52 protein-coding genes and 1 pseudogene are annotated in these 54,722 nt (G+C 74.2%); 17 read left to right on the forward strand and 36 right to left on the reverse strand.

Features of this window, described 5'->3' with window-relative positions:
- Positions 1-278: 278 nt before the first annotated feature.
- From MNZ39_RS01565 to MNZ39_RS01575, 3 genes are all read right to left on the reverse strand, one after another.
- Complete coding sequence (locus MNZ39_RS01565; protein WP_242333462.1) at positions 279-1,610, reverse strand: ABC transporter substrate-binding protein; 1,332 nt, start codon at positions 1,608-1,610, stop codon at positions 279-281.
- A 137-nt stretch (positions 1,611-1,747) separates the two neighbouring features.
- A complete protein-coding gene (locus tag MNZ39_RS01570; RefSeq protein WP_242333464.1) occupies positions 1,748-2,230 on the reverse strand; it encodes an adenosine-specific kinase in 483 nt (160 codons plus the stop codon).
- 141 nt (positions 2,231-2,371) lie between these two features.
- Positions 2,372-4,141: a hypothetical protein gene (locus MNZ39_RS01575; protein ID WP_242333466.1), complete on the reverse strand. Its 1,770-nt coding sequence runs from the start codon at positions 4,139-4,141 to the stop codon at positions 2,372-2,374.
- A gap of 197 nt (positions 4,142-4,338) precedes the next feature.
- Here MNZ39_RS01575 and MNZ39_RS01580 point away from each other — a divergent pair, with 197 nt between their 5' ends.
- On the forward strand, positions 4,339-4,731 hold the full coding sequence (locus MNZ39_RS01580; protein ID WP_242333468.1) for a hypothetical protein: 393 nt from the start codon (positions 4,339-4,341) through the stop codon (positions 4,729-4,731).
- A gap of 17 nt (positions 4,732-4,748) precedes the next feature.
- On the opposite strand, the gene cydB is transcribed toward MNZ39_RS01580, so the two are convergent.
- The 4 genes from cydB to MNZ39_RS01600 form a co-directional block, all read right to left on the reverse strand.
- Positions 4,749-5,777: a cytochrome d ubiquinol oxidase subunit II gene (gene cydB / locus MNZ39_RS01585; RefSeq protein WP_242333470.1), complete on the reverse strand. Its 1,029-nt coding sequence runs from the start codon at positions 5,775-5,777 to the stop codon at positions 4,749-4,751.
- Complete coding sequence (locus MNZ39_RS01590; protein ID WP_242333472.1) at positions 5,777-7,195, reverse strand: cytochrome ubiquinol oxidase subunit I; 1,419 nt, start codon at positions 7,193-7,195, stop codon at positions 5,777-5,779. The genes cydB and MNZ39_RS01590 overlap by 1 nt, the downstream gene beginning before the upstream one ends.
- A gap of 162 nt (positions 7,196-7,357) precedes the next feature.
- Positions 7,358-8,092, reverse strand: coding sequence for an alpha-ketoglutarate-dependent dioxygenase AlkB (locus MNZ39_RS24785; protein ID WP_242333475.1), 735 nt, complete (start codon positions 8,090-8,092; stop codon positions 7,358-7,360).
- A complete protein-coding gene (locus MNZ39_RS01600) occupies positions 8,089-9,042 on the reverse strand; it encodes a zinc-dependent alcohol dehydrogenase family protein (RefSeq protein ID WP_242333477.1) in 954 nt (317 codons plus the stop codon). The genes MNZ39_RS24785 and MNZ39_RS01600 overlap by 4 nt, the downstream gene beginning before the upstream one ends.
- 115 nt (positions 9,043-9,157) lie before the next feature.
- Between MNZ39_RS01600 and MNZ39_RS24790 the strand changes: the two genes are divergently transcribed.
- The 3 genes and pseudogenes from MNZ39_RS24790 to MNZ39_RS01615 all read left to right on the forward strand — a co-directional run.
- Positions 9,158-9,661: a GreA/GreB family elongation factor gene (locus MNZ39_RS24790; protein ID WP_242333479.1), complete on the forward strand. Its 504-nt coding sequence runs from the start codon at positions 9,158-9,160 to the stop codon at positions 9,659-9,661.
- Positions 9,662-9,834: 173 nt separating this feature from the next.
- Complete coding sequence (locus MNZ39_RS01610; protein WP_242333481.1) at positions 9,835-10,602, forward strand: SGNH/GDSL hydrolase family protein; 768 nt, start codon at positions 9,835-9,837, stop codon at positions 10,600-10,602.
- Between the two features lie 502 nt (positions 10,603-11,104).
- A pseudogene (locus MNZ39_RS01615) lies at positions 11,105-11,437 on the forward strand (YsnF/AvaK domain-containing protein); the annotation flags it as partial.
- Positions 11,438-11,588: 151 nt separating this feature from the next.
- Here the strand turns inward: MNZ39_RS01615 and MNZ39_RS01625 are convergent.
- The 3 genes from MNZ39_RS01625 to MNZ39_RS01635 all read right to left on the reverse strand — a co-directional run bounded on the left by MNZ39_RS01625 (position 11,589) and on the right by MNZ39_RS01635 (position 15,257).
- Complete coding sequence (locus MNZ39_RS01625) at positions 11,589-12,788, reverse strand: hypothetical protein (RefSeq protein ID WP_242333483.1); 1,200 nt, start codon at positions 12,786-12,788, stop codon at positions 11,589-11,591.
- Positions 12,789-12,880: 92 nt separating this feature from the next.
- On the reverse strand, positions 12,881-14,584 hold the full coding sequence (locus MNZ39_RS01630; RefSeq protein WP_242333485.1) for a class I adenylate-forming enzyme family protein: 1,704 nt from the start codon (positions 14,582-14,584) through the stop codon (positions 12,881-12,883).
- A 121-nt stretch (positions 14,585-14,705) separates the two neighbouring features.
- Entirely contained in the window at positions 14,706-15,257 is a 552-nt protein-coding gene (locus MNZ39_RS01635; RefSeq protein WP_242333486.1) for a YceI family protein, read from the reverse strand.
- 119 nt (positions 15,258-15,376) lie between these two features.
- Here MNZ39_RS01635 and MNZ39_RS01640 point away from each other — a divergent pair, with 119 nt between their 5' ends.
- On the forward strand, positions 15,377-16,279 hold the full coding sequence (locus MNZ39_RS01640; protein ID WP_242333488.1) for a LysR family transcriptional regulator: 903 nt from the start codon (positions 15,377-15,379) through the stop codon (positions 16,277-16,279).
- Positions 16,280-16,331: 52 nt separating this feature from the next.
- Here the strand turns inward: MNZ39_RS01640 and MNZ39_RS01645 are convergent, their stop codons facing one another.
- Both MNZ39_RS01645 and MNZ39_RS01650 read right to left on the reverse strand, forming a co-directional pair.
- Positions 16,332-16,844 carry a hemerythrin domain-containing protein gene (locus MNZ39_RS01645; RefSeq protein ID WP_242333490.1) on the reverse strand — a complete coding sequence of 171 codons (513 nt, stop codon included), beginning with the start codon at positions 16,842-16,844 and terminating at the stop codon, positions 16,332-16,334.
- Complete coding sequence (locus MNZ39_RS01650; RefSeq protein ID WP_242333492.1) at positions 16,844-17,305, reverse strand: hypothetical protein; 462 nt, start codon at positions 17,303-17,305, stop codon at positions 16,844-16,846. Before MNZ39_RS01650 ends, MNZ39_RS01645 begins: the two co-directional genes overlap by 1 nt.
- Before the next feature lie 233 nt (positions 17,306-17,538).
- On the opposite strand from MNZ39_RS01650, the gene MNZ39_RS01655 reads away from it, so the two are divergent.
- From MNZ39_RS01655 to MNZ39_RS01670, 4 genes are all read left to right on the forward strand, one after another.
- Complete coding sequence (locus tag MNZ39_RS01655) at positions 17,539-18,519, forward strand: NADP-dependent phosphogluconate dehydrogenase (RefSeq protein WP_242333494.1); 981 nt, start codon at positions 17,539-17,541, stop codon at positions 18,517-18,519.
- 230 nt (positions 18,520-18,749) lie between these two features.
- Entirely contained in the window at positions 18,750-20,120 is a 1,371-nt protein-coding gene (locus tag MNZ39_RS01660) for a metallophosphoesterase (RefSeq protein ID WP_242333496.1), read from the forward strand.
- A gap of 54 nt (positions 20,121-20,174) precedes the next feature.
- A complete protein-coding gene (locus MNZ39_RS01665; protein WP_242333498.1) occupies positions 20,175-20,786 on the forward strand; it encodes a YitT family protein in 612 nt (203 codons plus the stop codon).
- Positions 20,787-21,130: 344 nt separating this feature from the next.
- Entirely contained in the window at positions 21,131-21,541 is a 411-nt protein-coding gene (locus tag MNZ39_RS01670; RefSeq protein WP_242333500.1) for a cupin domain-containing protein, read from the forward strand.
- Between the two features lie 52 nt (positions 21,542-21,593).
- Here the strand turns inward: MNZ39_RS01670 and MNZ39_RS01675 are convergent, their stop codons facing one another.
- The 6 genes from MNZ39_RS01675 to MNZ39_RS01700 all read right to left on the reverse strand — a co-directional run bounded on the left by MNZ39_RS01675 (position 21,594) and on the right by MNZ39_RS01700 (position 27,425).
- On the reverse strand, positions 21,594-22,097 hold the full coding sequence (locus tag MNZ39_RS01675; protein ID WP_242333502.1) for an SRPBCC family protein: 504 nt from the start codon (positions 22,095-22,097) through the stop codon (positions 21,594-21,596).
- A 143-nt stretch (positions 22,098-22,240) separates the two neighbouring features.
- Complete coding sequence (locus MNZ39_RS01680) at positions 22,241-23,497, reverse strand: MFS transporter (RefSeq protein ID WP_242333504.1); 1,257 nt, start codon at positions 23,495-23,497, stop codon at positions 22,241-22,243.
- Positions 23,494-23,898: a DUF3037 domain-containing protein gene (locus MNZ39_RS01685; protein WP_242333506.1), complete on the reverse strand. Its 405-nt coding sequence runs from the start codon at positions 23,896-23,898 to the stop codon at positions 23,494-23,496. The genes MNZ39_RS01680 and MNZ39_RS01685 overlap by 4 nt, the downstream gene beginning before the upstream one ends.
- Positions 23,876-24,655, reverse strand: coding sequence for a phosphatidylinositol 4-kinase (locus tag MNZ39_RS01690; protein WP_242333508.1), 780 nt, complete (start codon positions 24,653-24,655; stop codon positions 23,876-23,878). The genes MNZ39_RS01685 and MNZ39_RS01690 overlap by 23 nt, the downstream gene beginning before the upstream one ends.
- Positions 24,656-24,772: 117 nt before the next feature.
- Positions 24,773-26,410, reverse strand: a complete 1,638-nt coding sequence (locus tag MNZ39_RS01695; RefSeq protein ID WP_242333509.1) for an ABC-F family ATP-binding cassette domain-containing protein — start codon at positions 26,408-26,410, stop codon at positions 24,773-24,775.
- 58 nt (positions 26,411-26,468) lie between these two features.
- Positions 26,469-27,425, reverse strand: coding sequence for a YeiH family protein (locus tag MNZ39_RS01700; protein ID WP_242333511.1), 957 nt, complete (start codon positions 27,423-27,425; stop codon positions 26,469-26,471).
- A 97-nt stretch (positions 27,426-27,522) separates the two neighbouring features.
- Here MNZ39_RS01700 and MNZ39_RS01705 point away from each other — a divergent pair, with 97 nt between their 5' ends.
- Positions 27,523-27,903, forward strand: a complete 381-nt coding sequence (locus tag MNZ39_RS01705) for a DUF309 domain-containing protein (protein WP_242333514.1) — start codon at positions 27,523-27,525, stop codon at positions 27,901-27,903.
- Between the two features lie 34 nt (positions 27,904-27,937).
- Here MNZ39_RS01705 and pabB read toward each other — a convergent pair whose 3' ends face one another.
- Positions 27,938-29,665, reverse strand: coding sequence for an aminodeoxychorismate synthase component I (gene pabB / locus MNZ39_RS01710; RefSeq protein ID WP_242333517.1), 1,728 nt, complete (start codon positions 29,663-29,665; stop codon positions 27,938-27,940).
- Positions 29,666-29,842: 177 nt separating this feature from the next.
- Between pabB and MNZ39_RS01715 the strand changes: the two genes are divergently transcribed.
- The gene (locus MNZ39_RS01715; protein WP_242333520.1) at positions 29,843-30,559 is read left to right on the forward strand and encodes a hypothetical protein; all 717 of its coding nucleotides are present in this window, start codon (positions 29,843-29,845) and stop codon (positions 30,557-30,559) included.
- A gap of 97 nt (positions 30,560-30,656) precedes the next feature.
- Here MNZ39_RS01715 and MNZ39_RS01720 read toward each other — a convergent pair whose 3' ends face one another.
- From MNZ39_RS01720 to MNZ39_RS01730, 3 genes are all read right to left on the reverse strand, one after another.
- On the reverse strand, positions 30,657-32,282 hold the full coding sequence (locus MNZ39_RS01720) for an SDR family NAD(P)-dependent oxidoreductase (RefSeq protein ID WP_242333523.1): 1,626 nt from the start codon (positions 32,280-32,282) through the stop codon (positions 30,657-30,659).
- A gap of 98 nt (positions 32,283-32,380) precedes the next feature.
- A complete protein-coding gene (locus MNZ39_RS01725; protein WP_242333526.1) occupies positions 32,381-33,739 on the reverse strand; it encodes an NAD(P)/FAD-dependent oxidoreductase in 1,359 nt (452 codons plus the stop codon).
- A 114-nt stretch (positions 33,740-33,853) separates the two neighbouring features.
- Positions 33,854-34,528 (reverse strand): YceI family protein, encoded by a 675-nt coding sequence (locus MNZ39_RS01730; RefSeq protein WP_242333529.1) that lies wholly within the window; start codon positions 34,526-34,528, stop codon positions 33,854-33,856.
- Between the two features lie 161 nt (positions 34,529-34,689).
- Between MNZ39_RS01730 and MNZ39_RS01735 the strand changes: the two genes are divergently transcribed.
- Positions 34,690-35,409 (forward strand): hypothetical protein, encoded by a 720-nt coding sequence (locus tag MNZ39_RS01735; RefSeq protein ID WP_242333532.1) that lies wholly within the window; start codon positions 34,690-34,692, stop codon positions 35,407-35,409.
- Positions 35,410-35,421: 12 nt separating this feature from the next.
- On the opposite strand, the gene MNZ39_RS01740 is transcribed toward MNZ39_RS01735, so the two are convergent.
- A complete protein-coding gene (locus tag MNZ39_RS01740; protein ID WP_242333535.1) occupies positions 35,422-35,868 on the reverse strand; it encodes a plastocyanin/azurin family copper-binding protein in 447 nt (148 codons plus the stop codon).
- 286 nt (positions 35,869-36,154) lie between these two features.
- Between MNZ39_RS01740 and MNZ39_RS01745 the strand changes: the two genes are divergently transcribed.
- Positions 36,155-37,057 (forward strand): alpha/beta hydrolase, encoded by a 903-nt coding sequence (locus tag MNZ39_RS01745; RefSeq protein WP_242333538.1) that lies wholly within the window; start codon positions 36,155-36,157, stop codon positions 37,055-37,057.
- On the opposite strand, the gene MNZ39_RS01750 is transcribed toward MNZ39_RS01745, so the two are convergent.
- Complete coding sequence (locus tag MNZ39_RS01750) at positions 37,028-38,224, reverse strand: acyltransferase (protein ID WP_242333541.1); 1,197 nt, start codon at positions 38,222-38,224, stop codon at positions 37,028-37,030. The genes MNZ39_RS01745 and MNZ39_RS01750 overlap by 30 nt on opposite strands.
- A gap of 234 nt (positions 38,225-38,458) precedes the next feature.
- Between MNZ39_RS01750 and MNZ39_RS01755 the strand changes: the two genes are divergently transcribed.
- Positions 38,459-39,553, forward strand: coding sequence for a metallophosphoesterase (locus tag MNZ39_RS01755; protein WP_242333543.1), 1,095 nt, complete (start codon positions 38,459-38,461; stop codon positions 39,551-39,553).
- Between the two features lie 51 nt (positions 39,554-39,604).
- Here MNZ39_RS01755 and MNZ39_RS01760 read toward each other — a convergent pair whose 3' ends face one another.
- The 9 genes from MNZ39_RS01760 to MNZ39_RS01800 form a co-directional block, all read right to left on the reverse strand.
- Positions 39,605-40,369 carry a transglycosylase SLT domain-containing protein gene (locus tag MNZ39_RS01760; protein WP_242333546.1) on the reverse strand — a complete coding sequence of 255 codons (765 nt, stop codon included), beginning with the start codon at positions 40,367-40,369 and terminating at the stop codon, positions 39,605-39,607.
- Positions 40,370-40,440: 71 nt separating this feature from the next.
- Complete coding sequence (locus tag MNZ39_RS01765) at positions 40,441-40,587, reverse strand: hypothetical protein (protein ID WP_242333549.1); 147 nt, start codon at positions 40,585-40,587, stop codon at positions 40,441-40,443.
- A gap of 233 nt (positions 40,588-40,820) precedes the next feature.
- Positions 40,821-42,506, reverse strand: a complete 1,686-nt coding sequence (locus MNZ39_RS01770; protein WP_242333552.1) for a glycoside hydrolase domain-containing protein — start codon at positions 42,504-42,506, stop codon at positions 40,821-40,823.
- Positions 42,507-42,828: 322 nt separating this feature from the next.
- Positions 42,829-43,638 (reverse strand): ABC transporter permease, encoded by an 810-nt coding sequence (locus MNZ39_RS01775; protein WP_242333556.1) that lies wholly within the window; start codon positions 43,636-43,638, stop codon positions 42,829-42,831.
- A 2-nt stretch (positions 43,639-43,640) separates the two neighbouring features.
- Positions 43,641-44,417, reverse strand: coding sequence for an ABC transporter ATP-binding protein (locus MNZ39_RS01780; protein WP_242333914.1), 777 nt, complete (start codon positions 44,415-44,417; stop codon positions 43,641-43,643).
- Entirely contained in the window at positions 44,417-45,208 is a 792-nt protein-coding gene (locus MNZ39_RS01785; RefSeq protein WP_242333559.1) for a dienelactone hydrolase family protein, read from the reverse strand. Before MNZ39_RS01785 ends, MNZ39_RS01780 begins: the two co-directional genes overlap by 1 nt.
- Before the next feature lie 115 nt (positions 45,209-45,323).
- Positions 45,324-46,154 carry a 1,4-dihydroxy-6-naphthoate synthase gene (locus MNZ39_RS01790; RefSeq protein ID WP_242333561.1) on the reverse strand — a complete coding sequence of 277 codons (831 nt, stop codon included), beginning with the start codon at positions 46,152-46,154 and terminating at the stop codon, positions 45,324-45,326.
- A 118-nt stretch (positions 46,155-46,272) separates the two neighbouring features.
- Positions 46,273-48,015: a hypothetical protein gene (locus MNZ39_RS01795; RefSeq protein WP_242333564.1), complete on the reverse strand. Its 1,743-nt coding sequence runs from the start codon at positions 48,013-48,015 to the stop codon at positions 46,273-46,275.
- A gap of 5 nt (positions 48,016-48,020) precedes the next feature.
- Complete coding sequence (locus MNZ39_RS01800; protein ID WP_242333567.1) at positions 48,021-48,446, reverse strand: hypothetical protein; 426 nt, start codon at positions 48,444-48,446, stop codon at positions 48,021-48,023.
- Positions 48,447-48,655: 209 nt separating this feature from the next.
- On the opposite strand from MNZ39_RS01800, the gene MNZ39_RS01805 reads away from it, so the two are divergent.
- From MNZ39_RS01805 to MNZ39_RS01815, 3 genes are all read left to right on the forward strand, one after another.
- Positions 48,656-49,432 (forward strand): hypothetical protein, encoded by a 777-nt coding sequence (locus MNZ39_RS01805; protein ID WP_242333572.1) that lies wholly within the window; start codon positions 48,656-48,658, stop codon positions 49,430-49,432.
- 125 nt (positions 49,433-49,557) lie between these two features.
- Positions 49,558-50,865, forward strand: coding sequence for a DUF190 domain-containing protein (locus MNZ39_RS01810; RefSeq protein WP_242333575.1), 1,308 nt, complete (start codon positions 49,558-49,560; stop codon positions 50,863-50,865).
- Between the two features lie 110 nt (positions 50,866-50,975).
- Positions 50,976-51,698 carry a YebC/PmpR family DNA-binding transcriptional regulator gene (locus MNZ39_RS01815; RefSeq protein ID WP_242333578.1) on the forward strand — a complete coding sequence of 241 codons (723 nt, stop codon included), beginning with the start codon at positions 50,976-50,978 and terminating at the stop codon, positions 51,696-51,698.
- A gap of 49 nt (positions 51,699-51,747) precedes the next feature.
- Here MNZ39_RS01815 and MNZ39_RS01820 read toward each other — a convergent pair whose 3' ends face one another.
- From MNZ39_RS01820 to MNZ39_RS01830, 3 genes are all read right to left on the reverse strand, one after another.
- Positions 51,748-52,410: a methyltransferase domain-containing protein gene (locus tag MNZ39_RS01820; RefSeq protein ID WP_242333581.1), complete on the reverse strand. Its 663-nt coding sequence runs from the start codon at positions 52,408-52,410 to the stop codon at positions 51,748-51,750.
- A gap of 91 nt (positions 52,411-52,501) precedes the next feature.
- Positions 52,502-53,068: a hemerythrin domain-containing protein gene (locus MNZ39_RS01825; RefSeq protein ID WP_242333584.1), complete on the reverse strand. Its 567-nt coding sequence runs from the start codon at positions 53,066-53,068 to the stop codon at positions 52,502-52,504.
- Between the two features lie 205 nt (positions 53,069-53,273).
- Entirely contained in the window at positions 53,274-54,701 is a 1,428-nt protein-coding gene (locus MNZ39_RS01830) for an FAD-binding oxidoreductase (protein ID WP_242333587.1), read from the reverse strand.
- Between the last annotated feature and the right edge of the window lie 21 nt (positions 54,702-54,722).

The following is a 54,722-nucleotide window of genomic DNA, read 5'->3' on the forward strand; positions in this document are numbered from 1 at the left end:
CCCGCCGCGCCGGGCCCCGGCCCCCCCCGGGGCCGCCGCCGCCCCAACCCCGGGGCCGCCCCGGCGGGCTCACTTCGCTCGCCTCATCTCTCACGGGGGCTGCCGCCCCCGCCCCGCCGAGCAAAGCTCGGCCGGGCCCCACCCCTGCTCGCCGGGTCCCATGCGCCACCGTGGGCGGCTTCGCCGCGAACACGGTGGCGCCCCGGCGGGCTCACTTCGCTCGCCTCATCTCTCACGGGGGCTGCCGCCCCCGCCCCTGCTCGCCGGGTCCCTGCGCCTCAGGCGGTCTTCCACTTGTCCCAGATCCGCTTCAGCTCCTTCTCCGCGGCCTTCGCCGAGTCCTCGGGCGAGAGCTCGTCGCGCGCGACCTTCGCGAACATGGTCGGGAGCACGAAGGTGTTGAACGCCTCGTCCACCGCGGCGGTGGCGTAGCCGGGGTACCCGACGTTCGTCGCCCACTCCAGCACGTTGCCGAGCACGGCGTACTTGTCCGGCGGCGAGCCCTTGGGGTCGTTCGCGATCTGCTGCTTCAGATCGGGCACGGTCTTCGGGAAGCACGGGAAGTTGTAGAACTCGCTCGCCTTGAACGCCTCCGCGAAGGCGTCGATGTAGTCGACGAGGAACTGCTTCGCGCCCTCCGGGTTCTCCGCGAACCGCCAGATCGCGTAGCAGTCCATCACGTGCTCGGCGGCCATGCGGCGCACCGGCCCCTTCAGCGCGGGCACGATCTGGATCTTCTTCGACATCTCCGGGTTCTCCTTCTCCGCGGTGCGCGTGACGGAGATGGCGTTCGCCACGAAGGAGAGCTTCCCGGCCAGGATGCCGCGGTTGTTGGACGAGGGATCCCAGGTGAACACCTCGCCCGTCTCCGCCTCCTTGTAGAGGGCGCGCATGAACTTGAGCGCCTCGATGGTCTGCGGCGAGTTGATGACGACGCGGCCCTCCGCGTCCTGCTCGGACGCGCCGAACGACCACAGGAGCGCGCGCACGGCCATGTTGGTGTCGAGCTCCTGCGAGAGCCCGAGGCCCACCGGGTTTCCGAACTTGTCCTTGATGGCCTTGCCGCCCTTGCGCAGGTCGTCCCAGGTGTCGGGGCCCTTCGGGAACCCGACCTGCGACCAGAGATCCTGGCGGTAGTTGCCCGGGTCCGGGACGTAGCTGTCGGAGAAGGCGAAGTACTTCTTCGTCTTCGGGTTGAAGGTGGACTTGTGGCCGAGGTCGATCGGCTTGCCCCACTTCTTCTCCACCGACTGGTAGATCTCGGTGTGGTCGATGACCTGCTTCTCGTAGGCCGCGGGCGGCGAGAGGAACATGAAGAGGTCGTGGCCGCGCTGCGCCGACACCTCCGCCGCGGCGCGCGCGTTGATCTCGCCGATGGCGATGTGATCGACCACCACCTGCGTGCCGTGCTTCGCGCCCCACTGCTTGCAGAACACCCCGTCGAACCACTTGTCGTAGCCGGGGACGAAGTGGCTCCACTGCACGATCTTGAGCGTCTTCTGCTGCGCGCGTGCGCGCCGCGGAGCTCCCGCCGCCGCCGCGAGCGCGCCGACGCCCGCCGCCTTGAGGATCTCCCTGCGCGTCAGGCCGCGCCTTCCATCGCTCGCCATGCCCGCCTCCCTCCGTCACACGATGGGTGACGTACGGAGAGGGCCCTAACGGCCGCGCCGGAGGCGGCACGCGCCGGACGGGGCTCCTGCGGCGCGTCAACGGCGGTCCGGCCGAGCGCCGCCTCGGCCGCCGAGCTTCACAGCTTGTAGCCGAACCGCCGGAGGAGCCCCTTGCGCTCGGCGACGTCCGCGTCGCTCTCGACACCGGCCGGCGCGCCGCCGTCCACCACGCCGAGGATCCCTCGCCCGGCGTCGGTGCCTGCGATCAAGATCTCGACCGGGTTCGCCGTCGCACAGAAGATCGTGCACACCTCCGGCACGAGCTTGAGCGCGTTCAGGACGTTCACGGGGAAGCCCTTCCGCAGGAACACCACGAAGGAGTGGCCGGCGCCGATCGCCTCGGCGTTCTTCACGGCGAGATCGACGAGCCCCGGGTCGTTCCCCGAGCGGCGCACGAGGCGCGGCCCCGACGACTCGCAGAACGCGAGCCCGAACTCGAGGTGGGGCGAGGAGCCGGCGAGCACCTCGTGGAGGTCCTCCACCGTCTTGATGAAGTGCGCCTGGCCGACGATCACGTTCACGTCGTCGGGCTTCTCGATTCGGACGGACGAGAGCTCCATCGCTGCCTCCGCGCGGCGGACGGCGCGATCATGGCCGCGCTGCGGCGCGCGGGGAGGCGCGAGGTGGGTTGCCTCCCTCGGACGGCGAGGTCCGGCGCGCCCTCGCGCGGCCGGACCCCGTGGAGCGCGCGGGCGAGCCGCTCAGCCGAGCTCGAGCCAGGAGAACCACACCGGGTGGTTCGTCTTGTACCACTCCAGCACCCGGCGGATGGCGGCCTGCTTCTCCCGCGGCATGACCCGCTCGTCCACCCGGTCGAGGTGCACGCGGATCCTCTCGCCGTCGTGCTCGAGCGCCTGGGAGAGCATCGTCTGCAGCTCGTTCCGGATGCGGCCGGAGTCGGAGATCTTCACCGCGCGGCTCGCGGGATCCACGCCGGAGAGGAAGCGCGAGAGGAGCGGGCTGAAGATGAGCCGCGTCTCGTCGAACGACTCCATGAGCCGGAAGGTGAAGGTCATCTTCGCGGAGGCCTGCCGGGTGGCGAGCCGGGTCGTCACCTTGTAGACGCCCTCGCGCACCTGGGTGACGCCGGGCGCGCCGGAGTACGGGTCGTCGCACATGTAGCCGAGGCTCGCGAGCACGCCCCACTTCTTCTCGGGCAGGAAGTCGTCGGCCCGGATGACGCGCTGCTTGAGCGGCATCGCGGCGGCCTCCGCCTCCTCGATGGCCTCGGCGTAGGACTTCACCTCCCCCGCCTCGAGCACCCTCCCGCCGAACAGCTCGCCGAGCCGGCGCGCGAAGTCGGCGGCCCGCGGGTCGAGCTGCATGAGCTTGCCCTCGGCGTCGCAGGGCAGCGTGAACGCCGGCGAGAACGTGGCCATGGTCGTGTCCACGTCGAGCACGGACGAGAGGCTCGCGGCCTGCATGGCCTCGGCGGTGGCGGCGTAGCCGTCGCAGAGGAAGACGTGCGTCGCGCCCGCGCCGTCCGCCCAGCTCCCCACGAGGAAGGTCGGCGCGTAGGTGCCGGAGTCGGTGAAGACCTCGAGGCCGGACGGCGCCTTCCACCCGTCCTCCACGAGGTGCGCGCCGAGCGCCTTCCACTCCTCCCAGAGCTTCCCGAGCCGCCCGACGCGGCTCTTCCCGCGCAGCGTCCAGACGTGGACGTTCTCCCGCCGGATGCCGGGGTAGGTGGCCTCGATGGCCTCCATCACCTGCTTGCGGGGCGTGCGGTAGTCGAGCAGGACCGAGTCGCGCTCCGCCGCGGCGGCGACCCTCCGCGGCAGCGTGAGGCAGCCCATGTACGACTCGTACGGGCGCGACACGGTGAGCGGCGAGTCGAACAGGTGGAACACCGCCATCGGGCCGGAGGGCTTCCCCTCGGCGAAGCGAGAGGTGTTCTCGAGCGTGTCCACCGCGGCGCCCCACACCGTGATGCCGCGGTCCCGGAGCCAGCCGTAGAACTGCTCGAAGGTGTGGCCCGGCTCGTTGAGCAGGCGGCGGACGCGGCGGTCCACGATGCGCGCCACCTCGGGCCGGGCGTAGACGCGGCCGAAGCCGAGCAGCGGGTTCGCGCCCATCTCCGGCGTCTCGCCGGCCTTGGGCATGAGCCCCTCGCCGAGCGAGACCATGATGGCGTGGTTCTCGGGGAGCGTGCGCGTGGTGCTCCAGAGCCCCTCGCTCATCACGTAGGCGCTGATGGCGTCGGCGTTCTTCTTCACCTGGTTGTAGGCCGCCTTGTCCTTGCCCGCGCCGGCGCCGTAGTCGCCGAAGAGCTTCGTGCCGAGCGCGGTCGCCGCCGAGGTCATGGCGAGGCAGCGGGCGATCCCGCGGGGCGTGAAGCTGTGGGCCGACACCGGATCGGCCTGGTAGCGCTCGACCTCGACGTCCTCCAGCCAGAGGTGGAAGCGCAGGAGCACCGGCCGGGTGTCGAAGGCCCACTGGGCGATGAGGTTGCGCTTTTCGATGTCTTGCACGGGGGTCTCCGGTGGGCGCGGTTCGGAAGGCTGGGGCATTTTATGAACTCGCGCCGGACCCGGAGCCACTTTGCGGCCTTCCGACCCCACGCGAGACGGAGCGAAGAAATCCAGGAAGCGACGCGGTCGCGTCAAGCGAAAGCGTTGCGCGCTGCGCCACGGGAGCGGCGCGCTCGCGAGCGCGTTAACCTCGCGCCGTGCACGACCTCCCGCCCCTCGCCGCGCTCCTCGCCCAGGATCCCCTCTGGTCGCCCTCCCCGGCCGACGCCGCCCGCCTCGAGCGGGACGCCGGGGCGAGCCCGCCGCCCGCGCTCGCGGCCGAGCTCCGCTGGTGGCGCGCCCTCGCGGCCGGACGGGCGCAGCGCTGGGACGAGGTCTCGGCGCTCGCGGAGGCGGGCCTCGGTGAGCCGGCCTCGGAGCGCGAGACGGTCCGGCTCGCGTTCCTGCACTGCCTCTCCGGGGACCTCGCCCAGGCCGAGCACCTCGTCGCGCAGGCGGTGCAGACCGGCAGCGACGAGGCCCTGCCAAGGCGCTTCGCCGGCTGGTGCGAGCGGGAGGGGCTCTCCGCGGCCGCGGCACGGTTCCGCTAGAGGCGCGTCCGGACGGATCAGTACCCGTGCCCGCCGCGGTGCTCCCCCTCGCGGATCTTCCCGCGGAACACCCAGTAGATGAGGCCGGTGTAGCCGAGCACGAACGGCATCCCCATGGCGGCGATGATCGCCATGTTGCGCAAGGTCGGGGCGGTGGAGGAGCCGTTTCGGATCGTGATCGACAGGGCGGGATCGAGGCTCGAGGTGACGAGGTTCGGCCACTGGGCGAGCCCGAACAGCACCACGAGCCCGGCGACCGTCAGGGCGGAGGAGGCGAACGCCTGGAAGTAGCGGCGCAGGAACACGGCGCGCGGGACGTTCCCCGCCGCGAGGACGTTCAGGACGACGATGCCCCACGCCCACGGCAGGTGGGCGAAGTTCGCCGTCGCGCGCGGGATGGCCACGAGCGTGAAGATCGTCGTGAGCAGGTAGAGCACCGAGAACACGCCGGCGGCGCTCCAGGCCCAGCGGCGCACCTCCTCGTGTAGCTCCCCCTCGGTCTTGATGAGGAGCCACACCGCCCCGTGCAGCGCGAAGAGCGAGAGCGCGAAGACGCCGACGAGGAGCGCGTACGGCGAGAGGAGCCCGGAGAGCGCCACCTGCGCCTCGCCGTCGGCGCGCACCGGCAGCCCCATCATGACGTTACCGACCGCGGCGCCGAACAGGATGGGCGAGAGCGCGCTCGCGGCGAAGAAGGCGACGTCCCAGGTGTTGCGCCAGGCCCGCGACGGGCGGCGGCTGCGGAACTCGATCGCCACGGCCCGGAAGATGAGCGCGAGGATGAGCAGCATGAGCGGCGTGTAGAGCGCGCTGAACGCCGTCGCGTACGCCCGCGGGAACGCGGCGAAGAGCGCGCCGCCGAACGTGACGAGCCAGACCTCGTTCCCGTCCCAGACCGGCCCGATCGCGTTCAGCATCACGCGGCGCTGCTCGTCTCGCCGCGCGAGGAGGTAGAGCGTGCCGACGCCGAGGTCGAACCCGTCGAGCACCGCGTAGCCCGCGAGCAGCACGCCGAGGAGGACGAACCAGAGCACCTGCAGGTCCATCACCGCCTCCCCTCGCCTGCGAGGTGGGAGCGCCCCGGCTCCTCGTAGGTGGCCGCGACGTCCACGAGCTCCTTGCCCCTGGTCGGACCATGGGGCGGGACCGCCGGCGGCGGCCCGGCCTGGATCTTCGCGTTCATGACGTAGACCCAGACGAGGAACAGGCCCGCGTAGACGAGCCCGAACAGCACGAGGGACTGGAGCACCTGGCCGTCCGTCACGGACAGCGAGAACGAGTGCTCGGTGCGGAGCAGGTTCCACACCGTCCAGGGCTGCCGCCCCACCTCCGCGACGATCCAGCCGAGCTGGTTCGAGGCGTACGTCCCGAGCACCGCGAAGACGAAGATCCACAGGAGCCAGCGCGTGCGGAAGAGCGTCCCCCTCCGGCGGAGCCACAGGCCGAGGAGCGTGAGCGCGATGAACGCCGTGCCGAGCGCGACCATCAGGTGGAAGGCGTAGAACGGCACGGCGACCGGCGGGCGCGCGTCGGGCGGCACCGACGCGAGCCCCGGGATGGAGGCGTGGGGGTCGCGGTGCACGAGCAGCGAGAGACCGCCGGGGATGGCTACGCCGAGCGCGACCCGGCCCTCCTCGGGCCTCGGCACGCCGAACACGTGGAGGTCCGCCGGGCCGTCCTCGAAGTGCCCCTCCATGGCGGCGAGCTTCGGCGGCTGGTGCTCGGCGACGATGCGCGCGCTCTGGTCGCCCGTGACGAGGAGGAGCACGGAGAAGATCGCCCCGAACGAGAGGGCGACCGAGAAGCTCCGCCGCGCGAACTCCTCGTGCCTCCCGCGCAGGAGGTAGAAGGCCGAGATGCTGAGCACGAAGAACGCGCCGAGCACGTAGGCGCCGTTGAGGGTGTGCAGGAGCCGGCCTATCGTCGACGGGTTCAGGACCGCGTCCCAGAACCCGGTGATCTCGGCGCGGCGCGCCGCGCCCTCGCCGACGACCCGGAACCCGGCGGGCGTCTGCTGCCAGCTGTTCGCGACGATGATCCAGACCGCCGAGAAGACCGAGCCGAGCGCGACCAGCACCGCCGACACGAAGTGCATCCGCGGCGACACCCGGTCCCAGCCGAAGACCAGCACGGCGAGGAAGCCCGACTCCAGGAAGAACGCGAAGATGCCCTCCGCCGCGAGCGCCGAGCCGAAGATGTCGCCCACGAAGACCGAGTAGCGCGACCAGTTCGTGCCGAACTGGAACTCCATGACGACGCCGGTCGCGACGCCGATGGCGAAGTTCGCCGCGAAGAGCCCGGTCCAGAAGTGGGCGGCCGAGTGATAGACGGGATCCTTGGTCCGCAGGTACTTCCAGAGCAGCACCGCGATCACCGCCGCGAGCCCGATGGTGAGCGGCGGGAACAGATAGTGAAACATGATCGTCAGCGCGAACTGCACGCGCGAGAGCGTGAGGACGTCCATCGGGCGCTCCTTCGCGGGGGGCCCCTCGCCACGGGAGGGGCCGCTAGAATGTGCGCCCCTCGCGCAGGAGCGTGAAGGAGAACCGCGCGTTCCCGGGGGGCCCCGCCGAACGGGCGTGCGCGCGTGCGCGCGCCGCCGGCGCCCCCGGTCGGAGGTGATGCGTCAGCGAGGGGGTCCGCCGGGCTCCCGGTCCGGCGCCTCGCCCTCGCCGTCCTCCACCTCGACCCCGTAGCCGCGCGGATCGAGGCCGTGGCGGAAGGCGATGCTGATCCGCGGCCCCGCCCGCGCGACCTTGGGGACGGAGTGCTGCCACGTCCGCTGCGTCCGGCCGCCGGTGACGAGCAGGTCGCCGCGGCCGAGCGCGAACGCCAGGGGCCGTCCGGCGCCCTTCCGGCGCAGGAGGAACCGGCGCGGCTCCCCGAGCGACACCAGCGCGACGATCGGCTCCGCGACGCGCTTCTCGATCCGGTCGCCGTGCCAGGCCACCCCATCCGCGCCGTCGCGGTAGAGGTTGAACCCGGCGGAGTCGAGCTCGACGCCGTACCGGCGCGAGAGCGCCCGTCGCATCTCGTCCACGATCGCCGGCTCGAGCGGCACTCCGGACGCGGCGCTCCATGGCGCCGTGAGCCGGGGCTCCTCCACCTCGCGGTCGTACAGCCTGCGCTTGCGCCGGCCCCAGCGGCGCGTGCGGAGGAGCTCCTCGAACAGCGCGTCCGAGCCGGAGACCCACCCCGGCGCGACGTCGATCCAGGACTCCGCGTCGAGCTCGATGCGGCGCACGCCGCCGAACGAGCGGTCGAACGACGGCGCGGCCGAGTCGAACAGCGTGGGCTGGAAGCGGACGACGTCATCCCAGAACCGATAACCGGGCCCGGCGCCGCCGCCACGCCGCGTCACCGTCCGATGGCGAGGACGAGCTTGCCGCGCCCGTGCCCGGACTCGAGCCGGCGGTGGGCCTCGGCCGCCGCCTCGAGCGGGAGCACCGCGTCCACGAGCGGCCGGAGCTTCCCCTGCTCCACGAGACGCGCGAGCTCCTCGAGCCGCCGCCCCTCGCGCGTGAGGAACACGCCGTGGAGCGTCTGGTTCTTGAGATAGAGCGAGGTGAGGTCGCCGTCGCAGCCGAGGATCGTGGCGATCCGGCCGAACGGGCGCGTCGCCTCGGTCGACCCGGGCACCGTGGCGCCTCCCACGGTGGTGAGCACCGCGTCCACCCCCTGCCCCCCCGTCTCGCGGAGCGCGGCCTTCACGACGCTCTCGCCGCGGTAGTCCACGCAGACGTCCGCGCCGAGCGCGCGCAGCGTCTCCTGGTTGTCCGGGCCGGCGGTCGCGATGACGCGCGCCCCGGCCGCCTTGGCGATCTGGACCGCGAACGAGCCTACGCCGCCCGCGCCGCCGTGGATGAGCACGGTCTCGCCGACCTGCACCGCGAGGCGCCGCACGAGCGCCTCGTACGCGGTCCCGCCCGCGAGCGGGATCGCCGCCGCCTCGGCGTGCGTGAGCCGCGCCGGCTTCCGCGCGGCGATCGCCGCCTGCACGACGGCGTACTCGGCGTACGTACCGTGCGGGTTGCCGAAGATCTCCGGGGTGTAGAACACCTCGTCGCCCTCGCGGAAGCGCGTGACACCCGGGCCGACCGCCTCGACCACGCCCGACGCGTCGTAGCCGATCACGGCGGGGACCTCGAGCTGCGCCCAGGTCCCGGAGTGCCGGATCTTCGCGTCGACCGGGTTCGTGCCCGAGGCGATGACGCGGACGAGGAGCTCGCCGGGGCCGGGCGTGGGCCTCGGGACGTCGCGGAGCTCGAGGACGTCGGGACCGCCGAACTTCGGGACCACCATGGCGCGCATGCGGGCGAAGTAGCCGGGCCGCGGCGCCGCCGCGGGCCGTCCTTGGGGCTGCGGCGACGCGCCCCGAGGGCCGTCCTCGCGCGCCGGCGCGCCCGGGAGGACCTAGGATTGACTCGTGTCCAAGGCGTTCACGAGCGAGGAGACGCCCGACCTCGGCCCCGTCGTGCGGGCGCCGCCCCGGGTCGCCCCCGGCGAGGTGAGGTACGTCACGCCGGAGGGGCAGGCGGCGCTGCGCCAGGAGCTCGAGCGGCTGCGCGAGGCCCGGGCGGACGCGGCGGCGCTGCCGGAGCACGCGCGCGCCGCGCGGCATGCCGAGCTCGACAGGCGGGCCGCGCTCGTCGAAGGGACGCTCGCGGCCCTGACGGTGCTCGGTCCCGAGAGCGCGCCCGAGGGCCGGGTCGGGTTCGGGACCTGGGTGCTCGTGGAGGACGAGGAAGGGCGCACTCACTCCTGGCGCATCGTCGGACCGGACGAGGCCGACGCGCGGCGCGGCCTCGTCAGCGTCAGCTCACCGGTGGCGCAAGCCCTCCTCGGTCACGAGGCCGGAGACACAGTGGAGGTGGATCTCCCCGCGGGCGTGCGCGAGTTCACGGTGCTCGAGGTCCGGCGCCGGAGCTGAGGCGGCACCGCTTCGGGGCGTCGCGCGCCCCTCACCCGTGGCGCCCGTCCCACGAACACGGGCCGGGGCCCCCCCTCGCGCCCTCGCTCGCATCCCGCTAGCATCGTTCCACCGTCCGGCGACCTTCCCGCTTCCTCGCGCTCGGGCGGCATCCGCCGGACCGTGGGCGTCACATGAGCGGAGCGAGGACGATCGCCGGCAGGTGGGCGCGGGGAGTGACCGCCGCGGCGGCGCTCCTCGCCGCGTGCATGGCGGGCCACGCCGCGCCTCCGCGAGACGCGGCGGCCACGGACGCGCCTCAGGTGATCTTCTTCGGCTCGAGCACGACCGCGGGCACCGGCGCGTCCCGCCCCGAGCGGCGCTGGACCACGCTCCTCGCGCGCCACGCCGGGTGGAGCGAGGTGAACGAGGGGCTCCCCGGCTCGACGCTCACCGACGTGACCGGCCGTCCCGCGCCGTCGGGAGAGCTCCGCTGGCGGGCGCTCGCGGGGAGCGGCCTCCGCCCCGGCGTGGTGGTCGTGATGTACGGCGCGAACGACGCGATCGCGGGGGTGCCGCTCGGCGAGGCCGATGCGCCGGGGACGTTCCGGCATGCCGCCGCGTCCGTGCTGCGCGGTCTCCGCGCCGCGTTCCCGCGGGCGGTGCTCGTCGTCTGCACGCCGCAGCCCGGGCGGCGGCTCGACCGCGCACGGCGCGCCCCGTACGACGCCGCGCTCGCGGACGAGGCGCGCGCCGTCGGCGCCGTCGTGGTGCGCGGCGACGAGGCGTTCGCGCCGGACGCGCTGCCGCGCTTCGCGGCGGACACGATCCACCTCAACGACGCCGGACACGCCGCGCTCGCCGCGTACGTGGAGCGCGCGCTCCTCGACGCGCGCGTCATCTCCCGGCCGCACGTCGCGAAGGGCGCCGGCTTCGGCGTCGACGGCGCGATGATGCCCTGAAGGCTCCGCGAAGGCAGCCGTACGGCGAGGGAGCCCCACGCCCGTGCGGAGCTCCGGCGAGACTGAGCGCGCGCCGGGTCCCCGCGCGTGTGGCGGCGCGAGGGTCCGCCGGCGAGGGCGCGTGCCCGTGGCGCTCGCCCGCCGCCCTCTTGCCGCGCGGCCGCGCGCACCCCAACTCAATGGGGACACCGCACATCCAAGGAAGGGGATCCGCATGTTCGAGAAGCAGGCGGTACGGGAAGGGATGAAGGTTCGCGCGCGTGACGGAGAGGATCTCGGGAAGATCGTGAGCGTCTCGTCGACCGGGATCGTGATCGAGAAGGGCTTCTTCTTCCCCCGCGATTACGAGGTGCCGATGCATCTCCTGAGCGACGTCCGCGACGACGAGCTCTGGCTGTCGTGCACGAAGGAGGACCTGAAGGTCGAGGGGGCGCTGACGGGCGGCGCCGCGAGGACCTCGGAGCTGCGCTCGCCGGAGGCGGGCACGCGCGAGGAGGGGCGCATGCAGCTCTCCGAGGAGGAGCTCGAGGCGCGCAAGCACGTGCGGGACAGGGGTGAGGTCCGCGTGACGAAGGAGGTCGTCACCGAGCACAAGCAGCTCGACGTGCCGGTGATGCACGAGGAGGTCCGGGTGGAGCGCATTCCGGCCTCGGGGACCGAGCACACCGCGACGGGCGCGTTCGAGGAGAAGACGATCTCCGTCCCGGTGCGCGACGAGGAGGTCGAGGTGGTGAAGCGCCCGCGCGTCCGCGAGGAGGTCCGGGTGTCGAAGACCTCGCGGGTCCAGGAGCAGCGCGTCTCGGGCGACGTTCGCCGCGAGGAGGCGCGCATCGAGGGCGAGGGGGACCTCGAGCGCGACCCGCTCAGCCCGCGCCGCGATCCGGCCGAGCGGGGACGCCCGGGGCCGGCCGTTGCCCGCGAGGGCGGGGAGCGGCCGGCCGCACCGCGCGAGGCGCGGCCGCCGCGACGGCGGCGGCCCGGCGCGGCTACCGGTGCTCGACCGCGAGCGGAGCGCCCCTCGGCGCCTCGCCGCGGGCGTGCGCCTCCGGCTCTGCGTCCTCCCCGGGCCTCGCCACGATCCACTCTCCGTCCGAACCGGGCCGGAAGATGGCGTGGACCTTGAGCGAGATGCGCGAGGAGCGCGGATCGATCTCGTGGTGCTGCGGCAGGTTCAGGTAGTAGAGCCGCGTCGGGGTGCCGAAGCGCAGGCGGCAGACCGGCGCCCCGCCGAAGTCGTCCACCGAGAACTCCTCGTTGCGCACCGGCGCGAGCCGGTGGTGCGGACCGAGGACGACGGACGACACGCCGTGGGTGGCGCCCGGATCGCGCTCGCCCATGACGCTCTCGGCGGAGCAGTTGCCGAACACGGTCACGGTGTCGCGCACGCCGGGGGTGTCCTCGAGGTACTCGCCGTAGAAGCCGGAGAGGACGTCGCGGTAGACGCGGTGCTCGGGCTTGGGGTTGCTCTGCACGACGAAGAGCGCGTCGAGCGTCTGGCGCGACCGGAAGAAGAGCTGGTTCGCGTGGTCGATGATCGCGCGAATGTTGGACTCGTACAGGTTGCGGTACACGTAGTCGAGGCAGACGAGGACCATGAAGTTGAAGGGCGTCGCCTCGTTCCGGAACAGGTAGAAGTGCCGGCCGCGGTACTGGTCCTCGTACTTGTCGAGGAACTCCTCGGCGCGGAACGGGTGGGTCTTCGCCTCAAGGAACACCCGCAGCCGACCCTCCGCGTCCTTCACGGCCACGCACCCGACGTTCACCGGCACGCCGAGCACGTCGCCGGAGTCGATGTCGCGATCGACGAGCGGGATCGCCTCCGCGTTGTCGGCCTTGAAGCGCTCGAGCAGCCCGCGGTAGGTCCTGAGCCGCACGTGCTCGAGGCCGAACATCGTGACGGTGCTCGGGCGGAAGCGCGCCGCGACGAGATCGAGCAGGGCGTCCAGGCGCTCGATCGGAACGCAGCTCTCGGGGAGCATGAGGAAGTGGAGCTTCTTGAGATTCCCCGGGCCCTCGTCCACGAGGTCGAGGACGGAGCGGATGGTCCGCCACTGCCCCTCGGGATCGGCGATCCGCCACCCCTCCTGCGTCCGGCGGAGGTGGTTCGGGATCTGCGCGATGAGGCAGTGCAGGTGATGCCCGAGCGGGTACGCGAGCCTCAGCCGCTTGTCGATGATGCGGACCATCCGCTGACGCTACGGTCCGCCTCATCCCGCCGTGAACCACCCCCGGCGGGCCCGTGGCGGGGTGGGCTCACCGCGCGCGGGCACCGGCCCCGTCACGCGGAAGCTCGCTTGTCCCACTTGCCCTGCCTGCGCAGGCCCTCGACGATCTCCTGCGCCCGTTCGCGCAGCGCGAGGTAGTCGGTCTTCGCGACGCGGTTCAGGGGGAGCGTCCCCGCCTCCACCACCTCGACGTGGCTCGGCCGCGCGTAGGAAGCGATGCCCGCGCAGGCCTGGCTGACCTCCTCGGGCGTCACGTCCTCGCCGGCGGCGCGCTCGACGAACATCACGACGGCCTCCACCCAGACGGCGTGCTCGACGCCGACGCACGCGGCCGCGCTCGCCCTGCCTCCGAGCGCGCCGACGACGTGGTTCTCCACGTCGCCGGGGAACACCTGGAACCCCTTCGGCTTGATGGTCAGCTTGGCGCGCCCGGCGAGCCGGAGCCCCTTCTCCGTGTACGCGCCGAGGTCTCCCGTGTAGCAGACCCCGTCTCGCGAGACGGCCTTCGCGCTCGCCTCCGGATCGTTCAGGTAGCCGAGGAACACCTGCGGGCCGGAGAAGCAGATCTCGCCGATCTCGCCGGGCGGGAGCTCCGGCCCGGCAGCGCCCTCGGCGCTCATGGGGCCGCGGATGGTGAGCGGGCAGAGCGGCGAGTCGAACCCGATGCCCTCCGCGAGGTCGTCGGCGGTCGCCCCGAGCGCGGTGTACGTGCAGAACCCGGAGGTCTCGGTGAGCCCGAGCCCGGTCCCGATCTCGGCCGCCATCTCGCGGAGCCGGTCGAGGAACGCGCGCGGCACGCCCTGCCCGCCGTAGATGGCGGCGCGCAGGCTCGAGAGGTCGACCTCGCGGTAGCGCCGGTGGTTCCACTCGAGGTTGAAGAGTGCCGGGATCTGCCCGACCACGGTGACGCGGTGCTGGGCGATCGCCTCGAGGCTCTTCTCGGCGTCGAAGACGTGCAGGAGCACCGAGGTGAGCCCGGCGTAGATCCCCGTGCCGAGCAGCTCGGTCGTGCAGCCGACGTGCGACGGCGGCAGGTTCACGAGGAGCCGGTCGCCCTCCTTCAGGCCGAAGCCGACCGCGAGCCCGACGTTCTGCACGAGGATGCTCTCGTGGCACAGGAGCGCGGGCTTCGGGGAGCCCGTCGAGCCCGTCGTGAAGATGACGAGGCAGCCGTCGCGCCGGCCGACCTTCCGGCGCGCGCGCCGCACCGTGCCGAGGAGCCGCGCGCGGACGTAGCCCGCCTTGATCCCTTTCGTGAAGTCCTTCACCCAGGTCGCGCCGGGCAGGATCCCGTCCGGCTCCTTCTGGAACTGCACCCAGTGGCGCACGCTCGCGCAGCCGCCGACCACCTCGCGGAGCACGGGCAGGAGCGCCGGCGCGCCGGCGAAGAAGTAACCCTTCGGCTGGAGCTTCTCGAGGCAGGCGCGCAGCTCGCCCGCGCGGAGGCGCAGGTCGAGCGGAGCGGCGACCACGCCGATGCGGTAGCAGGCGAGGACGAGGAAGACGTGCTCCTTGAGGAGCGGCAGGCTCGTCGCGAGGACGTCGCCCTTGCGAAAGCCGCTCGCGAGGAGCTTCGCCGCGAACGCGTCCACCGCGGTGTCGAGCGCCTTCCACGTGACCGTCTCGCCGGTGTTGTGCTCGACGAGGGCGATCGCGCCGGGGGCCCGGCGCGCGTGCAGGGTCACGCAGTCGGCGATGTTGTCGGGAAGCGCGGCGGCGCGAGCGCGGCAGTCGGCGTCCTGGGCGGGCGTCTTCATCAGTCGGCTCCTCGTGCGAGCCGCGCGGGGAGGCGGGGCCCGGTCGAACGACCGGGGTTCTACCCCACCTCCGCCGCACGATGAAGCGCTGCGGCACGATCCGGAGCCTGCCCGGGCTCCCCTACGCCGCGACCGTCGCCCCGGCCGTCTTCCGCACCGCCTCGAGCTCGATCGCGATCTCCACCTTCTCGCCCACGAGCACGCCGCCGGTCTCGAGCGCCGCGTTCCAGACGAGCCCGTAGTCTCGCCGGTCGAGCGACGCCTTCGCCGAGAAGCCCGCGCGCTCGTTGCCCCACGGGTCCTTGCCGGTGCCCGCGAACTCGGCCTCGAGCGTCACCTCGCGCACGACGCCGTGGAGCGAGAGGTCGCCCACGATCCGGAGCGCGCCGCCCGCCTGCTCGACGCGCCTCGAGCGGAAGCTGATCTCCGGGTGCGCTGCGACGTCGAGGAAGTCCGGCGAGCGGAGGTGCGCGTCGCGGTCCGCGACGCCGGTGTCGATCGAGGCGGGGTCGATCGTGACCTCGACCGAGGAGCGGGCGAGGTCCTGCGGGTCGAGCTGCACGGTGCCCGTCCAGCGGCCGAACCGGCCGTGCACCTTGGAGATGACCATGTGGCGCACGGAGAAGTGCACCGCGGAGTGTCCGACGTCGATGTCCCAGGGGGTGGCTGCCATTTTCGGTTCCGTCCTTTCGTGGGGCGCGCCTGCCGCGCCCTTCGTGTCCGCAGTCTTGCTATCGTTCCTCGTCCGGCGCAATCTGGACGCTGGCACATGTCTGTTCCATGGAGGGAACGATGGATCTCAACCTCCTCACCGTCTTCGAGGCCGTGGCGCGGAGCCGCAGCTTCTCCGCCGCCGCGAAGGAGCTCGGGCTGCCCAAGTCGTCCGTGAGCCGCGGCGTCGCGCGGCTCGAGGGGGAGCTCGGGGCGCAGCTCCTGCTCCGCACCACCCGCCAGGTGGCGCTCACGACGGCGGGCACCGCGCTCTACGACCGGGCGGCGCCGCTCTTGCGCTCGGTCCAGGCCGCCCTCGGCGAGGTGCCGGCCCAGGAGGAGGAGCCGAGGGGCCTCCTCCGCGTGACGGCGCCCGTCGACCTCGGGGTCCTCTTCCTCGCGGAGGTCGTGACCCGCTACACGGCGCGCTACCCGTCGGTGTCGGTGGACCTGCACCTCACCGGACGCGTGGTGGACCTCGTCGCCGAGCGCTTCGACGTCGCGCTGCGGGTCGGCGCCAGGCTCCAGGACTCCACGCTCGTCGTCCGCAAGGTGGCGCCGATCGTGCTGCGGCTCTTCGCGTCGCCGCTGTACGTCGCCCGCCGCGGCTCGCCGCGCGCGGAGGCCGAGCTCGCGGCGCACGACCGCGTCGTGTTCCGCGGCGGGGCGGAGAAGCTGCGCATCGGGGGCGCGCGCGAGCCCGCGGACGCGAGCGGCCGGGCGCGGATCGTCTGCGACGATCTCCTCTTCGCGCGCGACGCCGTCCGCGCCGGCGCGGGGATCGGCCTCCTCCCCTCCTTCGTGGCCGAGCCCGACGTGGTGGCCGGCCGGCTCGTGCGGATCCTCCCGCGCCACGAGCGCCTCGCCGGCGCGCTCCACGTGGTGACGCCCGCGGCGAAGCACGTCCCGCGGAAGGTCAGCGCCTTCCGCGATCTCGTGGTGGAGCTGGCCGGCGCGCCGAGCGGCCTGCTCGGGGCGGGGTGAGCGGGGCGCTGAACGACGCCGGTCGGGGTTCGAGGCCGGAGCGCCGCCCCGATCACCTTCCCCCGTGGCTCAGGGCGGATTGCCGGAGCGCGGCCTCGGCGGTGCGCAGGACGCGCGGCCCGTCGGCGTAGGGGGCGACCCGCACCGGCGGGTAGGCCCGCATGCGCTGGACGAGCTCCTCCGCCTCGGCCGCGAGCAGCGCGTCGCACTGGTCGTACACGCCGCCCGGCTCCTCCTCGCGCGCGTCGTGCGGCACGAGGATGGACCGCAGCTCCGTCACGAGCTCCGCGGTCGGGGTCGGGACGAGCAGCGAGGCGAGCGCGCCGTGCTCGATGCGGAGCTGGCGCGCGGCGGGGAGCGGCTCGCCGCCGCGCGCCCGCCGGGCCGCGGGCAGCAGGATCTTCTCCTCGAGCGCGATGTGGCGGAGCAGCCCGGCGCGGAAGGCGTCGAACGCGGTCCGCTCCAGCGCGCCCGCCGAGCGGACGGCGCGGTCGAGCAGCGCGTCGAGCCGGGCGTGGTCGTCGGTGAGGTGCCGGGCGATCGGCGTGGCGGGGGTGAGCGGCATCAGTCCTCCTCGTCCTCGGCGGCGCCCATGAGCAGCCGGTGCTGGGCCTCGCGCACCATCCGGTCCACCACGCGGAAGACCGCGGCGGAGAGCTCCTCGTCTGGGCGGCCGGCGTCGCCCGCGTGCCCGGCGGCGAAGAGGGCGAGGAGGGTCCAGTCCTCGGCGGAGACGGCGAGGTGCGTGTCGGGGCGGTAGCCGTCCGCCGTGGCGCGGAACGGCTCGAGGTCGCCGTGGACCGGGCGGAGCACGAGGAACCGGCCGCGGCGGCGCTCCCGGTGCGCGTCGACGATCCACTCGCGCCGCGCGGAGTCGCGGGTCCGCGCCGAGCCGAGGAGACCCGCGTCCGAGCGCTGCAGCGCGCGGAAGGCGGCCTGCGCGTCCGGCGCGAGCGCCTTCCCGTTCGGATGGGCGGCGGCGCCGCTCTCGTAGCGCTCGAGGATCTCCGCGGGTTCGTAGGGCATCGGGCGCTCCTCTGGGGCGGCACCGGACCGGGCGAACGTCGTGCACGCCGTGCGAGGGTCTCTAGGCAGGCGGCCGCCCGCAGTCAACGCGAGCCGCGGGGCGGCGGCGGACCACGCGAAGGACGTGTCCGGCCGGGGAGCGACGGACAACGATGGGACGGTGGCCCGGAGCGACGTGAGCGATTTGTCCAGCGCGCGGACCCGTGCGGCCGGCGCGCCGAGGGAGGTCCCGGATGGCTTACGCGGCGGGTGAGCTGGGCGTGGTGGGGCTCGGGAGGATGGGCGGAGGGCTCGCGCTCCAGGCGCGCGAGGTCGGGCTCCGGGTCGTGGGCCTCGACGCGCACGGGCTGCGCGCGGAGCTCCTCGCGGCGGGCGTGGAGGAGGCACGAACGCTCGACGCGCTCGTCGCCGCGCTCGCGCCGCCGCGCGCGGTGTTCCTGTACGTCCCGGCAGGGCCCCCCGTGGACGCGCTCCTCGACGCGCTCGCGCCGCTCCTCGCCCGGGGGGACGTCGTGGTGGACGGCGGAAACTCGTACTGGGGCGACTCCATCCGTCGCCACGACCGGCTCGCGGGCCAGGGGATCGAGCTCGTCGATCTCGGCACGAGCGGCGGGGTCGAGGGCGCGCGGCGCGGCGCCTGCTTCATGGCGGGGGGTGAGGCCGCGGCGGTCGCGCGCGTCGAGCCGCTGCTCCGCGCGCTCGCGGTCGAGGACGGCTACGTCCACGCGGGCCCGCCCGGCGCCGGCCACTTCGTGAAGCTCGTCCACAACGGCATCGAGTTCGGGATGCTGCAGGCGATCGGCGAGGGCGTCGACCTCCTCGAGCGCTACCACGACCGGCTGGACGTCGCCGCCGTCCTCTCCGCGTGGCGGCACGGCTCGGTCATCCGCGGCTGGCTCATGGACCTCATGCACGCCGGGTACGAGTCGGAGGGCGGGCTCGACGCCGTGCCGCCGTACGTGGAGGACACGGGCGAGGTCTCCTGGCTCGTCGCCGACGCGCTGCGGCTCGAGGCGCCGATCCCGGTCATCGCCCAGGCCGTCCTGCAGCTCTTCGCCTCGCGCGACGGCGAGAAGCGCTGGGCGCGCGCCGTCGCGATGATGCGCCACGGGTTCGGCGGCCACCCCTACGGGCCGAGCGCCCCCGTCGCGGAGGAGCGGCGCACCGGCCAGGTGGGCGGGACCTGGCGCGACGAGCACGACCGCCCCCGGTAGAGAGGCGCGTGGCGCCACCTCGACGCGCTCGCAGGAGCCGATCGCTCTGGAGGTGAAGCTCGCGGGGCGATCCCGCGCGCGGCGCGCACCCACAACCGCGCACCCGTCCGCACCTCCGGGCGGCCTCCGGACGGAATGTGGCGCGCGCGCCCGGCTGTTCAACCGGGGTCACCAAGAACCCGTCGTGCCCGCCCCGGCGTCCGCGCATGCGGACGTGGAAGGAGACGTCCGTGCGCCTCACCTCGCGCCTCCCCGCGCTCGCCGCGGCCCTCGCGCTCCCGCAGCTCGCGCTCGCCACGAGCATCGTGCGCGGGCCCTTCCTGCAGCAGACCACGCCCACGTCCACGATCGTGGTCGTCTCGACCGACGCGGCGGCGCACGTCGAGGCGGTCGCGGACCTCCCCGGCGGCGGCACCGCCCAGGCGAAGAGCGACGGCACGCACCACCTGCTGCGCCTCTCCGGCCTCCCGGCCGCGGCGACCATCCCGTTCCACGTGACGCTGGACGGCGCGCCCGCCGGCGACGGCTCCGTGCGGACGCCCGCCGTGCCCGGCACCGAGGCCGCGCGCCACGCGGTGATCGGGGCGACCGCGGACACCGGCTCGGCCGGCCCGAACGCGCGCGCGAACGTCGCGCGCATGGAGCTCCGCGGCGTCGAGGCGGTGCTCACCATGGGTGACAACTCGTACCCCGACGGTGCGGCCGGCGAGTGGGACACGACGTTCTTCGGCGTGTGGAAGGACCTGATGCGGTCCGCGACGATGTGGACGGGCGTCGGCGACCACGAGTACCGGACGCCGTTCGCGCAGCCGTACCTCGACTCGGTCGAGCTGCCGCAGGGACCGCAGGGCGAGCGCTACTACTCGTTCGACTGGGGCGACCTCCACGTCGCCGCGCTCGACACGAACTGCATCGTCCCGATGGACGCGAGCCAGATGGGCTGCGACACGGCGACGATGGTCGCCTGGCTCGAGGCGGACCTCGCGGCGTCGAAGGCGCCCTGGAAGCTCGTCACGATGCATCGGCCCGCGCTCGCCACGGGCAAGTACGGCGTCTTCCCGGAGATCCCGCGGGCGCTCCTCGGCCCGTTCGAGAAGTACGGGGTGGACCTCGTCCTCCAGGCCCATAACCACCTCTACGAGCGCACCTGGCCGGCGCGGCAGGGTGCGGTCGTGAAGAAGGACTACGACCACCCGGGCGCCCCCGTGTACCTGACCGCCGGTGGCGGCAGCGACTACCTGTACGAGTCCGTCCTCCCGGCGGCGGAGTGGACGGCGTTCCGCGCGACGGAGTACCAGCACCTCATCCTTACGCTCGACGGCGGGACGCTCCTCGTGGAGTCGGTCCGGCCGGACGGCTCGCTCCTCGACAAGTTCCAGATCGTGAAGGACGTCCCGCCGCCGAGCGCCGACCCGCTCACGCCGCCGGCTCCCGGCGACACGACGACGCCGCCCCCCGTCCCGGAGCAGTCGGTCGCCGGCCCCAAGGGAGCGGGCGGAGGCGGCGGCTGCGGCTCGGGCCCCGGCGGCGCGCTCGCCCTCGGGATCGTCGGCGCGGTGCTCGCGTGGACGCGCCGCGGCGCCCGCGCCCGCCGGCCGTGAGCGGGCGCTCCCGGCGCGACAGCGCCGGGCCGTTCCGCTAATCTGCCGCGCCTCATGGACACCGTCCTCCCGGCGGAGAGCCACAGCGCGTTCGACGACGCCCAGGCCATCCTGACCGCCTCGGCGCTCGTCGCGCTCGGCTACGGCTTCCTCGCGCAGGCGAAGCTCCTGACGGGCGGCACCGCCGGCGTCGCCCTCCTGCTCGCCCGGGTGACGCCCTTCTCCTTCGGCCAGCTCTTCGTCGCGCTCAACCTGCCGTTCTTCTGGCTCGGCGTCCGGCGGATGGGGTGGCGGTTCACGGTGAAGACGTTCGTCGCGATCGCGCTCGTGTCCCTCGCGACCGATCACCTGCCGGCGGTGCTCCACCTCGACCGGCTGCACCCGCTCTACGGCGCGGTGATGGGCGGGGTCCTCGTGGGCGTGGGGCTCCTCGTGCTCTTCCGCCACCACGCCTGCCTCGGCGGGCTCAACATCCTCTCCATCCACCTGCAGGAGCGGCACGGCGTCCGCGCGGGCGCGTTCCAGATGGTCGTCGACGCCCTGGTCGTGCTCGCGTCGCTGTTCGTCGCGCCGCTCTCCACCATCGCCCTGTCGGTCGTCGGCGCGGTCGCGCTCAACCTGGTCCTGGCGGTGAACCACCGGCCGGGCCGCTACCTCGGGACCTGACCCCTCCCGACGCGGCTCGCAGGGCGCGCCGTACCGTCGGGCAGTTCCTCACCCCGGCCCTAACCCGGGCAGGCGCTCGAGCTCCGGCACGCGCTGGAGGGCCGCGCCTGGCGGCCGGGCGTCGTGCCGGACGGTGAGCCTGTCTCTGCGTCCGCGGAGCTCGCGATCGGACAGCCCCCCGGGCGCTAGAAGGCCGGGCCGGAGCCGCCATGCGCGAGCGGCGTGTCCCGCCCGCTCGGACATTTCGAGCGAACCCGAACGACCGCCGCCGGCCGTTGAATGCGACAAGGTCTCGGAGCACCGTCTCTTCCCCGGCCGCGTCGGCCGGATGGGAGGACATCGCGATGGCGCGCATCTCGATCAAGCGGTTCTCGTCTCCGGACGAGACCCGTCCGTTCAAGGGCAACGGGCACGCGGAGATCCTGAAGTTCGGCGACGGGGTGGTGGGAAGGGGCGTGTTCGAGCCGGGCTGGCGCTGGTCCACGCACGTGAAGCCGCTCGCGGGCACCCGGAGCTGCCAGGCCGCACACTCCGGCTACGTCGTCTCGGGCCGGATGCACCTCGTGATGGACGACGGCGAGGAGGCGGAGATCGGGGCCGGCGACTACGCCGTCATCCCGCCCGGCCACGACGCCTGGACGGTCGGCGACGAGGCGTGCGTCATCATCGACTTCGCCGGCATGGAGCACTACGCGGAAGGCCGGACCACCCGAGCCCAGCCCGGCGCGGAGTCCCAGGCCCCCGCCCATCACTGAGCGCTTCCGCTCGGGCGAGGCGCCGGGAGGCCGGCGCCTCCGCTCGAGCGCGCTAGGCGTGCGGCAACGTCGGCGGCGGCTGCCTCGAGGGCGGAGCCATCTCTGGCGCCCTCGGGGACGCCCCCGCGGACTCGAGCCGCTCCTTCAGGTTCTCGAGCAGCGTCTCGGCCTCGCGCTCGTTGGAATGGCGGAGGAACAGCTCCGCGACGTGCCCGAGCAGCGGCAGCGGGAGCTCGTACTGGATCTTCAGGACCACCTCCGTCCCGGCGTCGCGCTGCTCGAGGGTCCAGGTGAACGTGCTCGGGATCCCCTTCTCGTTCTTCGTCACGAAGCGGCGGGGCCGCACCGCCTCGACGGTCTCCGACCGTCCGTGAAAGCGCAGGCCAGCCATCTTGTAGGTCCAGTCCCAGTCCGCCCCGCCGCCCTCCTTGAGCTGGACGTTCGTGACCTCGACCAGGCTCGGCCAGATCTCGAGCAGGTTCCTCGGATCGTGCAGGTAGTCGAACACCCGCGCTGCCTCCACCTCGACGAGGATCTTCTTCTCGATCCTTTCCATGACACACCCCCACCCAACCCGACTTCGGTCCGGGCGGTGAACGTAGCCACTCCACCCCCCGCTGCTCGCCTTCTCGGCGGGAGCAATCGCGGGTACGGGCGCGCGGGGGAGGCGGCGGCGCGTGAGTCGCGCGCGCGGCCGCGTCAGCGCTCCGCAGACCGCGCGCTCCCTGCGCGCTCCTCGTCCGGCACCACGTTGCGGAAGCTGCGCCACAGCGCGAGGTCGTAGAGGATCTTGAGGCCGCCCGACAGGAAGAACGGAACGGACGAGAGCGCCGCGATCGCGTAGAGCGGTCCGGCGGCGAGCGGCGCGAGGGCCGCGCCGACCGTCCGGGCGATGCCGGTCACCCCGGCCGCCGCCGAGCGCTCGTCGGGGTCGACGACCGCCATCGTGTAGGACTGGCGCGTCGGCACGTCCATCTGCGAGATGGAGAACCGCACGAGGAGCACCGCGATCGCGAGCGGCAGCGTCGGCATGAGCGGGACGAGCACGAGGAGCACGTTCGAGGGCAGGTGCGTCGCCACCATCGTGTTCACGAGCCCCACGCGGCGGGCGATCCACGCGGCCGACAGCGCCGAGATCCCGGCGAGCACGTTCGCGCCGAAGAAGATCGCGCCGAGCCTCGCCGGCCCCACGCCGAAGCGCGCGTGGAACCACCAGGCGACGAAGCTCTGCACCACGAGCCCGCCGGCGAAGGCGTCGACGGAGAACAGCGCGGAGAGGCGGAGGATCGTGCCCCGCGAGCGGTGCAGGCCGAGGCGCGAGCGGCGGGAGGCGGCCGGCGCCGAGGGCGCCTCCACCGCGGGCGACAGCCGCGTGAACACCGCCGCGAGCGCGAGCCCCGCCGCGCCGTAGCCCGCCATCACGGCGCGGTAGCTCGCGAGCGGCGCGACGCCGCGCGACTGGAGCGCGCCGGCGAGGCCGCCGCCGGCGAGCGCGCCGAGGGCCGTCGCCGCGGATCCCGCGAGCTGGTACCAGGCGAACGCGGCGGTCCGCCGCTCCGCGGGGAGCTCCTGCGAGAGCGCCGCCTGCTCGACGGCGAGGAACGGGCCGACCTCGTTCCCCGAGGGGCTGATCACCCCGACGGTGGCCGCGAGGAGGAGGAGCGCGAACGAGGTCGTGGCGGCGAAGGCGGCGCCCGCGAGCGCCATGAGGGCCGCGCCGGCGAGGAGCATGCGCCTCCGCCCCCAGCGGTCGGCGTGGGTGGTGATCACGAGCGAGAGCGCGGTGTCGCCGAGGAGCGTGAGCGTGAGGAGCGCCCCGATCCGCCGCTCGCCGTAGCCCGCCGCGGAGAGGTGGAGCACGAGCACCACCGAGACGAGCCCGTACGCGAAGAGCCTCAGGGCACGCGACGCGAAGAGGACCGGGACGTCGCGGAGGGGCGCGGGCCCGGGCGTCATGGCGCAGGGGCCCGGGGCTGCCGCACCATGCGCTCGAGGAGCTTCTCGAGCGCCCGCGCCGGGTCCTCGCACACGCCGGAGTGCACCGGCCCGACCTGGATGACGGTGCTGCGCGGCGCGACGAGCCAGTGGAAGCGCTCCCGGAGCGAGAGCCGGCCGATGGGCCCGCTCCCCTCCCCGCCCGCCGCGACGCGCGAGAGCGCGGCGAGGTGCTCCTCGACGAGCGGCAGGTCCACCCCGGGGAAGAGCGCGCGGAGGCGCTCCCGATCGAGCTCCACGCGCGCGGCCAGGAAGTCCCGCTCGAGGCAGAAGAGGATGACGCCCGCGTTCAGGAACTCCTCGCGCTCGACGCGCGGGACGACGCGGACGACGGCGTAGTCAAACGAGCAGTGCGCGGGCACGTTCGGCCTCCTCCACGAAGAGCGGCGCCGCCGCGAGGCGGCGCTCGAGGAGCCGCACGTACGCCGCGCGGTGCTCCGCGACCGAGGCGAAGCGCGGCTCGCCCTCGAGCCACGCGTCCGGCACCTCGCCCACCGCGCGCGCGACGGCCCCGCCCTCGAGCCGCGCGGCGAGGCGCGCGCCGGCGGCGGGGAGCTCGGCCGCCCACTGCAGGAGCACGTGGTCCTTCACCGCGCGAAACGGGGTGAGCGCGGGGTCCGGCGCGTCCGGCCAGGCGTGGTGGAAGTAGAGGGACGCGCCGTGGTCGATGAGCCAGAGCCGCCGGTGCCAGCAGAGCAGGTTCGAGTTCCGCGCCGTGCGGTCGACGTTCGTCACGAGCGCGTCGAAGAACACGATCTCCGAGGCCTCCGCGGCGGAGGGCGGCGGCCCGGCCACCGGATCGAAGGTGGCGCTGCCCGGCAGGTAGTCGAGGCCGACGTTCGCCCCGACGCTCGCCTTGAGGAGATCGCGGATCTCCCCGTCCGGCTCGTTGCGCCCGAGCTCCGCGCCGACCTCGAGCCGGACGAGCTCGGGGACCGGCAGGCCCGCCGCGCGGGCGAGCTCGCCGGCGATCACCTCCGCGACGAGCGCCTTCGGCCCCTGCCCCGCGCCCCGGAACTTCGCGACGTACAGGCCGTCGTCGTCGCCCTCGACGATGGCCGGCAGCGAGCCGCCCTCGCGCAGCGCGGTGACGTAGCGGGTCGCGGTGACGGTCCTCATCCGGACAGGTTACCGCGCCGGCGACGCGCCCGCGATCACGCCGCGCCCGCGGCCTCCGGGCAGGACTCCCGCGCCGCGGGCGGCTCGCGCGGGGCGGCCGCGGGGCCCGCGCCTCGACTAGCGCGCCGCCCCGAGGTGCCGGAGCCCCGGCCCCTCGCGGCCGGTGCGCGCCACGTACTCCCCGTAGCCGCCGCCGTAGGCGATCGGGCCCTCGGCCGTGAGCTCCAGGACGCGGTTCGTGAGCGCGGAGAGGAAGCGCCGGTCGTGGGACACGAGCAGCATCGTCCCCTCGTACCCCGCGAGCGCCCGCACCAGCATCTCCTTGGTCGAGACGTCGAGGTGGTTCGTGGGCTCGTCGAGCACGAGGAAGTTCGGCGGATCGTAGAGGAGCTTCGCGAGGACGAGCCGCGCCTTCTCGCCGCCGGAGAGCACCTTGCAGCGCTTCTCGATCTCGTCGCCGGAGAAGCCGAAGCAGCCCGCGAGCGTGCGCAGGGAGCCTATCGAGGCGCGCGGGAAGGCGTCCTGGAGCGTCTCCCAGACCGTCCGGTGGGGGGCGAGCAGCTCCATCGCGTGCTGGGCGAAGTAGCCCATCTTCACGCTCCCGCCCACCGCGACGGTGCCCGCGTCCGGCGCCGTCTCGCCGGCGACCATCTTGAGCAGGGTCGACTTGCCCGCGCCGTTCGCGCCGAGCACGCACCAGCGCTCGCCGCGGCGCACGAGGAAGTCGAGGCCGCCGTGGACGACGCGCGCCCCGTACCGCTTGACGACCCCGGCGAGCTTCGCCACGTCCTCGCCGGAGCGGGGCGCGGCGCGGAACTCGAAGTCGACGGTCTTGCGGACGCGCGGCGGCTCGACCTTCTCGATCTTGTCGAGCTTCTTCACGCGCGACTGCACCTGCGCCGCGTGGGACGCCCGCGCCTTGAACCGCTCGATGAACGCGAGCTCCTTCTTGAGCATCGCCTGCTGGCGGTCGAACTGCGCCTGCTGGTGCGCGTCCGCGATGGCGCGCTCGCGCTCGTAGAGGTCGTAGTTGCCGGAGTACGTGGTGAGCTCGCCGCCGTCGATCTCGACGATCTTGGAGACGACCCGGTTCATGAACTCCCGATCGTGGGAGGTCATGAGGATCGCGCCGTCGTAGGCCTGGAGGAACTCCTCGAGCCAGATGATCGACTCGAGGTCGAGGTGGTTCGAGGGCTCGTCGAGGAGCATCGCGTCGGGCCGCATGAGGAGGATGCGCGCGAGGGCGACGCGCATCTTCCAGCCGCCGGAGAGCGCCCCGACGTCGCCGTCCATCATCTCCGGCGTGAAGCCGAGGCCGCCCAGGATCTCCCGCGCGCGCGCCTCGAGCGCGTAGCCGCCGAGCTCGTCGAAGCGGGCCTGCACGTTCCCGAACCGCTCGACGAGCTCCTCCAGCTCGTCGGCGCGGGCGGGATCGGCGAGGGCGTGCTCGAGCGCGTGCAGCTCGGCCGCGACCGCCGACACCGGGCCGGCGCCGTCCATCGTCTCCTCGACGGCGCTCCGCCCGGACATCTCCCCCACGTCCTGGGAGAAGTGGCCCACGGTGACGCCGCGGTCGATCGAGACGTTGCCCTCGTCCGGCTCCTCCTCGCGGGTCACGAGCCGGAACAGGGTGGACTTCCCGGCGCCGTTCGGCCCGACGAGGCCGATCTTCTCGCCGCGGTGGAGGACGGCCGACGCCTCGACGAAGAGGAGCTGCCGGCCGTGCTGCTTGGAGATGCCGTCGAAGCGGATCACGGGACGGGCGTTTTCGCACGCCGCGGGCCCCGCTTCAACCCGCCCGGGCGCGGGCGCGTCAGGAGATCCAGCCCTCCCGCACGGCGAGGAGCGTGGCGCCTCCCATGGCGAGCCACAGGAGGACCCCGTGCGCGAGCGGGCGCGCCCCGACCTCGCGGAGCGCCTCGCGCGAGAGGTTCGCGCCGACGAGGAAGAGCGTGAGGACGAGCGCCCGCCGGGCGGCGAGCGCCAGGGCGCCCGCCACGGGGGCGGCGGCGGGGACGAACGTCGCGATCGCCGCGGCGACGACGAAGCCCGCGATGAACCCGGGGAAGGAAGCGCGGCCCGCCGCCGCCCGCCCCGCGCGCCGCTCCAGCGCCGCGAGGCCGACCGTGACGGGGAGGATCCAGAGGGCGCGCGCGAGCTTCACCGCCGTGGCCACCTCCAGCGCGCGCGGCCCGTACTGCAGGGCGGCGCCGACCACCGAGCTCGTGTCGTGGATGGCGAGCGCCGCCCAGACGCCGAAGGGCGCCTCGGCGAGCCCCGCGGCGTGCCCGAGCGGCGGCGCGACCACGAGGGCCACCGCGTTCAGGAGGAACACCGTCCCGAGCGCGACCGTGACCTCGCGGTCGTCCGCCTGGATGGCCGGCGCCGCGGCGGCGATCGCGCTGCCGCCGCAGATCGCCGTGCCGACCGTGATGAGGAGGCCGGTCTTGCCGCGCACCCGGAGCGCCCGGACCATGAGCGTGCCGAGCGCGAAGGCGGCGGCGATGGTGACCACGGTGTACCCGAAGCCGCGCGCCCCGGCCCGGGCGACGGCGCCGAGGTCCATCCCGAAGCCGAGCCCGACGACCGCGAGCGGCAGCAGCTTCTTCGAGAGGCGGTGCGTGAGCGCCTGGGCGGGGTTCCCGACCGCGAGCGCGATCGCCGCGCCCGCGAGGAGCGCGCCGGCGGACGAGGCGGCGAGGGCGGCCCACGCGGCGCCGGCGAGGAGGAGCGCGTGCCCGAGCCCCGGGCGACTCGCGTCGTCGGTCATGGCGCGCAGCCATACCTCCGATCCGCACCTGGACGGGAGCGAAAAACCTCGGCGCCACCGCGTCGCGCCGCCGCGAAGCGCGCGCTAGACGAGGAGGATGGCACGGCCTCCGGACACGCTCTCCGCGGACACGCGCGCCGCGCTCGACGCGGGCGTGCGCCTCTTCGACGATGGGCGGTTCTTCGACGCGCACGAGGTGTGGGAGGACGCGTGGCGCGACGAGGCCGGGGCGCCGAGGCTCGCGCTCCAGGGGCTCATCCAGATCGCCGCGGGCTTCCACAAGGGCCTCGTGCAGGGCCGGCCGGCGGGGATGGTGCGGCTCCTCGGCGCCGGGCTCGGGAAGCTCGAGGCGAGCGGCGGGGTGGGCGGGCTCGCGCTCTCCACGTTCGTGGTCGAGGTGGAGCGCTGGCGAGCCGCCGCGAGGCGGTGGGCCGAGGGAGGGGAGCAGCCGCGAATGCGGGTCCCCAGGCTGCGGTGAAGCTCGGTGCCCGGCGCAGGGGCTCGGGACGCCGTCACGGCACGTACCGGATCGGCACCCATCCGCGCACCGAGTTCACGAGCCACAGCCGCGCGGCGCGGGCGAGGTCCTCGGGGCGGAGCACCGCCTCGCGCACCTCGCCGCGCTCGAGGAGCTCGGCGCGCATGGTCCCGGCGAGGAGCCCGGCGTCGACGGGCGGCGTGAGCCGCTCGCCGCCGACCTCGACGACCAGGTTTCCGATGGTGAGCTCGGTCAGCTCGCCCTCCGCGTTCTGCAGGATCACGTCGAACGCCTCCGGCCGCTCGGCGCGGCGGGACGCGTACACCTCGCGCCGGGTCGTCTTGTGGAAGAGGAGCCGATCGGCGCGATCCACCGGGGCGCGCGCCAGCGTCACGGGGAGCGGGGCCTGCGCGGGCGGCGGCAGCGGCGCCGCCTCGGTGCGGGGGCGGCCGTCGAGCCCCACGAGGAGGCGAATTCGTGCCCCCTCCGCCGGCGCGCGCGACGCCTCCGCCTCGAGCGCCGCTCGCACCGCCGCGAGCTCCAGCGGGATGCCGAGGTAGCGCGCCGAGCCCGCGAGCCGGGCGAGGTGCCGCTCGAGGCGCGCGTACGCGCCGCCGAAGAGCCGGAGCGTCTCGAGGAGCTGGAGGTCGTCCGCGGGCTCCGAGAGCACCGCCGCCTTCGCCATCGCCTCGTCCCACTCGCGCTCCGGGTCCGAGCCCCAGGTGATCCCGCCGCCGACGCCGTACGTCGCGGCGCCGGACTCGAGGTCGAGGTCCAGCGTGCGGATGGCGACGTCGAACACCGCGTCGCCGCCCGGCGCGACCACGCCGACGGCGCCGCAGTACGGGCCGCGCGGGCTCCGCTCCAGGTCCGCGATGAGCTTCGTGGCGGCGATCTTGGGCGCGCCGGTCACCGAGCCGCACGGGAACAGCGCGGCGAACAGCTCGGCGAGGCCGGCCGAGGGTCGAAGCCGAGCCTCGACGGTCGAGGTGAGCTGCAGCACGGTGGGGTAGCGCTCGACCGTGAAGAGCTCCCCCACCCGCACCGAGCCGACCCGCGCCACCCGGCCGAGATCGTTCCGGAGCAGATCCACGATCATGACGTTCTCGGCGCGCTCCTTCGGCGAGGCCGCGAGCGCGGCGGCGGCCCGCTCGTCCTCGGCGAGGTCGCGCCCGCGCCGGGCGGTCCCCTTCATCGGCCGGACCTCCACCCGATCCCCCTGCCGATAGAAGAACAGCTCCGGCGAGGCGGAGAGGATCGCCCGCCCGTCCACGACGAGACAGCCAGTGAAGCCGCCTCCCTGGGCGCGGCGGAGGCGCTCGTACAGCGCGAAGGGATCGCCCGTGAACCGGCCCCGCATCCGGAAGGTGAGGTTCACCTGGTAGGCGTCGCCGCGGCCGAGCGCGGCGCGCACGGCCTCCACGTCCGCGACGTGCTGCGCGCGCGTGACCTCCGGCGCGAGGTCATCCACGCGGGCCGCCGCGACCTCCGCCGCGGAAGGAGCCGCTGCGGTCGCGGGCGCGTCGTGGATCCCGAACCAGACGAGGGGGCCGGAGCCGCGGCGCACCGCGATCGCGGGATCGAGGCCGGGCGCCGCCTCGTACGACACGAACCCCGCCGCCCAGCGGCCGCGCCGCGCCTCCGCCTCCACCTCGACGAGCGCGGCGCGGACGCGCCGGACGTCGTCGGTCGCGATCACGCGCGCGGGTTCTCCGAAGTCGAGGCGGCCGAACGGGGCGAGATCGAGGCGGGCGCTACGCACCCCCGCCATCCTAGCGGCGGCGACCTCCGCCGTTCGCAGTTCCTCGCGCCGCCTCGGCGATCGGTGAACATGCCATGACGCGGAGCGGCATCGCCATCGCCCCCGGCGGCGCCGCGCCACTCGGATTGCGGACCCTGCGTCGCGGCCCCAGGTTGGGGATAGGACGAGGGGGGAGCCATGAAAACGTGGAAGAGGTATGCGCTGCCGGGCGCGGCACTCCTGGCAGTGGCGGCGAGCGGGTGCGCGACCGGCCGCCAGGCGAAGGGTGAGAACCCGGCTGCGGAGCGGGTCTCGGAGTCGCAGCGCCAGTCGAAGGAGGCGCTGAGCGCGGCGCAGAAGGCGCAGGAGAAGGCCACCGACCAGCAGAAGCGCGCCGCGACCGCGCAGGCGGACGTGAGGGAAGCGCAGCGCAGGCTGAACGAGGCGCAGCAGCGTGCCCAGCAGGAGACGATGAAGGCCGAGCAGGCGCAGCGGGAGGCGAACCTCGCGATCCAGCAGTCGACGCAGCAGGCGCAGCAGGCGCAGCAGGAGGCCTCACGGCAGCTCTCCCAGCAGCAGCGGCTCGTGAGCCGCGGTGAGCAGATCCTGGGTGGCCAGGTGAAGCAGGCGACCGCCAACCAGGTCGTGGTGCAGCCGCCCGGCGGCGACCCGATGACCTTCCAGATCACGAACCGGACGCGCGTCCAGATCGACGGCCAGCAGGCCTCCGCGGCTCAGATCACCCCGGGTGAAGATGCGCGCGTCGCGTACGAGATGACCGGCACCCAGCCGACCGCCGTGCTCGTGCAGGTCGTGACCGGCAACCCGGCGGCGCCCGGCGCGTCGCCGCCCGCGAGCCAGACGGGCACCGGGGGCACGGGCAGCGGCACGACGCCGCCCGCGCCGACGCGTTGAGCACGCGAGCCCCGATCGGACGTCCGCTCGTGGCGAGCTGCCGAGCCCCGAGCGGACCTCGCCGCTGCGCCGAGCTCGCGTGGGGCATCGTCCCCCGTCACCACGGCGTCGGGCGATAGTCCTTGAAGAACAGGCCGGCCTCGTGCCGGCCGGTGCGGAAGCCGTCGAAGATGGGCGCCACGATCCGGGCCGCCCCGTCGACGATGTCGAGCGGCGGCGAGAAGGCGTGCTCCTCGACCTTGCGCGCGGCGAGGTGGGCGGGGTCCTCGTCCGTCACCCACCCCGTGTCGACCGCGTTGAGGTGGATGCCGTCCCGCGCGTAGTCGCCCGCGCTCGTGCGCACGATCATGTTGAGCGCGGCCTTGGCCATGTTCGTGTGGGGGTGCTTGTCGGTCTTGTGCTCGCGGTAGAACTGCCCCTCCATCGCCGACACGAGCACGACGTGCTTCGCCGGGTCGCCGCTCGTCGCGGTCTCGGGCGGCGCCGCGCGCGCGCGGAGCATGAGGGCCTTCAGCCGCGCGGTCATCACGAACGGCGCGGTCGCGTTCACGAGCAGCACCTCGAGCAGCTCGAGCGTGGGGACCTCGTGCAGCGTGAGCCGCCAGGAGTTGTGGCTGCGGAGATCGACCTGCTGGAGATCCTGGTCGAGGACCCCGCGCGGGAAGAGCTCGAGCGCGCTCTTGCCGGAGAGCAGCGGGCCTTCGTCGCCGGGCGCCTGCGAGAGGAGCGCCGGCCGCGTCACCCCCGCCGCCCGGCGGTGATCCGCGAGCGCCGCCTTGAGCGCCTCGTGCTCGCGCAGCAGCGCGCGCTCGCCCTCGGGCAGCGCCGCGAGCGGGGCCTCCTCGCGCTCGAGGAGGTGCGCATAGAAGCCCGGCGGGCGGCGCACGGTCTGGCAGGCGTTGTGGAGCTGGAAGTCGAGCCGCGGGAGGGTCGCGTCCAGCCGCTGGCAGAGCAGCTCGACGCTCGGGGTGTGGCGGAGGTCGACGCCGTGGATCGTGAGCCGATCCCTCCAGGCCTCGAAGTCCGGCTCGCGCGCGTAGCGCGCGGCGGCGTCCCGCGGGAAGCGCGTGCAGGCGACCACGCTGCAGCCGGCGCGCAGCAGGAGGATGGCGGCCTGGTAGCCGATCTTCACGCGCGCGCCGGTGACGAGGGCGACCCGCCCGCGCAGGTCCACCGTCGCCGTGCGCCGCGCGAGGTTCTCGTCGCCGCAGGCGCGGCACAGCTGGTCGTAGAACGGGTGGAGCCGGTGATACGGCGCCTTGCAGACGTAGCACTTGCGCGGCTCGGAGAGCTCCGGGCCGTCGCCCTCGCCGGCGTCCGCGGGCGCCCCGGCGGCCGGGCGGACCGCCCCCGCCTCCTCGGCGCCCGGGAGCCGCGGCCACCAGCCCGAGGCGTCGGCGCCCGCGGGCGGGAGCTCGGGGAGCGGCGTCTCGAACACCGGCGCTGCCCGCAGCTGCTGGATGCCGGTCCCCCTGCGCAGCGCCTCGTCGCGCGCCCTGCGCTCCACCCGCTCGTTCCGCAGGAGCGCCCGCTGGAGCTTCTTCCGCTGCTTGAGGTCCGGCCGCGCCACCTCGCCCGCGAGCTTCTGCAGCGTCGTCCGGGTCTCGGCGTCGAGCTCCGCGAGCACCGTCCGGTCGGCGGCGACGCGCGCGAGGACCCTCAGCGCGATCGCGAGGTCCTCGCCGGTGAGGGGCCGCCCGCCCTCTTCTCTCCGATCCGACATGGGGCCGGGTTCTAACCCGCGAGGGCCTCCCATCCAAAGCGCTGGGCTCGGGTCGCGGGGCGTGCGGTCGCCAGGCCGCGCGCCGCCACGACGGCCGCCTAGGTGTCCGGCCGTTCCGGATCGCTCTCGTTGGGCGGCCAGGCGTCCACGTCCGGCGGCGCCACCCCCGCGACGGCCCGGAACCGCTCCTCCTCCGGCGTCTCCAGGATGAGGCGCGTGCCGCGCTTGAAGGTCAGGTAGTGCCAGATCCACTGGAACATGACCGCCACCCGGTTCCGGAAGTCGATGAGGAACCAGATGTGGATGAAGAGCCAGGCGAACCAGGCGAGGACCCCGGTCAGGCGGAACCTCCAGAACCCGGCCACGGCGCGCCCGCGCCCGACCGTGGCCATGACGCCCTTGTCGAAGTAGGCGAACGGCCGGCGCGGCTTCCCCGCGAGCGTCGCGCGGAGGTTCCTCGCGGCGTGCTTGCCCTGCTGGATCGCGGCCGGCGCGACGCCGGGGATCGGCGTGCCGTCCTTCTTCCGCGCCGCCGCGAGGTCGCCGACGACGTAGATCTCCTCGTGCCCCGGGACCGTCAGGTCGGGGTTCACGACGACGCGCCCCGCGCCGTCGAGCGGCACCCCCAGCGTTCGCGCCAGCGGTGCACCGGCGACGCCGGCGGCCCAGAGCACGGTGCGGGCGGCCACGCGCTCCTCTCCGATCTGCACGCCGCGCGGGTCCACGCCGGTGACGCGCTTGCCCGTCCAGACGTGCACCCCGAGCCGCTCGAGCTCGCGCTGCGCCGCCGCCGAGAGCTCCGGCGGCAGCGCCGGGAGGATGCGCTCGGTGCCCTCGACCAGGATCACGCGCGCACGCTCGGTGGACACCGTCCGGAAGTCGCGCGGGATCGTGAAGCGGGCGATCTCCGCGAGCGCGCCCGCGAGCTCGACGCCGGTGGGGCCGCCGCCGACGACGACGAAGGTTAGGAGCGCCTCGCGGCGCTGGCGGTCCGGGTCCGCCTCCGCGCGCTCGAAGGCGGTGAGCACGCGGCGGCGGATCTCCTCCGCGTCCTCCAGCGTCTTCAGCCCCGGCGCGAACCGGGCCCACTCGTCGTGGCCGAAGTAGGAGTGCGTCGCGCCGGCCGCCACGACGAGGTAGTCGTAGTCGAGCGCGAGGCCGTTCACGAGCCGCAGCCGCCTCGCGTCCGGCTCGATCGCCGCCGCCTCCGCGAGCAGCACGCGCGCGTTCCGCTGCCGCGACAGGACGTGCCGGATCGGCTCGGCGATGTCGCCGGGGTTCAGGGCCGCGGTCGCCACCTGGTAGAGCAGCGGCTGGAAGAGGTGGTGGTTGCGCCGGTCCACGAGCGTCACCTGCACCGGCGCGCGCGCGAGCCCCCGCGCCGCGTAGATCCCGGCGAAACCGCCCCCGACGATGACGACCCGTGGCGCTCGAGACTCGACCTGCTGCCCTTCCACCGCCGCTCCTCGCCCGGCGCTGCGGCGTTTCGCCGCGCGCCCAGAGCTCGCGAGCCGGCCAATTCGCGGGCCGGCGTGAAGGGGACTGCTTTACTCCACTATCGCGCCTGGGCGCTACGGCTCTCTTGCCGCGGCGCCCGGGCGCGGCTTCGCGGACGCCCCCCGGGGACCGGCCCGGTGCAGCGAGAGGGCGATCTCGACGACGAGCTCGTCCTTGACGCCGACGGTCCCGCCGAACCCGCTGAACGGCTTGATCCCGAACGCCGTCTGCTTCACGTGCGCGTTCCCGCGGACGCTCCAGGCGTCCGCGCCCCGCTCCGCCTCGAAGTCGACGTCGGCGGGCGCGCTCCGGCCGCGGAGCGCGAGCGTGCCGTGCAGCGTGCCGCGGAGGTGCGCCCCGTCGGTCGAGCCGCGCTCGAGCTCGAGGCGCTGCGATCGGAACTCGATCCGCGGGTGATGCTCGGCGTCGAGGACGTCCGGCCCGCTCGCCTGCGCGTCCACCTTCCGGCGGTCGCCCTCGGACAGGCGCGGCTGCCGGTCGTGCAGCGAGCCGGCCGAGAGGATGACCTCGACCGAGGTGGACGCCGGGTCTCCGTCGGGGATGACCGCGCTCGCGCGCCACTCCGTGACCTCGAACGCGTGGTCGTGGGCGAAGCCGGAGAAGAGGCCCTTCTTCTGGACGTGCACGACGATGTGGCCGCTCGGCGGGAGCGCTTCCCACTCCCCCGCCGACGCCGCCGGAGCGACCGCCGCGAGACCGACCGCGAGCGCGAGCGAGAGGAACCTCACGGGCAGCTCCTCGTCACGGGAGGATCCCTTTCAAAGGGTGAGCGCGCGGGCGCACGATCCTTCGACGGGCCGGCGACGGGGCCGCTCCGGGCGAGACCTCGCGACCGGGACCGAACGTGGATACACAGCATGCCGGCAGGTGACGCGGCGAGGAGGACGACATGTTCCACGCGCTGGTGATGTCGGTGGTCTGCGCGACGGCGGGGAGCCTCTCCACGGCCCCCGCTCCCGCTCGGACGGTGCAGGCGGCGCTCCACCTCGAGCTCCTCGCGCCCGCCGGGGTGACCGCGAGCGCACCCGGCGACCTCGCGCTCCACCGTCCCGGGCTCGGCGAAGGCGAGCGAGCGCACCAGGATGCCGGCGAGCTCGCGCCGCCGGACGACGCCCGCGTGAGGAGCCTTCGCCGCTGGGAGCGCGCCCTCAAGTGGAGCACCGCCGGCGCGCTCCTCGCGACGAGCACCCTCGGGACGCTGGCCGCAATCAACCAGCCCACGGCGTTCGGGGACGGGCGCTGCCAGACCGGCCACCCCGTCCTCGGCACGTACGGCTGCGATCGCGGGCTGTCGACCCTCCACGGCACGAGCGGCGTCCTCTCCGCGACGCTCTACACCGCGAACGGCGTGCTCGCGCTCTCGGTCCCCGGCCCGGTGGGCCACGTCAGGCCGGCGGCCCGGCCGTGGCATCGCGCGCTCACCTACGTCCACCTCGGCGGGATCACCCTGCAGCCGATCCTCGGCCTCGTCTCGGCGTTTCCCCAGGTGATCGGGGTGCGCAACACCGCGCCCGGCGATCGGTTCCCGAAGAACACGCGCACCATCCACGTCGGGCTGGGCTACCTCACGGCCGCCGCCTACCTCGCGACGCTCGCGCTCGAGCAGTGACCGGCGGGCCACTCAGTAGCCTCCGCCGCCGCTGCCGCCCGGCGGCGCGGCGGGCTGCGCGGCCGCGTCGACGGTGATCGTGCCGTTCGGCGGCTTCATGGTCGCCGCGTGGACCGTGCAGTAGAAGGGGATCCTCGTCCCGTTGGGCGCGCTCGCGGGGATCGTGAAGGTCTTCTGACCGTCGAAGGTGCCGGTGTCGAACGACACCCCCGCGACCGCGCCGGGAGTGAAGGCGTTCGCGGTCGCCTCGCTCGTCACCGAGTGCGGGACCGCGTCCTTGTTGAGGACCGTCACCGTCCCGCCGGGCGGCACCGACAGGCTCGCCGGGGAGAAGGTCATGTTGGAGATGGTGATGTAGAAGCCGGGCGTGGAGGGCGTGCTCGACGAGCTCGATCCTCCGCAGCCGGCCAGGACGCCCATCGCCACGGCGACGAGCCCGGCCCTCGTTCCAGCCTGCATACGCCCCTCCCTCTCCTCGCGCTTCGGCCCGCGCCTCCGGACCGCGCTCTCAGTGTTCGACGCGCGACGGGCCGGTCCGGTTTCGCGGCCCGGTTGAGGCGAGCCGGTCGTACCCCCCGCGAAGCGAGCGAGCGTGGCACGGCGCGTAGGCGCCCAGGAGGACGTGCCCGGCTGGCGCGGCCTCCCGGGCGCGGGCGGGAGGGAGCTTCGTCCTCGCGGCGGCGACCGGGCATCCGGGCGCTCCCGCGCTGTGGCCGTGACGACGCGCCGTTATCAAACGTCGCTCATGACGGAGCGCGTCGGGAGATCGATCGAGCGGCGGAGCGGCGCGGTGCGCGTCGCGCTCCTCGCGCTCGCCGCGCTGACCGTGCAGTGCGCGGGCGCGGCCGTGCGGCCGCCGCCGAAGGACCTCGACGCCGAGCCCGTCGCGTTCCCCAGCGCCTCCGGCAGCGACATCCACGGCTGGTTCGTGCGCGGCCGGCCCCGGGCCGGAGCGGTGGTGCTCCTGCACGGCATGGGCGCGAACCGGCTGACGATGGTGGACCGGGCGCGGTTCCTCAGCGCCGCCGGCTACTCCGTGCTGCTCATCGACTTCCGCGCGCACGGCGAGAGCCCGGGCGAGGAGTCCACCTACGGCGCGCTCGAGAGCCGCGACGCGCGCGCCGCGGTCGAGTTCGTGCGGAGCGCCCTCCCCGGCGAGCGGGTGGGCGTCATCGGGATCTCGATGGGAGGCGCCGCGGCGCTGCTCGGGGAGACGCCGCTCCCGGTGGAGGCGCTCGTGCTCGAGTCGGTCTACCCCACCATCCGGGACGCCGTGCGCGACCGGCTGCGCGCCTGGCTCGGGCCCATCGGCCCGCCCCTCACCTCGCTCGTGCTGCACTCGATCTTCCCGCGCGACGGCGTGCGGGCCGCGGACCTTCGGCCGATCGACCGGATCGGCGAGCAGACGGCGCCGGTGCTCGTCGCCGCCGGCACCGCCGACCGGTACACGACCCCGAGCGAGTCGCGGGCGCTCTTCGAGCGCGCCCGGTCGCCGAAGGAGCTCTGGGAGGTCGACAGGGCGGCGCACGTCGACCTGCACGCGTTCGCGCCCGCCGAGTACGAGCGACGCGTCGGCGCCTTCCTCGCGCGGCATCTGCGCGAGGCGGGGATGGCCGCGTCACGCCTGGCTGGCGCGCACGGCGGCTGAGCGCCGCTTGAGCCCGAAGATCGGCCGGAGGAGGTCGCTCGAGGCGACGAGCGCGCAGAGGGCGAGCGTGGTCGCGAGCGAGGCCACGAAGATGAACGCGAACGCGGGCAGGATCCCGAGCCCCGCCCGCACGGCGAGGTACGCGAAGCCGACGACGATCGGCTGGTGCAGCACGTAGAACGGGAAGACCAGCTCTCCTGCGCGCAACGCCACCGTACGCCGGACGTCGAGGTGGCGGCGCGCGCCGCCGAGCAGCGCGAGCAGCCAGCAGGCGGCGCCGAACGCGTAGCCGCCCCACAGGAGCGCGCCGGCCGGGGAGCGCGGCGCGGGCAGGCGGTCCAGGAGGTGGCCGGGCCAGGCCCACACCGCGAGCGTCGCGGACGTCGCGAGCGCCAGGACGAGGGCCGCCTGCCAGCACCGGTCCAGCGCGCGCTTGAAGCCGTCCTCTCCCGCCAGCGCGAACCCGAACACGAACCCGGGGAGGAGCAGCGCCCGGTCGGACCAGTCCGCGGAGAGCGGCGGGGTGCCGGGGAAGACGACCTCGATCGCGATCCGGATCGCCACGTACGGCAGGACGAGCCAGATGAGCCCACCCGGCGCGTCGCACGGCGCCGCGACGCGCGCCATCGTGCGCCGGCCGGCGGGCGTGCGCAGCCACTGGAGGAGCGGCAGCGTGGCGAGCGAGAACGCGAGCAGGAAGACGACGAACCACAGGTGGTGCCAGCCGAAGTTCCCCCGCGGATAGAGGCCGTCGAAGAAGTGCGGGTAGAAGTCGAGGAACGACCCGCCGAACTGACCCTTCAGGCGGCGCTCGAGATACACCTGCGGCGGGACGAGCACGAGGAGCCCCGCGGCGAGGGGGAGCGCGAGGCGCAGGAGCCTGTCTTTGACGTACGCGCGGGTCGAGCGGCGCGCGAGCGCGTACCAGGTGCTCTCCCCGGCGAGCATCATGAAGAGGGGCATGATCCAGGGAGCGAAAACCAGGATCACCTCCCCCAGCCACTTCGTCCGCTCCGGGCTCGTGACGTGCCAGCTGTCCCAGGGGTTGAAGGGCTCCGCCGCGTGGATGAGGAACACGAGGAGCGCGCCCGCGACCTTGAGCCACTCCACGTCGGCGCGCCGGCGCGTCACGGTCCGTGCTGCGTCGGGGAGCAGGCGAGCGGGCATCGCTGCGATCGCCACGACGAACACGGTACGCTCAGGACGCTCGAGCGCTCAACGCGGGCGCCGGGGCGTGCGCCACCTCGCCCGGGCCGGGCGCTCGTCCGGGGAGCCCCCAGCGCGAGCGCCGTCCGTCCTCCGGGTTCGGGCGAGACTCGCGCCACGGCGTCCGGGGGCCATGGAGCGGACCCGAGGGAGCGGCCCGCTCGGGCCCCCGAGCCACGCCGAGGGGATCCCACGATGAACGCGGCGCATCTGAGGAGTGGCTCGGTCGCGCTCGTGGCCGCCGCGTTGCTCGCCTGCGTCCACGACGTGTACCGGGCCGAGCCGCTCGGCCCGCGCCCGGCCTCGCGCTCCGAGACGGAGCGCGTCCTCGTCTTCGGAGACTTCGGCTTCCAGTCGATCCCTCAGCGGCTCGTGGCGGGCGCGATGCGCCGCGCCACCCGCGCGCGCCCGTTCGACCTCGCGCTGGAGCTCGGCGACAACATCTACCACTGCGGCCCGGAGCCCACCCGACCGGGAGCGGAGACCTGCCGCTTCGCCGAGGACGGCCTGACCGTCGCGCCCGGCGCCTCGCCGCCGGACGACCCGCTCTTCCGCGTGAACGAGGCGCCGCTCGCGGGGCTGCGCGGGCGCCACGGCGGTCCTCTGCCGATCTACCTCGCGCTCGGGAACCACGACGTCGGCCTCGGGGGCGGGAGCTGCGCGCGGCCGGCGCTGGGCGAGGTCGAGGCCATGCGGCGGCGCGCGTGCCTCGCGGTCGCGCGCCGCTCGCCCGAGTGGCTCCAGCCGGCGCGCCACTACGTGCTCGACCGGGGCGACGTCCGCTTCGTCGTGCTCGACACGAACGTCGTCGTCCGGGACTACGGCGGCTTCACGCTCGAGGAGGAGCTCGCCTTCGTCCGCGAGGCGACCGCGCCGTGCGGCGCCGGGCGGCTCTGCTTCCTCGTCGGCCACCACCCGCCGGCGGCGGTGCACTGGTACGGCACGCGCCGCCCGCTCCCCTACGGCGCGCGCATGGCGCGGCTCCTCGCCGCCGCCGGGGGCCGCGCCCGCGCGTTCTTCGCCGGCCACGTCCACGCCCTGGAGCACCTGACGCTCGACGGTCTCGAGGTGTTCGTCTCCGGCAGCACCGCGATGGGCAGCTTCGCGCACTTCACGACCCGCACGCCCGCCCGCGCCCAGGTCCGCTTCGCGACGACCGCCTGGGGCTACGCGGTGCTCGAGACGGACGGCCACGGCTACCGCGTCGACTTCTTCGACACGAGCGGGGTGGCGCTGCACTGCTGCCAGGCCGGCGCGGCGGGGGCCTGCCGGCCGGTCGCGTGCAAGTGACCCGCGCCAGGGAGTCCGAGCGCAGGGAGCCCGCCCGGGCGGGCGGCGCGATCAGAGGTCCACCGCCGCCATGCGCGCGAACGTCCGCGAGAGCGCCTCCACGCGATCCAGGTAGCCGCCGAGGTCGGTGTCTCCGCAGCGCTCGCCGGGCAGCGCCCGGAACCCGCGCGCCGCGAAGGCGGGGGCCCGCCCCCGGCCGCACAGATGGACGAGGGCGGCGAGGCGCGCGCCCTGCGCCACCGTCGCGCTGCGTCCTCCGAGCGCCTCCGCGATCGCCTCGTGCAGGAGCGCCGCCGTCATCTCGATGGCGTGGCTCGGGACGGTGCGGAAGTAGAGCGCGTTGAGCCAGCAGGCGCGCGGGTCGTACCAGGCGCCCTCGTGCGCCACCGCGTGGTCGTGAATGCAGAGGCGGCTCGCCTCCACGAACGTGCCGTCGGTGATCTGGAGGATCCCGACGGCGCTCGAGGCGGGCGCGTAGAGCTCGAGGGGGTTCCAGCTCCACCGCCAGCGCCAGTAGGTGCGCGCGAGCGGGTCTCCCGCGCTCTCGACCTGGACGAGCGCGGCGAGGAGCTCCGGACGGACGAGATCGGTCGAGTGCTCCTCGAAGAGCGCGCCGTACTCGGCCCAGGTCGCCTCGGGGGGCTTCGGGGAAGTCGGCGCGACGAGCCCGAGCAGCTCGGTCGGCTTGCGGATGACCTGGTAGGCGAAGTTGACCGCCGCGAGCGACGCGACGGCGAGGAGCACGACCACCGCGAGCGGCGGCGCCTCGCGCCGCCGGCTCCGGGCAGGCCTCCGCCTCGCGCGCCGTCTCGCCACGGCGCGAATGGTACCGCCACCCGACCCGGGCGCTACGATCTGGTGATCGCGGCGCGGGATCCAGCGACGGATCAGCGTCGATTGACGATGTTGAGGACGAGAGCCATCCGGCCCCCGGAGACCTTCAGCCTGGCGAAGCGACGGCGCGCGCGGATTCTCTGGCCCACGACGATGGCGGCAGCGGCGAGGACGAGCGCGGGCAACAGCGCGGACTGCATGGTCGGACCACTCCTGCAACGACGATCGCCGGTGTGAGCGCCGCGGGGCGCCTCTCGCGCTCCGCGACGCCCGGAGCCGGGCGACGCTCGGGTCGTTGTGATCGGGATCGTCCGCGGACGCGGCGCAGCACCCGCTGCGCTTCGTCCGAGGAACGTCGCGAGGCTAGTCCCGCGCGCCGCGTCGAGTCAAGCTACCGGCTGCTCGTCTGCCGGGGCGCGCGCGCATCCGTCCTTCACGGCAACGGGACGCCGCGAAGCTCCAAGATCCGGCGCGCGACGCGCTCGCGCGCGGCCATGAGCCGGGCGACGCCGGGGTCGGTCGAGGAGGCCGTCGGGAAGAGGTCGCTCGCGACGGCGGCCGCGAGGCCCGGGTCCCCGAGCCGCGAGAGCAGGCTCAGGTACTCGTAGTCCTCCATCCCCTCCCGGATCATCTTGAGGCGGATCGACGCGACGGGGACGTGGGTCGCGCCGCCGATCTTGGCCGGCGTGCCCGGGTAGAAGAGCGTCCCGTCGCCGTTGCCGTCGAACTCCCACTGGCTCGTCCAGGGATCGCCGGAGAGGTACGCGTAGGTCGTGTCCCAGTACAGCTCGCCCGTCGCCCGGTACACGAAGTCGAGCCACTGCATGGCCCGGTTCCGCACCGCCGACGCGTCGATCATGTAGCTCGGCCAGCCGGTGTCGTACGCGGAGCTGCTCCCGCAGCCGTGGCTCATGCAGCTCTGGTAGAGCCAGACCTCGTTCAGCGGATCGGCGGCGAGGAACGGGTCGTACTTGCTGCGCTGGTTCCCCGCGTAGGTGCCGGACTTGTCGTCCATGAAGTTCACCACCGGCACGAGGAGATCCAGCACCGGGGAGATCCCGTTCGCGTCCGCCTGCTGGATGGTGGTGGTGACGAGCGTCCGGAACTCCCGGTCGGCCGTCTTCGCCGCCCGGGCGCGGGTGAGCACGTCTGCGAAGGTGCAGCCCTGGTACGGCGGCTCGTCGCACGTGTACTGGAAGAGCCGCTCGAACCAGCCCGGCCGTGACCGGTAGCGCGTCGCCCAGCGCGCGAGGTTCGCCACGTCCTCGAGGTTGCCGAGGTACTCGACGGCGGTCAGCCGCGCGCCGGCGAGCCGCGTCGGGGCGGTCCCGTCCATCAGCGGACGGTAGTAGCGGTCGAAGTGGTCGAGGTCGTTCCACTGTCCGTCATCGTGACGCGAGAGGGAGAGGCGGTGGTCGAGCGCGAGCTGGCCGTAGCGAGCGCGCAGCGTCGCGAACGCGGCCACGTCCGACGCGCTGATGCCGTGGCCGGCGGGGAGCGTCCCCCACATGAGGCCGAAGGCCGTGCGGAGCGTCGAGGTCGAGGGCAGCTCGAAGTCCCACACCGTGAGCTCGACCGGCACGACCGTGGAGCGCCCCGAGGCGTCCACGCGGAGCTCCCCGCGGTAGAGCCCGGGGGCGGCGCCGCGCGGCACGAACACCTCCACCCAGATCGCCCGGCTCTCGCCGCCCCGGACGTCGAACGGGAACGCGTTCCGCCGCTCCCCGACGATCTCGTCCACGTCCGGGACGAGGGCGTCGGGGAAGCGCCCGGTGGCGCCGTCGGGCGCGGACGGTCGCGTCAGGTTGATGAGGGCCTCGCGGTAGAGACGGACGCCGGCGATGACGGCGCCGCCGGGGCCCGAGAGCGTGGACGCGCTCGCGCGCACGCCCCGGGCATTGCCGGTGACGACCACCTGGAAGGCCTCGAACTCGTTCCGGGCGGCGGAGATCCGTGCGACCGAGGTCGCGCGCGCGGGATCGCCCGGACGGATCTTCTCGGTCGCCGAAGCGACCCAGATCTTCGCGGCGGGCGCGGCGCGGGGTTGCGCGGGAAGCAGGGCGAGGATGAGGAGCGCGCACGAGGCCAGCGCGCGGGATCGACTGCCGTGACTCGTCATGGGGGCTCTCCTGCAGGCGAGTCGCCGTCTACCCGACCCATCTACCCTCGCTCGCCCGTCCCATGGCCTTCGCATGGACGGAGCGCGCGAAGCCTCCCCCGTTCGCCTCCCTGCCGACCCGGTTCGCTCTCCTCGAGCGCGGCTCGGAGCGGATGCGAGCTGTTTCAGCTCACGCCGGATGCCTCGTGGATCCCGGGCGCTCGCCGGCCGTGGCTGCGAGCGATGGCTCGCCCGGCCGTCCGTACCACGGGCGAGCGAGGAAGCGGCCAGGCGGCCGCGGCGAGTTGGGGCGGGATGGCGACCGGTCGCGTCGGCCGCTGGCTCAGCTCACGCTCTCGGCGCTGTAGCGCGCGATGAGCCCGGTCCGGACCGCGTGGCGGTGGACGCGCACGAAGACCCAGCTCGCGAGCAGGATGTAGAGGACCGCGAGGCCGCCGCCCCAGGCGAGCGCCGCGCCCGAGAAGGCGCGGCCGGCGACGATCGCGCGCATCGCCTCGAAGACGTGCGACGGCGGCAGCGCGCGCCCGACCGCGCGCATCCAGGGCGGGAGCGTGGCGAGCGGGTAGAACACCCCCGCGAACGGCGACAGCACCGCCGGGATGGGCCAGACGAACCACTCCGCGGCCGGCCCGAGCCGGAGGACGAGGGCCGAGCCGGTGATGCCGAGCGCGATGCCGAACAGGAACAGCACGAGCAGGAACGGGACGAGCAGGAGACCGTAGCCGAGGAGCGACAGCCCGAACACGCCCGTCGCGATGGAGAGCATCACGGCGAGGCCGAGCGTGCTCGTCGCCACGCTCGCGAGCACGAGCCCGGAGACGTACTCCGCGATCGAGATCGGGGTCGCGAAGACGTTGAGGAAGTTGCGCGACCAGACGTCCTCGAAGAACGCCATCGTCACGCCCTGCATGACGCGGGCGAGGAAGTCCCACAGGAGGACCGCCCCGAGCAGCGTGGGGACGAAGCTCCCGCCCGGCGCGGCGACGCTGTCGAGCCAGCGCGTGATGAAGCCCCACAGCACGACGTCCACCGCCACCCACGCGAAGAGCGGCACGATCCGCGAGAAGCTCCCGCGGACCAGGTACCACTGCCGGAGGACGACGGCGAAGACGCGCCCGGCCCGCAAGGTCATCATCAAGCCCCCTCGAGCGCGAGCGGCTCGCGCGCCACGGTGATGAACAGCTCCTCGAGCGTGGCCTTGCCGTGCTCCCCGGGCAGCGTCCGGGGGTCGCCCTCGAGCAGGATCCGCCCGCGCGAGAGGAAGAGGACGCGGTCGCAGACCTCCTCGACCTCGTACATGTTGTGCGACGTCCACAGCACGCCGCCGGTGCCCGCCGCCGCGCACGCCCGGATCTTGGCCCGCACGTCGCGTGCCGTGGCCGGGTCGAGCGACGCGGTCGGCTCGTCGAGCAGGAGGAGCTGCGGCTCGTTGAGGAGGGCCTTCGCGAGCGCGACGCGCGTCTGCTCTCCCGACGACAGCACGCCGCAGCGCGTGTCCCGGAAGCGCCGCAGGTCGAGCTGCGCGAGGAGCGCCTCGATCCGGTCGGAGAGCCGCCTCACGCCGTAGAGCAGCCCGAACACGCGGAGGTTCTGGGAGACCGTGAGGTTGCCGGGGAGCGGGGCGTACACCGCGGCGAAGTTGGTGCGCGCGAGGGCGCGCGATCGCTCGGCGGCGAGATCCACGCCCTCGATCCGGATGGTCCCCGCGCTCGGCTGGAGGACGCCGAGCAGCATGTTGATGGTGGTGGTCTTCCCCGCGCCGTTCGGACCGAGCAGGCCCACGATCTCGTTGCGGCCGACCTCGAACGACACCCCGTCCACCGCGACCGTCGCGCCGAAGCGCTTCTCGAGCCCGCTCACGGAGAGCACGTGCGCGGCCGGGCCGGCGGTCGCGGTGCGGGGTGCCGCGATCACCTCCCGAAGACCGCCTTCAGGTACTTCAGCAGCTCGTCCCAGGACCTGCGGTCGGCCTTCGCGTCGTAGGCGAGCCCGGCCATGCCCGCCTTGTCGGCGTCGGGGTTCGTGAACCCGTGCTTCGCGCCCGGATACGTGATGACGCGCGCCTTCACCCCGGCCGCCTTCATCTCCTTCTCGAGCGCCGCCACCTGCTCCTTCGGCACCATGGGATCGGCGCCGCCCGTCTGGACGAGGATGCTGCGCGGTCCGAACGACCCCTCCTTCGCGGGCTCGCTCGACCTCGCGAGGCTGCCGTGGAAGGTCGCGAGCGCCTTCAGGGGCTCGCCTTCCCGCGCCATGTCGAGCGCCACCCCGCCGCCGAAGCAGTAGCCGATGACCCCGATCTTCTCACGGTCCACCTGCGGCTGCGCCACGAGCTGCTCGAGCGCCGCCTCGAAGCGGGCCTTCTTCACGGCGGGGTCCTTCGTCGCCTCCGCCACGAACGCCTTCGCGTCCTCGGGGTGCGTCGTGGACTTGCCCTCTCCGAACATGTCGAGGGCGAACCCGACGTAGCCTGCCTTCGCGAGCTTCGTCGCCGCGTTCCGCGCGTGGGCGTTGTTCCCCCACCACTCGTGCACGACGAGGATGCCGGGCCGCTTCCCCTTGGCCGCGTCGTCGTACGCGAGGAACCCCTTCAGCACCGTGTCGCCCTGCCGGTACTCGATCTCCTGCGTCTTCACCTCGGCGCGCGCCGCGCCGGCGATCGCGAGCGCCGCGGCCACGATCGTCACCGTCGTTCGGGTCATGCCCACCTCCCGTGTGGTGCCCGGATCTGCGCGCCGCGGGCGGCCCGCGCACGGACGGATGGCGGAGGTACCCGACAGGCGCTCCCGACCGCGGGCCCCGGCCCGCTCCAGCGACTCACAGGAACACGTCGCGCCGCACCCCGGCGGACGCGGGGTTCATCCGCGCGTGCACGTCGAGCAGCGTCTCGACCGCTCTCCTCCCTGCGTCGCCGACGTCCACCGAGAAGTCGTTCACGTACAGGTCGATGTGCTGGCGCATCACCGCCTCGTCCATCTCCTGCGCGTGCCGCCTCACGTACTCGGTCACGAGCGGCCGCCGCGCCAGCGCGCGCAGGGTGCTCTCGCGGACGAGGCGCTCGAGCGCGCGGAGCACGTCGCGGTCGAGGGTCCTGCGCGCGACGATGCCGCCGAGCGGGATGGGCGCGCCCGTCTGGCGCTCCCAGTGCTCGCCGAGGTCGAGCAGCTTCACGAGCCCCTTCGCCGCGTAGGTGAAGCGACCCTCGTGGATGATGACGCCCGCGTCCACCGCGCCGCCGAGGACGGCGTCCTCGATGTCGGAGAACACCCGGAACTGCTTGTGCGCCGCCCCCGGGTAGGCGAGCGAGAAGAGGAGGTGGGCGGTGGTGTCTCGGCCTGGCACCGCCACCCGCATCGTCTCCGGCCGGAACGCGTCGACGCCGGGCCGCGCGACGAGCAGCGGCCCCACGCCGCGGCCGAGCGCGCCGCCCGACCGGAGGAGCGCGTAGTCGCCCGCGATGGCCGGCACGACGCCGTAGCTCACCTTGCTCACGTCGAGCCGGCCCGCCCTCGCCCACTCGTTCAGCGTCTGCACGTCCTCGTGGACGACGTCGAGGCGGAGCTCGCCCGTGTCGATCGCGCCGTTCACCAGCGCGTCGAAGATGAAGGTGTCGTTGGGACAGGGCGAGATGCCGAGCGTGAGTCTCATCGCGTGCCGGTCGATCGAGTGGAGCCGCACGGGCGCGGCCGGGCGCATCATATACGCGGCGGCGGCGGGGCGCGTCCGGAGCCGCTCGCGGCGCGCGCCCGGCCGGGCGAGCGCCCCGTCAGCGCAGCCCGACGGTGTAGGCGATCCCGAGCGACGGCGCGAGCTTCGTCCAGGAGAGCTCCGGGACGTTGGAGAGCTCCTTGCGCCCGGCGACGCCGAGCCGGAGCGACCAGCGATCGGCGAGATCGAGCTCGAGCGTCGCCCCGGCCGCGAGCGCCGTGTCGGCGCGGACGGCGCGCAGCCCCGGGTCGAGCGCGTCGTACGTGCGCCAAGCGAGGCTCGCGTCGAGGCCGGCGCGCGCCCGCGGCCCGAGCTCGAGGCGCAGCCCCACGCGCGGCCCCTGCTCGAAGGACGCCAGCGCGGGCTCGCGGGCACCGTCCCGGACGCCTCGCCAGGCGAGGGTCGCGCTGCCGCGCCCGCCGAGGAGCAGGGTGAGGTCGACCTCGCCGAGCTGGCGCAGGCCACCGTACGGCGCGGCGATCTCGGTGTGGAACGACTCCCACCGGGCGAGATAGGTCGCGCCCAGGGAGGTCTCGGTGGAGAGCGGGACCCGCGCCGCGCCGAGCGCGCGCGGCGCCGTGAGGTACGGTGCGCCGCCGAGGTCCTGGCGATCGTAGCCGCCCTCGGCGAGGAGGTAGCGGGCGCCCCTCCCCGCCTGCCACCCCGCGGCCACGCCGCCGCCGCGCAGGTCGAGCACGTCGTAGCGCGCCTGCTCGCGGAGCTGGGCGGTCGCGCGCAGGAACGGGCCGCTCTCGCCGAGCGGCGAGAAGCGTCCCACCGCGGTGATCCCGGTGTCGGCGTCGCCCGTCCCGCTGCGGACGCGGCTCGCGTCGGGCGTGAGATCGACGTTCGAGTCCCAGCCCGACTCGGCGAAGATCGACAGGCCGAGGCGGCCGCCGCGGCGGGCGAGTCGCGCGAGCCCGAGCGCGGTCTGGCCGAGCTCCGGGTCGGTGCTCGCGCGCTCGAGCAGCCGGGCCGCGTCGTCGGAGCGGCCGGCGCGCAGCGCCACGAGGCCGCGGTAGAACTCGGCCGCCTCGCGGTGCTCGGCGGAGCGCTCGGCGACGGCGAGGGACGCGTCGGCGCGCGAGTCCTCCCCGAGCTCGTACAGGCAGATGCCCTCGAGCAGCGCCGCCGCCCCGCCCCCGTCCCCGCGCGCCTCCGCAAACGCCGCGGCGGCCGCGCGCCGATCCCCGGCGCGCATGAGCCGGAGCCCGCGCTCGAAGGGCTCCTCCGGCCCGGCGTGCGCCACGCCGTAGCGGTCCGCGCGCCGCTCGCCGAGCACCCGCGCCTCCTCGCAGTAGGCGCGCGCAGAGGCCGCCCGGCCGCGACGGCCCTGCTCCTCGCAGCGCGCGAGGTACCAGGAGATCGCGTCGCGCGGCGGCTCGCCCGCGAGCAGGGCCGCGAGCTGGCCGCGCAGGCGCGTCGCGAGCTCGCGGAGGTGCGGCTCCCCGCGGGCCTCCACGCCGGCGAGCAGCCGGTCCGCGCGCGCGTAGAGGCGGGCGCCGTGGCACGCGAGCGCGTGGTAGTAGTCGAGCAGCGCGTCGCCGCCCGGGGCCGCTCCCCACGACTCGAACTGGTCCAGCGCCTCGCCGGCGCGGCCGAGCTTCACGAGCGCCGCGCCCGCGTAGCCGCGCGCGCGCTCCGAGCCGAGCTCCTCCGCGCGGCGGAACTCGGCGAGCGCCTCCTCGTAGCGGGACTCGCGAAAGAGCCGGGGGGCCGGGGGCCCGGGCGCGGCGGCGGGCCGGGCACCCCCCGGGGGCGACAGCCCGAGCAGGGCGACCGCGACGGCGGGGGCGAGCATCGTCGCTAGCGGCGGCCGGTGTTGGTGGGCGGGACGTACGGGGTCGGCTGGCTCCGCGTCGTGCGCGCGGTCTCCGCCCGGGTCTGGCCCGCGGCGGCGTGCGCGTCGGAGCTCGCGGCGCCCGCGGCGCTCGCAGCGGCGGCGTGCGCGGCGGCGTTCGCAGCGTGCGCCCGCGCGTCGCGGGCCGAGTCCTGCGCCTGGGCGTGGGCGGCGCGCTGCGCGTCGCCCTGCTTGCCGAACGCGATGTTCTCGTGGACGTAGGTGGCGCGCTCCGAGGCCTGGCTCGGCAGCGTGGGCGGCGTCGCGGGCGCGTCGGCCTTGTCGGCGAGGGCGCCGTCCGCAGCGTCCTTCGTCTCCACGTCGTCGGCGAGCCCGGCCCGGGCGAAGAGGATCCCTGCGAGTGCGGCGGTGATGACCCACATGCGCTTCATGCTTGTCTCTCCTTTTTGGCCGCACCGAGCGGCCGGCTGCCCGAAGAGCAACCGGTATGCCGCGCGGATCCTCGCGAGATCACGTGCCCTCCCTCGATGCGCCCGTACGCCGCGGTACAGGTGTTCGTACCGGTGCGTACGGCCCGGGCTCCCACGCGGGGCGCTCGAGCCGAGGGGTGAGCACCTTTGGAATCGTGAGCCGTACCGCCGTGGCCTTGCTGCTCCTCGCCCTCGCCTTTCCGGCGACGGCGGTCGAGGTGCGCTCGCCGCCCGGCGCGCTGCACGGCTTCCCCTCCATGTCCGACGCGCGGGGCGCGGTGGTCGCCGACGGCGAGCTCTCCCAGGAGCGCCGCGGAGACCGGCTCGTCGTTCACGCCCGATGGGTGTTCCGCGACGGGCGGCAGGCGGAGGAGACCGACACGTTCCGGGTCGGGGCCGAGCTCGAGCAGGAGCGGTTCGCCTGGGTCGAGACGCTGCGCGGCGAGGAGCAGCGCCGGTTCGAGGTGGACTTCGCCACCGGCGAGGCGCGTTCGGTCGTCCGGCGCGGAGATCGGATGGAGCGAGAGCGCGCGAAGCTCGACCTCCCGGCCGGCCGCTCGTTCGCAGGCTACGGCACGGCCCTCGCGGCGAGTCAGCTCCCCCTCGAGCCGGGTGGAGCGTCGGAGCTCACCTTCGTTGCGTTCACGCCGAAGCCGCGCGTGGTGACCCTCGTGGTACGCGACGACGGCCCGGACGACATCCCTGCGGCGGAGCGGCGGATCGCGTGCGACCGCTTCACGCTCCACCCGAAGCTCCCCCTCCCCCTCCGCCCGTTCGTGCACGCGCCGGACGCGCACCTCTGGTTCACGCGGCGTGCGCCGCGGGCGCTCGTCCGCGCCGAGCAGGAGCTCGTGGCGAAGGACGATCCGCGGGTCGTCATCGACGTGATCCCGCGCGGAAGCGTTCAGGCGCGCTCCCCTGGCCGCCGCTCGCCAGCCGGCCGCTGATCCCCCAGGGGTCCTCGCCGGCACCCCGATCGCGCCTGCCCGAACAGACCCCGTGCCCTAGGATCCGGACGGGCGCCCGCCTCGGCGTGGTTCGGGCGGGATCTCGACCGGCCCGGGGGTGAAGGATGGGCATCGACCTCGTCGGCAAGGCGAAGCGCGTCCGCGTCTACACGAGCGAGGACGACCGCGTCGGGCGGAGCCCGGCGGCGCACGCGGTCCTCGAGTACCTGCGCCGGGAGAACGCGCAGGGCGCGACGCTCCTCCGCGCGGCGAGCGGCTTCGGCGCCGCGGGGGAGCTCCACACCGCCGGGCTCGTCGACATCGCGCCTCACCTGCCGGTGATCGTGGAGTGGATCGACCGGCCAGAGGTGGTCGAGCGGCTCCTGCCCCGGGTGAAGGAGCTCGTGCCGCACGGCCTCATCACCGTGGACGACACCGAGATCGTGCTGCACGCGCCGCACCCGGTGCGGGACCTCCCCGCGACGATGACCGCCGCCGACGTGATGTCGCGCGACGTGGTCTCGGCGGCGAGCGACACGCCCCTGCGCGAGGTCGTGGAGGCGCTGCTCGGCAAGCCGTACCGCGCCGTCCCGGTCGTCGACGACGGCGTGCCCGTCGGGATCGTCACGGGCTCGGATCTCGTCCGCAAGGGCGGCCTCGGCGTGCGGCTCGATCTCGCCGCGACCCTCGAGCGCCCGGAGCTGCAGGAGCTCCTGCAGCGGCTCTCCCGCTCGAGCCTCGTCGCCGCCGACGTCATGACGCGGCCCCCGGTGACGGTCGAGGCCGGGACGCCGCTGCCGGACGTGGCCGCGCGGATGGCGCGACTGCGCCTGAAGCGGATGCCGGTCGTGAGCGACCACGGCAAGCTCGTCGGCGTCGTGGCCCGCGTCGATCTGCTCCGGGCCGCGGCCCGCAGCCTCGACACCGCCGCGCCGGGCTCGGGGGCGGCGGCGCGGGCCCTCGGCCTCGCCCGGGACACGCCGCTCGCGCGCGTGATGCGGCGCGACTTCCCCCTCGTGCGGCCGGAGACGCCGCTCGCGGAGGTGTTTCAGGCCGTCGTCGCGACGCGGCTGAACCGAGCCCTGGTGGTGGACGCCGAGCACCGGGTGGTGGGGCTCGTCACGGACGCGGAGCTGCTCGAGCGGATCACCCCCGCGCTCAGGCCGGGCGCGCTGCGCTCGCTCATGAGCCGGCTCCCGTTCGCGCACCCGGGGCCGGAGGAGATCACGCTGGAGCGTCACGCCCACGCGCGCACGGCGGCGGATCTGATGACGAGCGAGGTCGCCCTCGCCCGCGAGGACACGCCCGTCGCCGAGGCGATCGGCCTCATGCTGGCGGGTAACCACAAGGTCCTCGCCGTGACCGACGCGGGCGGGCACCTCGTCGGCATGGTGGACCGCTCGGACCTGCTGCACGGCCTCATCCCAGGCTAGCAGGCGCGAAGGGCGCGGGCGCGCGGAGCTTGCGCGCGGGTGGCCGTGTGAGATATCCGCCCGTCCGGGGGCGCGAGGGACGGCCTCGCCCCGCGCCGAGAGAGGGACGCATGGGACGCATCTTCGAGACTCGCAAGGCCACGATGTTCGCCCGCTGGAACCGGATGGCGAAGGTCTTCACCCGGATCAGCAAGGACATCGCCATCGCCGTGAAGGGGAGCGGGCCCAACCCGGACAACAACCCCGCGCTCCGGCGCGCGCTGCAGAACGCCCGCGGCGCCAACATGCCGAAGGACAAGGTCGAGGCCGCCATCAAGCGGGCGAGCGGCCAGGACCAGCAGGCGTACGAGGTGGTCGTCTACGAGGGCTACGCGCCGCACGGCGTCGCCGTGATGGTGGAGACCGCCACCGACAACGTGGTCCGGACCGTGGCGAACGTCCGGATGCACTTCAAGAACAACGGCGGCAACCTCGGCACGACCGGCAGCGTGGCGTTCCAGTTCCGCAGGATGGGCGTCTTCCGCCTCGCGCCCGAGGGGATCGACCTCGACGCGATCGAGCTCGACCTCATCGATCACGGCCTCGAGGAGATGGGCGAGGGGACCGGCGAGAAGGGCGAGAAGCAGATCGTCATCCGCAGCGCGTTCGAGAGCTTCGGCCAGCTCCAGGCGGCCATCGAGGAGCGGAAGCTCCCCCTCCTCTCCGCCGAGTCGGAGTACGTGGCCCAGACGCCGGTCGAGCTCCCGGAGGACCAGGCGAAGGAGGTCCTCGAGCTGGTGGACGCGCTCGAGCAGGACGAGGACGTCCAGCGCGTCTTTCACAACCTCGCCTGAGGCACCGCGGCGCGATCGCCGGTGCCACCGGACGATTCCGGGCGCCGCGCTAGCGCGACGCGCGCTCCGGGATGATCCAGAGGAACACCCGCGCGCCGCCGGCGACGGCGGTGCGCTGGGGCTCCCAGTCGCCCATGTCGTGGGCGTGGGAGACGACCCGCGTGCCCGGCCGGAGCTCCCGGAGCAGCTTCGGCCGGAGCCGCAGGTTCACCTCGGGCCACAGGTACAGCATCACGACCGTCGCCGGCCCGAGGTCGGTCTCGAAGAGATCGCCCTCGCGGAGCTCCACCTTCTCCTCGACGCCCGCGGCGCGCGCGTTCTCCCGCGCCTCGCGGATCCGCTGGGGATCGAGGTCCACGCCGACCGCGCGGGCGCCGCGCTTCGCCGCGGCGATCACGATCCGCCCATCGCCGCAGCCGAGGTCGTAGACCACGTCCCCGGCCCGGACGTCCGCGAGCGCGAGCATCCGGTCGACCACCTCGGGGGCGCTCGGCTCGTAGGGGACGTCCAGCTTCGGCGCAGGCGCGGCGCTGCCCCGTCCCGGCGCGGCGAGGGCAGCCCCGCCCGAGCCCGGCGCGGCGAGGGCAGCCCCGCCCGAGCCCGGCGCGGCGACGACGAGGAGCGCGAGCGCCAGGAGCGCGCGCGCGGCGCTCCTCCTCCGCGGAGCGTCCCGATCCCCGGCCGAAGACCGCACGGCCCCTTCGCCCGCCATGACCACCTCCGCGCCTCGCCCTGTCGGCGCGAAGATGCGTTGCGGCCTCGCGCGGCGCATCCCGCAGGAGAGGCGTCGCCCCGGACGCGAACTACCGCGCCGGCGGCGCCGCGCGCGCAGCGGGGCCCGGCGGCTCGACCACGCCGCGGCGCGCGCGGATCTCCCGGACGATCTCGCCGTCCACGGACCTTTCGAGGAGCCGGCGCATGGCGGGGAAGATGACCTTCTCCTCCCGCTCGAGGTGCGCGACGAAGTGCCGCTCGAGCTCCGCCGTGGCGGCGCCGACGACGGGCGCGAGCGCCGCCAGGCGGCCCGGCTCGCGCGCGAGCTCCTCGCACGCGCCCACGAGGATCGCGAGCGGCGCCTCGTGCTCGGCGTGCTCCCGCGTCATCGTGTCGAGCTCCGCATCCACGGCCGGGTCGCGCCCGCGCAGCCGCGGCAGGATCGAGCGCTCCTCGTCCTGCGCGTGGAGCGGCAGCGCCTGCGTGAAGTAGCGGCGCACGCGGGCCGCCGCCTCGGGGACCGCGGCTGCTTCGGCCGGGCCCGCCTCGGCGATCCGGCGCGCGAGGCCGAGGAAGGAGCGGATGCGCTCGTGGCATTCGAGCAGGAGGTCGACCGAGTCTCCGGGCGCCGCGGTGCCTCCGATGCGGGTCAGCATGTGCTCGCCTCCTCGTCCGTCCGGGACGCTTCGCACGGCGGCGTGCCGCGCTCGCGCGATTCAATGCGAAGCCCCTGCCATCCGCAGGATCCCGCCGGATCCGTGGGATCTTGCGCGGGCCACGCGAGCGAGGCACCCGGATTTCGGTGAGGCAGCACGCGCCGTCGGTGGTGCACTGTCCCCGCGGTGCTCGCCGCCCGCGCCGCTACGGGGCGGGGCGGATGTTCTGGTTCAGGCGGAAGAGGTTGTCTGGGTCGTACTTCGCCTTGATCCTGGCGAGCCGCTCGTAGTTCGGGCCGTAGGCGCCTTGCACGCGCTGGGCCTCGTCGTCCGGCATGAAGTTCACGTAGACGCCGCCGGTCGCGTGCGGGGTGAGCGCGTCAAAGAGCGAGCGTGTCCAGCGCACGCACTCCGCGTCCTGGCCACGGTCGGTCCAGCGGGTGTGGACGTTCACGAACAGGCGCACGTCACGGCGCGAGTAGGCGGTGGCCTCCGCCGGCACCCGGCTGATCGCGCCCCCGAGCGTGCCGATGAACACCTCGCACTCTGGAGACGGCAGCCGCCGGACGTGGTCCAGCAGGATGTCGATCGCCGCGTCGTCGAGCTCGCGCAGGTCGTGGGACTTCCAGTAGTTGCGGGCGCCGGGGGCGAGGAGCGGGTCGAAGGCCGTCTGCCACGCCACGAAGGGCGCGGGGCCGATCACGTCGGCGATGGGCTGCCCCAGGGCGCGGAGCGGAGCGAGCGCCTTCACTCCCTCCTCCGGCACCTCGCCCACGTAGCATGCGGCGAACACCAGGACCTCCTTGCCGTGGACCTCCGGAGGGAGGAACGGGAGCGGCGGCGCCTTGCGCATCACCACCCAGGCGGTCACGTCGTCTGGGGCGCCGGCGACGAAGCCTCGATAGCCCTTCAGGAGCTCCTTCGCGCGGGAGAACGGGTGGACGACCAGCCCGGCGAGCACCATCGGCCCGAGCGGATGGAGGCGGAACTCGAACGACGTCACCACGCCGAAGTTCCCGCCGCCGCCGCGGATCGCCCAGAAGAGGTCGGCGTTCTCGTCCTCTCTCGCCTGGAGGAGCCTGCCGTCGGCGGTGACCACGTCGGCCGAGAGCAGGTTGTCGATCGCGAGCCCCAGCTTCCGGCTCGTCCAGCCGAACCCGCCCCCCAGCGTCAGCCCGGCCACCCCGGTGGTCGAGTTGATGCCGAGCGGCGTCACGAGCCCGAACGCCTGGGCCTCACGGTCGAACTCACCCAGGGTGACGCCCGGCTCGACGCGCGCGGTCCGCCGGGCGGCGTCGATCCGCACCGACTTCATCGGCGTGAGGTCGAGGGTGAGGCCGCCCTCGCACACCGCGTTCCCGGCGACGTTGTGCCCGCCCCCACGCACCGACAAGAGGACGCCGTGCTCGCGCGCGAAGTCTACCGTCCGCATGACGTCGGCCGCTCCGGCGGCGCGCACCACCGCGCCGGGGTGCTTGTCCACCATGGCGTTCCACAGGGTGCGCGCCTGCTCGTAGCCCGGCTCGCCCCGGAGGCAGAGCGCGCCGCGCAGCTTCTCGCGGAGCGGAGCCAGCAGCTCCGGGGTCAGCAGGGGAACCTCGGCGCGATCGGGCTTCACCATCACGTTCGCCATGTCCGGACCTCCCGTGCCCGC

The sequence above is a fragment of the Anaeromyxobacter sp. SG66 genome (assembly GCF_022690805.1).
Classification (GTDB): Bacteria; Myxococcota; Myxococcia; order Myxococcales; family Anaeromyxobacteraceae; genus Anaeromyxobacter; species Anaeromyxobacter soli.

Excerpts from the sequence above, each read along its gene's own strand:
- MNZ39_RS01565 (WP_242333462.1), bottom strand. The coding sequence starts at position 1,610 with ATGGCGAGCGATGGAAGGCGCGGCCTGACGCGCAGGGAGATCCTCAAG.
- MNZ39_RS01570 (WP_242333464.1), bottom strand. The coding sequence starts at position 2,230 with ATGGAGCTCTCGTCCGTCCGAATCGAGAAGCCCGACGACGTGAACGTG.
- cydB (WP_242333470.1), bottom strand. The coding sequence starts at position 5,777 with ATGGACCTGCAGGTGCTCTGGTTCGTCCTCCTCGGCGTGCTGCTCGCG.
- MNZ39_RS01590 (WP_242333472.1), bottom strand. The coding sequence starts at position 7,195 with ATGGACGTCCTCACGCTCTCGCGCGTGCAGTTCGCGCTGACGATCATG.
- MNZ39_RS01600 (WP_242333477.1), bottom strand. The coding sequence starts at position 9,042 with ATGCGCGCCATGGTGGTCCCGAAGTTCGGCGGTCCCGACGTCCTCGAG.
- MNZ39_RS01610 (WP_242333481.1), top strand. The coding sequence starts at position 9,835 with ATGAGCGGAGCGAGGACGATCGCCGGCAGGTGGGCGCGGGGAGTGACC.
- MNZ39_RS01625 (WP_242333483.1), bottom strand. The coding sequence starts at position 12,788 with ATGGTCCGCATCATCGACAAGCGGCTGAGGCTCGCGTACCCGCTCGGG.
- MNZ39_RS01630 (WP_242333485.1), bottom strand. The coding sequence starts at position 14,584 with ATGAAGACGCCCGCCCAGGACGCCGACTGCCGCGCTCGCGCCGCCGCG.
- MNZ39_RS01635 (WP_242333486.1), bottom strand. The coding sequence starts at position 15,257 with ATGGCAGCCACCCCCTGGGACATCGACGTCGGACACTCCGCGGTGCAC.
- MNZ39_RS01640 (WP_242333488.1), top strand. The coding sequence starts at position 15,377 with ATGGATCTCAACCTCCTCACCGTCTTCGAGGCCGTGGCGCGGAGCCGC.
- MNZ39_RS01645 (WP_242333490.1), bottom strand. The coding sequence starts at position 16,844 with ATGCCGCTCACCCCCGCCACGCCGATCGCCCGGCACCTCACCGACGAC.
- MNZ39_RS01650 (WP_242333492.1), bottom strand. The coding sequence starts at position 17,305 with ATGCCCTACGAACCCGCGGAGATCCTCGAGCGCTACGAGAGCGGCGCC.
- MNZ39_RS01655 (WP_242333494.1), top strand. The coding sequence starts at position 17,539 with ATGGCTTACGCGGCGGGTGAGCTGGGCGTGGTGGGGCTCGGGAGGATG.
- MNZ39_RS01665 (WP_242333498.1), top strand. The coding sequence starts at position 20,175 with ATGGACACCGTCCTCCCGGCGGAGAGCCACAGCGCGTTCGACGACGCC.
- MNZ39_RS01670 (WP_242333500.1), top strand. The coding sequence starts at position 21,131 with ATGGCGCGCATCTCGATCAAGCGGTTCTCGTCTCCGGACGAGACCCGT.
- MNZ39_RS01675 (WP_242333502.1), bottom strand. The coding sequence starts at position 22,097 with ATGGAAAGGATCGAGAAGAAGATCCTCGTCGAGGTGGAGGCAGCGCGG.
- MNZ39_RS01680 (WP_242333504.1), bottom strand. The coding sequence starts at position 23,497 with ATGACGCCCGGGCCCGCGCCCCTCCGCGACGTCCCGGTCCTCTTCGCG.
- MNZ39_RS01690 (WP_242333508.1), bottom strand. The coding sequence starts at position 24,655 with ATGAGGACCGTCACCGCGACCCGCTACGTCACCGCGCTGCGCGAGGGC.
- MNZ39_RS01700 (WP_242333511.1), bottom strand. The coding sequence starts at position 27,425 with ATGACCGACGACGCGAGTCGCCCGGGGCTCGGGCACGCGCTCCTCCTC.
- MNZ39_RS01705 (WP_242333514.1), top strand. The coding sequence starts at position 27,523 with ATGGCACGGCCTCCGGACACGCTCTCCGCGGACACGCGCGCCGCGCTC.
- MNZ39_RS01715 (WP_242333520.1), top strand. The coding sequence starts at position 29,843 with ATGAAAACGTGGAAGAGGTATGCGCTGCCGGGCGCGGCACTCCTGGCA.
- MNZ39_RS01720 (WP_242333523.1), bottom strand. The coding sequence starts at position 32,282 with ATGTCGGATCGGAGAGAAGAGGGCGGGCGGCCCCTCACCGGCGAGGAC.
- MNZ39_RS01735 (WP_242333532.1), top strand. The coding sequence starts at position 34,690 with ATGTTCCACGCGCTGGTGATGTCGGTGGTCTGCGCGACGGCGGGGAGC.
- MNZ39_RS01740 (WP_242333535.1), bottom strand. The coding sequence starts at position 35,868 with ATGCAGGCTGGAACGAGGGCCGGGCTCGTCGCCGTGGCGATGGGCGTC.
- MNZ39_RS01745 (WP_242333538.1), top strand. The coding sequence starts at position 36,155 with ATGACGGAGCGCGTCGGGAGATCGATCGAGCGGCGGAGCGGCGCGGTG.
- MNZ39_RS01750 (WP_242333541.1), bottom strand. The coding sequence starts at position 38,224 with ATGCCCGCTCGCCTGCTCCCCGACGCAGCACGGACCGTGACGCGCCGG.
- MNZ39_RS01755 (WP_242333543.1), top strand. The coding sequence starts at position 38,459 with ATGAACGCGGCGCATCTGAGGAGTGGCTCGGTCGCGCTCGTGGCCGCC.
- MNZ39_RS01765 (WP_242333549.1), bottom strand. The coding sequence starts at position 40,587 with ATGCAGTCCGCGCTGTTGCCCGCGCTCGTCCTCGCCGCTGCCGCCATC.
- MNZ39_RS01770 (WP_242333552.1), bottom strand. The coding sequence starts at position 42,506 with ATGACGAGTCACGGCAGTCGATCCCGCGCGCTGGCCTCGTGCGCGCTC.
- MNZ39_RS01775 (WP_242333556.1), bottom strand. The coding sequence starts at position 43,638 with ATGACCTTGCGGGCCGGGCGCGTCTTCGCCGTCGTCCTCCGGCAGTGG.
- MNZ39_RS01785 (WP_242333559.1), bottom strand. The coding sequence starts at position 45,208 with ATGACCCGAACGACGGTGACGATCGTGGCCGCGGCGCTCGCGATCGCC.
- MNZ39_RS01790 (WP_242333561.1), bottom strand. The coding sequence starts at position 46,154 with ATGAGACTCACGCTCGGCATCTCGCCCTGTCCCAACGACACCTTCATC.
- MNZ39_RS01795 (WP_242333564.1), bottom strand. The coding sequence starts at position 48,015 with ATGCTCGCCCCCGCCGTCGCGGTCGCCCTGCTCGGGCTGTCGCCCCCG.
- MNZ39_RS01800 (WP_242333567.1), bottom strand. The coding sequence starts at position 48,446 with ATGAAGCGCATGTGGGTCATCACCGCCGCACTCGCAGGGATCCTCTTC.
- MNZ39_RS01810 (WP_242333575.1), top strand. The coding sequence starts at position 49,558 with ATGGGCATCGACCTCGTCGGCAAGGCGAAGCGCGTCCGCGTCTACACG.
- MNZ39_RS01815 (WP_242333578.1), top strand. The coding sequence starts at position 50,976 with ATGGGACGCATCTTCGAGACTCGCAAGGCCACGATGTTCGCCCGCTGG.
- MNZ39_RS01820 (WP_242333581.1), bottom strand. The coding sequence starts at position 52,410 with ATGGCGGGCGAAGGGGCCGTGCGGTCTTCGGCCGGGGATCGGGACGCT.
- MNZ39_RS01825 (WP_242333584.1), bottom strand. The coding sequence starts at position 53,068 with ATGCTGACCCGCATCGGAGGCACCGCGGCGCCCGGAGACTCGGTCGAC.
- MNZ39_RS01830 (WP_242333587.1), bottom strand. The coding sequence starts at position 54,701 with ATGGCGAACGTGATGGTGAAGCCCGATCGCGCCGAGGTTCCCCTGCTG.